Below are 41,873 nucleotides of genomic sequence, written 5' to 3' on the forward strand. Positions count from 1 at the left end.
CTTTCCGATCCGATTTCCTCGGTGCTTTCCAGGTTCCCGCTTCCGCGTTTCCCTTTCCGGCGGTTCCGACTCTATCAGATCCTTTCGGGCCTGATTCCCAGTCAGAGTGGGCTGCCTTCCCGGCCGTTGGGCCGTTCCGACGTCTCAAACCTTAGCGGATTCCGCCGGCGATTCCCAATCGCGTGGATCGGAGTCGCCGATTCCCCGACGGCAATTCAATTCGGACACGCGGAGCATGCCGAAAGGAACCCCGAAGGGAAGTGGTGCTGGTGATTTGAGGTGCCGCTGATGCGGCTGAGTTGTTACCCGCAGAACCGTTACGGCTCCGTGGCAACCCGAAGAACTGTACGGGCCGCGGGGTGGACTGTCAAGCCTCCCCAGCGCGATCCGCCGCCAAACGTCGGGCACTTGGGTCCTGACCTGTGGGCCCGTGCCCCGTCCCCCACTACTCCAGGTCGGTGAGCCGGCCGCCCGCGTCCGGCTGGGCGTGCTCCACTCGGCGCAGGAGCCGGGTGAGGACCTCCCCCAGGGCCGTGCGCTCCGCCGGGGCCAGGTCCTGGAGGAGGTCCTCCTCGAAGACCGACGCGAGGCGCATGGCCTCCAGCCACTTCTCGCGGCCCTCGGTGGTCAGCTCGACGATGACGCGGACGCGGTTGGACTCGTCGCGCTCCCGGGTGACCAGTCCCTCCGTGACCATCCGGTCGATGCGGTGGGTCATGGCGGCCGGGGTCAGCCCCAGCCGCTTGGCGAGGTCGCTCGGACCCAGGCGGTAGGGGGCGCCCGAGAGGACGAGGGCCTTGAGGACCTCGAACTCGGCGTTACTGATGCCGAGGTCCGCGGTCTGGCGTCCGTACGCGACGTTCATGCGGCGGTTGAGGCGGGACAGAGCCGAGACGATCTTCTCGACCTGCGGGTCGAGGTCCCGGAACTCGCGCTGGTAGGCGGCGATCTGCTCTTCGAGTGTCGGTTCGCCGGCGTCAGGGGTGTCGGCCATGGCCGCAGTATGGCACGCCCATGCTTGGCATTGAAGTCCTTCGGTGTGTACAGTTTAGCTTCGAACTTTAGGATCGAAGTCTTCAGGGGTAACCCCTACAGACCTAAGGCAGGTGAACGTGACCAGGGCGATGGGCGCGGCGATGCGCCGTATTCACGTGGGCAACGCGCTCAGCGCGTTCGGCCTCGGCTTCACCGTCCCGTACCTGTACGTCTATGTGGCGCAGGTGCGGGATCTCGGTGCCGTGACGGCGGGCCTGGTGCTCGCCGTCTTCGCCGTGGCCGCGCTCGTGGTGCTGCCGTTCGCCGGGCGGGCCATCGTCCGGCGCGGGCCGCTGCCGGTGCTGCTCGCCGCCCTGGTGACCGCCGCGGTCGGCGCGCTGAGCCTCGGGTTCGCGGCCGGTGCGGGGACGGTGCTGGTCTCTGCGGCCGTGCTCGGGGCCGGGCAGGCCGTGATGCAGCCGGCCCTCGCGACGATGATCGTCGACTGTTCGACCGCCGAGACCCGGTCGCGGGCGTTCGCCATGCAGTTCTTCCTGCAGAACCTCGGACTCGGTGTCGGCGGGCTCATCGGGGGACACCTCGTCGACACCACGCGCGCGGGATCCTTCACGCTGCTGTTCTCCATCGAGGCGGCGATGTTCCTGCTGCTGGTGGTCATCATGCTGACCGCTCGGCTGCCGCGGGCACCGAAGGCGGCGGGCGTCCCGGTGGAGTCGGCGAAGGCCTCCTGGAAGCAGCTGCTGGGCAACCGGGCCATGGTGCAGCTGTGCGTGCTCGGGTTCGTGCTGTTCTTCGCCTGCTACGGCCAGTTCGAGTCGGGGCTCAGCGCCTACGGCACGGAGGCCGCCGGGATCTCCACGTCCACGCTCGGTACGGCGCTCGCCGCGAACACGGCGATGATCGTGGTCGCGCAGTTCGCCGTGCTGCGGTTCGTCGAGCGGCGGAAGCGGTCGCGGGTGATCGCCTCCGTGGGGCTGATCTGGGCCGTCGCCTGGGCCATCGCCGGGTACGCGGGGCTCGGGCACGGCAGCCAGGCCATGGCGACGGCCGCCTTCGTGTCGACGTACGCGCTGTTCGGACTCGGCGAGGCCCTGCTGTCGCCGACCCTGGCGCCCCTGGTGGCCGATCTGGCGCCGGAGGGCATGGCCGGCCAGTACAACTCCGCCTTCGCCCTGGTGAAGCAGTTGGCACTGGCCGTGGGTCCTGCGGTGGGCGGTCCGATGGGGGCCTCGCTGCACGCGCCGTACATCGTGACGTTCCTGCTGTTCTCGCTGGCGGTCACCGTGCTGGCCGTACGGCTGGGGCGGCAGCTCACACCCCTCCAGAACCAGCCGTCGGCGGCGCAGAGCCGGGTGGTGGCGCAGGGGGGTGCCCCGGCGGAGCCGGCGCCCTCGCACGCCTGAGAGGCGGGACGGCACCCGTCCCTCCCAGCCGCCGGCCGGTCAGCGGGTCGCCGTCGCCAGGAGCGTGGTGAACGGGAGGGTCGCCGTACCGTCCGGAGCCCGGTGGCCGGCCAGGAGCTCGCACAGCGCCCCCGAGGCACGGGCCATGGCCCCCGGACCCGCCTCCATCAGCGACCGCGTCCAGGGAATCGCGGACATCTGCCCCGGCACCCAGTCGTCCAGGGGCGGTGTGACGACGTTGCGGTGGACCAGGTGGACGGTGCCGTCGTGCAGGCCGGCCGCGGTGAAGGCGGCGGCCAGCCGGTCCGCGGTGCACGAGAAGGCCTGCCTGTAGGCGTCGGTCTCCTCGGCGGTGCCGTACTCCTCGATCACCCGGGACTGGGCGTCGAAGTACGGGCTGCGCTCCTTCGGCGCCCAGGTGGTCAGGGCGACCCGCCCGCCGGGACGCAGGACGCGGGCCACCTCCTTGAGGGCCGCGTCCAGGTCGGGGAAGAACTGCGCGCCCTGCTGGCAGACGACCACGTCGAAGGTGGCCTCCTCGAACGGGAGGGAGTCGGCGGGCGCCTGGGCGAACTCGATGTCGGGGTACATGCGGGGTGCCCGGGCGGCGGCCATGCGCAGCATGCCCTCGTTGATGTCTACGGCGACGACATGGCCCGTCGGTCCGACCCGGGCGGCCGCGGCACGGGCCACGAAGCCGGTGCCGCAGGCGAGGTCGAGCACCTGGGCACCGGGGAACAGGTCGACGGTGTCCAGCACGGCCTCGATGAACGGCGCCATGATCGGTGCGGCGAACTGCTCGTAGCGCTCGGGAGCGCTTCCCTGGAGCTGGAAACCCGTTTCGTCTGTCATGGATCAGCTACTAGCACCGCACGGCCGGGTCGAACAGGTACCGCGCGGAAATCCGGGCCGGTCCCCGAGCCGTGTCCGAGCCGTCCCCGCACGCTCCGGCACCTCCGCGGGGACGCGCTACGTGGTGCGTGGCAGCGCGAACTCGCACCACACCGCCTTGCCGCCGCCCGGTGCGCGGCGGCTGCCCCAGCTGGAGGCGATGGTCGCGACGATGGCGATGCCCCGTCCCGACTCGTCGGCCGGTTCGGCGTGGCGGCGCCGCGGGAGGTGGTCGTCGCCGTCCGTGACCTCGACGATCAGCCGGCGGTCGGTGCGGCGCAGGCGCAGCCGCATCGGCGGGGTGCCGTGCTGGAGCGAGTTGGCGACCAGTTCGCTGGCGGCCAGGACGCCGAGGTCGTGCAGGTCCGGCGGGAAGCGCCAGCTGGTCAGGACACCGGAGGCGAAGGCACGCGCGCGGGGGGCCGCCTCGACCCCGCCGAGCAGTTCCAGGGCGGCGTTGCGGAAGAGCTCGCTGTCGGAGCCGGTGCGGGCCGGGTGCTGGAGGACGAGGACGGCGACGTCGTCGTCGTGGTCGGCCGTGACGCCCGCCGAGCGCACCAGCCGGTCGCAGACCACCGCGGGCGTGCCCGTGGCACCCGCGAGCGCCTCCTGCACGGAGGCGATGCCCTCGTCCAGGTCGGCGTCCCGGCGCTCGACCAGCCCGTCGGTGTAGAGGACGGCCGTGGAGCCCGGCCCGAGGGGTACCGAGCCCGAGGAGTGCATCCAGCCGCCGGTGCCGAGCGGCGGTCCGGTGGGCTCGTCGGTGCGCAGGACGGTGCCGTTCTCGTCGCGTACGAGGATCGGGAGGTGGCCGGCGGAGGCGTACATCAGCCGGCCCTCGTTGGGATCGTGCACGGCGTACACGCAGGTGGCGATCTGGTTGGGGTCGATCTCCGTGGCGAGCCCGTCAAGGAGCTGCAGCACCTCGTGCGGCGGCAGGTCGAGGCGGGCGTAGGCGCGTACCGCGGTGCGCAGCTGGCCCATGACGGCGGCCGCCCGCACCCCGCGGCCCATGACGTCGCCGATGACGAGTGCGGTGCGTCCGCCGCCGAGGGTGATGACGTCGTACCAGTCGCCGCCGACCGCGGCCTCCGTGCCGCCCGGGTGGTAGACGGCGGCGATGCGCAGGTCGTCGGGTTGTTCCAGCTCCTGGGGCAGCAGGGAGCGCTGGAGGGTCACCGCGGTCTCGCGCTGGCGGCGTTCGCTGGCGCGCAGCCGCTCGGCGGCCTCGGCGTGGTCGGTGACGTCGGCGGCGAAGACGAGCACCCCGCCGCCGGCCCCCTCCGCGGTCGTGGCCGAGATGTCCACGGGGGTGCAGGTGAAGGTGTACGAACGGCCGCCCGCCGTCCTGCGGGACTTGACGGTCCGCGGTTTGGCGCTGCGCAGTACCTGGTCCAGCAGCGGCAGCAGACCGAGCTCCTCCAACTCGGGCAGCGCCTCGCGCGCGGGCTCACCGATCCGCCGGGCGCCGAAGGCCGCCACATAGGCGTCGTTGACGTAGGCGATGCGGTGCTCGGGGCCCTGCACGAGGGCGACGAGGGCCGGGATGCGGTCGAGGACGTCGCGGGTGGGCAGTTCGTCGACGGCGGGGGCGCACCGGACCTCGTCGGCCGGCCGCTCGGCGCGGGCCGCGGGCACGGAGCCCTCCCCCCGCCGGTCCGGGGCGACCGCCAGTTCGGTCCGCGCTGCGGCGCGGCGCTGCGTTCCGGGGAGCCGGGCGCTCCAGCGCGTGAAGTTCACTTGGGGGATGCCTCGTGGGATTCGTAGGGGGAACCGTCGGCCCGCCCGAAGTCGTGGACCGGTCCTGCGGTCCGGCCGACCGGGCCGACATCCGTCAGACGCCGGCCCGGTCGCCGGAGTTCCTGGAAACGGTCAGGACGACCCCTTCGGGTCCTGAGGAAACTTTCCACCGGCAGCGAGTTCGAACTCCGCACGGGGATGTTCGAGTGAACCCAGGGAGACGATCTCCCGTTTGAAGAGCCCCGCCAGGGTCCATTCGGCGAGCACGCGGGCCTTGCGGTTGAAGGTGGGAACCCGGCTCAGGTGGTAGAGGCGGTGCATGAACCACGCAGGGTAGCCCTTCAGCTTGCGCCCGTAGACGTGTGCGACGCCCTTGTGCAGTCCCAGGGAGGCGACCGAGCCGACGTACTTGTGCCGGTACGTGTCCAGCGGCTCGCCGCGCAGGGCGTGGACGATGTTGTCGCCCAGGACCCTGGCCTGGCGCACGGCGTGCTGGGCGTTGGGCGCGCACTCCCGGCCGGGCTCCTCCGCGGTGACGTCCGGGACGGCGGCCGCGTCGCCCGCGCCCCACGCGTGCTCGGCGCCGTCCACGGTCAGTTCCGCGGTGCACTTCAGACGTCCGCGCTCGGTGAGCGGCAGGCCGGCCGCGGCGAGGACCGGGTGCGGCTTCACGCCGGCCGTCCAGACCACCGTACGGGTGCGGAAGCGGGCGCCGTCGCTGAGGACGGCGACCCGGTCGGCGCACGATTCCAGCCGGGTGTCGAGGCGTACGTCGATGTTGCGGCGGCGCAGTTCGGTGACCGCGTAGCGGCCCATCTCCTCGCCGACCTCGGGCAGGATGCGGCCGGTGGCCTCGACGAGGATCCACTTCATGTCCGCGGGCTCGAGGTTGTGGTAGTACCGCGCGGCGTAGCGGGCCATGTCCTCCAGCTCCGCGAGCGCCTCCACGCCGGCGTAGCCGCCGCCCACGAAGACGAAGGTCAGGGCCGCGTCGCGGATACCGGGGTCACGGGTGGAGGAGGCGATGTCCATCTGTTCGATGACGTGGTTGCGCAGCCCGATGGCCTCCTCGACCGTCTTGAAGCCGATGCCGTGGTCGGCGAGGCCGGGGATCGGCAGGGTGCGCGAGACCGAACCGGGGGCGAGGACGAGTTCGTCGTACGGGAGCTCCTCCGCGCCGGCGCCCTCGTCCTCGGTGGCGAGGGTGGTGAGCGTGGCGGTGCGGGCGGCGTGGTCGATGGACGTGACCTCGCCGACGACGATCCTGCACCGGTCCAGGACCCGGCGCAGCGGTACGACGACGTGCCGGGGCGAGAGGGAGCCCGCGGCGGCCTCGGGAAGGAAGGGCTGGTACGTCATGTACGGATCGGGCGAGACGACCACGATCTCGGCCGTGCCGCTCCCGAGTTCCCGTCTCAGACTCCGCTGGAGGCGCAGGGCGGTGTACAGCCCGACGTAGCCGCCGCCGACGATGAGGATGCGCACGCGTTCCTTCACCATCCCATGACGCACCCGACGCTGGCGTTTGTCCACAGGCCCGACAATTTGTATGACCGGGCGCGGCGTCCGCACAGGGTTGGCCGAATCACCGGAGTGCGAGGAGAACACGCAGGTCAGAGTGCGTGGGTGCAAGGGCTCATGGGGGCGCAATACAGGCGTTTCCGGCCCGTACTCCAATCAGGGGGCGCTCTGTGCGGAACCTGCCCCTTCTGAATTGACTCTCCCTCAACTATGTTCGTGTCGACGGGGTGGTGGGGGACGCGCTCCACGGGTCGCGAACGGCGGACCCGCTCAGGGACACTGCTCGTTCCCGACGCTCCGGCTTCCAATGGCGGGGAGAGTCTCCGGGGGGAGACGTCATTACCGGGGGAACACGTATGCACATACAGGACTCTCATTGGTCCTCCGCGTCGGCCGTCGCCTCCGGCGGGGTCGGCACGGCGGGGAACAACGCGCGCGGGGACGGGGCACGGACGACCCCGCTGCGCGTGGACGCACAGCGCAACCTGGAGCACGTACTGCGCGCTGCCCGCGAGGTCTTCGGTGAGCTGGGGTACGGCGCTCCCATGGAGGACGTGGCGCGACGCGCGCGCGTGGGCGTCGGCACGGTGTACCGGCGCTTCCCGAGCAAGGACGTCCTGGTCCGGCGGATAGCGGAGGAGGAGACCTCCCGGCTGACCGACCAGGCGCGGACCGCGCTCGGACACGAGGACGAGCCGTGGTCGGCGCTCTCGCGCTTCCTGCGGACGTCGGTGGCCTCGGGCGCCGGGCGGCTGCTGCCGCCGCAGGTGCTGCGCGTCAGGGTCGCCGGGGAGGAGTCCGAGGCGGTCGTCGCCACGGACGAGGCACGCGTGCCGCAGCAGCGGTCGGGCCCGGCGGCGGAGATGCGGCTGGTGCAGGGGGACGAGTCCCCGGACGACGACGCCGGCGCGACGGCCCTGCTGGAGGTCGTGGGCCAGCTCGTGGAGCGGGCGCGGGCCGCGGGTGAACTGCGGACGGACGTCACCGTGGCGGACGTGCTGCTGGTGATCGCCACGGCGGCGCCCTCGCTGCCGGACGCCGCCCAGCAGGCGGCGGCCTCCGCGCGGTTGCTGGACATCCTGCTGGAGGGCCTGCGGTCGCGGCCGGCGTGATGGTTCGAGGAACCCCGGCCCGCCGCGGTGGGCCGGGGACCTCCGCTCGGGGGCGGGTGCCGGTGCCGGCATCCGCCCCCGAGCCGTGAAGGGGCCGGGGTTGAGAAGCCCGCCCACTTTTCCCCGTACGGGGGACGGTCAACCATCAAGATCGTGAGAACCACTCGGACGAGTGGTACCCCGTCCTACCAGGGGCTGAAGAAAGGCCCATATGACACTCTGACCCGGTGTCAGGGACTGAGTGCGCAGGTGGCGGAGGTTGTCCGCGATGAGCACGGACCGGCGGGAACCGCCGTCCGACGCCGGACTGATCGGCCGGATGCGCGCGGGCGACGACACGGCGTACGAGGAGCTGTACCGGCGCCACGCGGAGGCCGTACGCCGGTACGCGCTCACCTGCTGCCGGGACACGCACACCGCGGACGACCTCACGGCCGAGGTCTTCGCCCGCATGCTCCAGGCGGTACGCCGCGGCAGCGGCCCCGAGCACGCCGTACGCGCCTATCTGCTCACCACGGTCCGGCGGGTCGCCGCGGCCTGGTCGGCGTCCGCCCGGCGGGAGCACCTGGTCGACGACTTCGCGGAGTTCGCCGCGCAGGCCGCGCGGAGCACCGAGGTGTGCGGCGACGGCACCCTCGGTCTCGGCGCGGACGTCCGGGCGATGCGGAAGGCCGAGCGGTCGATGGCCATGCAGGCGTTCCGGTCGCTGCCGGAGCGCTGGCAGGCCGTGCTCTGGCACACCGAGGTCGAGGACGAACCGCCGAGCCAGGTGGCCGCCCTGTTCGGGCTCGACGCCAACGGCACGCGGGTGCTCGCCAGCCGTGCGCGCGAGGGGCTCAGACGGGCGTACCTCCAGGCACACGTGAGTGCCGCGCTCGCGGCCAACTCCGCCGAGTGCGCGCGCCATGCCGACCGGCTCGGCGCGTACGCCCGCGGCGCACTGCGCACCCGGGCCGAGCGCGGCCTGCGCGCGCACCTGGCGGAGTGCGCCGAGTGCCGGCTGGCCGCCGCCCAGATCAAGGAGGCAGCGAGCGGTGTCCCCGCCGTCGTACCGGTCGCGGTCATCGGCTGGTTCGGGGCGGCGGGCTACGCCAAGGCGGCCGGTCTCGTCCCCGGCGGTGCGGGCGCGACCGGGGCCGCGGGCGCGGGTGCCGCGGGAACCGCCGCGGCCGTCGGCGGTTCGGCAGCGGGCGGGGTGGGCGCGGGCGGCGGGGCGGCGGCGCCCGAGGCGCTCGGCGCGCCGGTGAAGGCCGGTGTCGTGGTGGGCGCCGCCGTGCTGGCGGCGGCGGCCGTGGCGCTCGTACTGACCGGCGACGACGGTGCCGGGGACCGGGCGGCCGAGCCCCATCCCCCGCGGACCGTCGAACCCCCCTCGGAGCCCCGGCCGTGGGTCTCGCCGCGCGAGGGGAGCCCCGCACCCGACGCCCCGGTGGCCGGACCGCCCACTGCCCCGCCGGATCCGGCCGGTACGGTCACCGCCGTACCGGCTGCCGTACCGTCACCGATACCGGCGCCCGCTCCCTCGACGGCGTTCCCGCGCGCCGTCCCGCCCCCCTCACCGGTCAGCACGGGCGCCCCGGCCCCCGCGCCCGCACCGGCTCCGTCCCGGCCCCGGACTTCGCCCCGGGCGCACGCGCACACTTCCGCACCCGCGGCCGCCCTCCCGGCACTCGCACGGGTGCGCCTCACCGTGAGCGGTTGGGTGCGGTCGTCCGTCCGCTGACGACCGGGCCGTCCTACCTCCTGCCCGCTCCCAGCGCCTTGCCCTGCGGCATGACGCCCGCCGGCACCGCCCGCTGCCGTGCCGGTGTGCCCGTCCAGCAGGTGCCGCGACGGGCCAGGAGGCGGCCGAGCCAGAGTTCCAGGGAGACCAGGTCCGCGAAGCCGTCCAGGGGCAGGGGCTCGCCCTGGACCGCCCCGCGGAGGGCCTTGCGGACCACCCGGGCCTCCACCAGGCCCGCCTCCGCGAGCAGCGGCGAGTCGAAGAGCCCCATCAGGTCGTCCACCGCCACCCGCAGCCCGGTGCGGACGGCGGCGGCCGAGGAGGCGTGGGAGGGGGCGCCCCAGCCGGGCGGCAGTTCCCCGACCCCGGCGCCCTCCAGGACCGTACGGAGGACGGCGGCGCGGGCGCCGGGTTTGACGCGGAGGGCCTCCGGCAGGGTGCGGCAGGCCCGTACGACCTGGTTGTCGAGGAACGGGGCGTGCAGACGCTGGAAACGGACCTCCGCGGCCTGCTCCAGGACGCGGAGGTCGGCCGCGTGCCGGGCGAGCGCCGCACGCGCGCGGAAGTCACCCGGGCGCTGGCCGGGGCCCACCCCGGGGCGCGCGGACGCCGCGTTCAGACGAACCGATACTTCAGCGAGCGCCTCGCCGGTCAGCCAGCGGGCCGCGGGGCCGGGTCTGGCCCAGGCCAGCGCGGCCAGGGAGGCACCGACCGCGCCGCCCGGTTCCTCGAAGCGCTTGGCGAGGAGGCGGTCGGCGAGGCTCTCGACCCCGGTCCGGTAGGGGGTGCGCGCCAGCTTCCGGGCCGCCGCGTACACGCGCGCGGGGACCATGACGGAGCCGTCCGCCCTGGCCAGCGCGGCGACGGGACGGACCAGGTGGCGCCGCTTGCGGTCCATCAACAGGTCCGCGAGCCGGGCCGGGTGGGCGTCCAGGACCTGCCGGGCCCCGTACCCCGTGAAGTGGTCCGCGCTGCCGGAGGCGAGCCGCGCGCGGTGCCGGGCCGCCGTCACCAGCGAGGGGCCCGGCTCGTCCGTCAGCGGGCCCTCCAGGTCGGCGTACGGCAGCACCTCCTCGCCTCCCGCGACCACCACGTGGTGCAGGCGGGGGTTGGCCGCGAGGGTGCCCGCCCGCTCCAGTTCGGCCTCGCGGCCCTGGACGGCCAGGTCGTTGAAGGTGACGGCGCGCAGGCGCTCGCCCGCGCCCGTGCCGTGGCCGAGGACGGTGCCGGGGGCGCCCGGCAGGCCCGCCGCGAGCAGCGCCAGCGTGCCCGAGGCCGGACCGCCCGAGAGGTCGGCGCCGATGCCCGGCACCGGCATGCCCCGGGCCGCCCGCCGCTCGGCCGGCCCCATGCCGGGGACCGGTCCGGGGTCGATGTCCGCGCCGGGCACGTGGCGGGGGGCGGACAGCCGGGTGCGTACGGCCTCCACGAGGGCGTCCCGGACCCCGTCCACCGCGCTCGCCGGGTCGGCGGAGGGCGCCGCGACCGCGAGGGACGCGACCGGCTCGTACCCGGCGATCTCCCGCGCCCCGGCCCGCAGGATCAGCGCGTGCCCCGGCGGGATGCGGCGCACCCCCTCGTAGGGGGTCGAGTCGTGCAGGGCGGCCGGGACGTCGGGCGTGGCGAGCAGCGCCGCCAGGTGCCCCCAGTCGAGGTTCGCCTCGATGAGGTCGGCGAGCGGCAGCGCGGCGGTCGCGTAGGCCGTGCCGCCCGCCCAGGGCGTGTAGAAGACGGGGCGGGCGCCCGCGAGATCGCCGCAGACCGTCACCCGGCGCCCGACCTGCACGACGGCCGTGTAGCTGCCGGGCCAGGCGGTGAGGTGGCGAAGTGCCCCTCCGCGGGCGGCGAAGAGGGCCACCCGGAGCTGTTCGTCGCTGGCGCCGCAGGTGCCGAGGACCGCGATCCTGGTCCGTTCGTCGGCCTGGACGACGCGCACCTCGTCGGGGCGCCAGTCGCCGACGGCCCACAGCGGGTCGGGGTCGCCCCAGAGGAGCTGGGAGCCCACGGGGTGCACGGTCCCGCCGTCCGGGCCGGTGGCACCGGCGGAACCGATGACGGGTGCCTCAGCGGCGGTACTGCTCCACCCCACCAACCACCGCATCGCCGCCTCCACGGGCTGTGGACAACCGAGTTGCACCGTATGAACCGGGCACCATGCTGCCACGAAGAAAGCGTGCGGAGGGGCCTGTACGACGGCTTGCACACCTCTGAGTGCGCCCCGCGGCACACCTGCCGCGCGCCCGCGACGCGCTCGGCCGGGGCCGTACGCACCGCTCCGGAGCACCCGCGCGCGAAGGCGATACGCCCATGCGCGCAGAGGCCGTCACGGTGCCGCCGCCGGGAGGCGACCCCACCGCCACGACCTGAATGCGCCCCCGATACGCTCCCCCAGAACGCCGAACGCGCCTCCAAGAGCCGTGGTGAGAGCATTGATCACCGTCATGGGACGCCGTCGATTTTCGGCCAAATCCCGTGCGATCTACGCGGCTTGCACACTCTCCGTACAGGCCCTGCGCACCGTGCGGCCGACGCGCAGCCCGGGAGGCGGACTTCGCCTCCCGGACCGGTCCGCCGCCCGCGGGGATGGAGGCGGCGGTGTCCCCCAGCCCACTGGATCCAGTGCAGCGGGCCGACCCACGCAGGTCCCATCGAAGCGCCACCGCGGTGGCCGGAGAAGGTCGCACGGACGGGCGCACGGCCACACAACGGGAGCACGTCGCAACCGTCCGTACTCGCGTGCGGACCACAATCCCGCCATCCGGAAATACGCCCCTTAACGCTTGGGATGCGGCGAACTACGCTGGGTTTACGAATGCCGCGTGCGTATGCCGCCGCGGCAGCCGTCTGTGTCGAGGGGTGGCGCATGTCCAGGGAGCAACGCGGGCCGAACGAGAAACTCGGCGCCGTTCTCGCCCTCGCGGGAATCAGCAACGCCGGACTCGCGCGGCGCGTCAACGACCTCGGAGCACAGCGCGGCCTGACCCTGCGCTACGACAAGACATCGGTGGCGCGCTGGGTCTCGAAGGGCATGGTCCCCCAGGGTGCCGCGCCGCACCTCATCGCCGCCGCGATCGGCCAGAAGCTCGGCCGCCCGGTGCCGCTCCACGAGATCGGCCTGGCGGACGCGGATCCCGCGCCCGAAGTGGGCCTCGCCTTCCCCAGAGACGTCGGCCAGGCGGTGAAGTCGGCGACGGAGCTCTACCGGCTCGACCTCGCGGGGCGCCGGGCCGGCTCCGGTGGCATCTGGCAGTCATTGGCCGGATCGTTCGCAGTAAGCGCATACGCAACGCCCGCCTCGCGGTGGCTGATAACCCCGGCCGACAGTTCGGTGGCTCGCGACGCCGGTCCCGCCGAGGGCTCCGGCGCACCGCTGAAAGTCGGCCACAGCGATGTGCAGAAGCTCCGCGAGGCCGCGGAGGACGCCCGGCGCTGGGACTCCAAGTACGGCGGGGGCGACTGGCGTTCGTCCATGGTCCCGGAGTGCCTGCGGGTGGAGGCGGCGCCGCTGCTGCTCGGCTCGTACTCCGACGAGGTGGGCCGGGCCCTGTTCGGAGCGTCCGCGGAACTCACCCGCCTCGCAGGCTGGATGGCTTTTGACACGGGTCAGCAGGAGGCCGCCCAGCGCTACTACATCCAGGCCCTGCGCCTCGCGCGCGCGGCCGCCGACGTGCCCCTCGGGGGCTACGTCCTGGCATCGATGTCGCTCCAGGCCACCTACCGCGGCTTCGGCGACGAGGGCGTCGACCTCGCCCAGGCCGCCCTGGAACGCAACAGAGGCCTGGCCACCGCCCGCACCATGAGTTTCTTCCGCCTCGTCGAGGCACGTGCCCACGCGCGCGCGAGCGACGCCCAGGCGGCCGGCGCGGCGCTGAAGGCGGCCGAGGGCTGGCTGGAGCGGGCCCGCGACGGCGACCAGGACCCGTCCTGGCTCGGCTTCTACTCCTACGACCGCTTCGCGGCCGACGCCGCGGAGTGCTACCGCGACCTCAAGGCGCCCCGCCAGGTCCGCCGCTTCACCGAGCAGGCCCTGTCCCGGCCCACGGAGGAGTACGTCCGCTCCCACGGCCTGCGCCTGGTCGTCTCGGCGGTCGCCGAACTGGAGTCGGGCAACCTGGACGCGGCCTGCGAGCAGGGCGTCCGGGCGGTCGAGGTCGCCGGACGCATCTCGTCGGCCCGGACCACCGAGTACGTCAAGGACCTCCTCCACAGGCTGGAGCCGTACGGCGACGAACCGCGCGTGGTGGAGCTGCGGGAGCGCGCACGGCCGCTGCTGGTGGCTCCGGCCTGACACCTTCCCGCTCCGGCCCGGCCCTCCCCACCCGTCGCCCCGCCGCTCCCCTCCCTGACCTCCGCCGGGTTTGAGGGCGTTGTCAGTGGCGCAGTGCACTATCGAAGGCCGGGAGGTGGAGCGAGTGCCGCAGCGGAGTGCGTACTCCGGCGCGTACGACTGCGACGTGCTGGTGATCGGCGGGGGGATCGTCGGCCTGTCGACCGCGTACGCGATCACCCGGGCCGCACCGGGCACGCGCGTGACGGTGCTGGAGAAGGAGCGGGGCCCGGCCCGGCACCAGACGGGGCGGAACAGCGGAGTGATCCACAGCGGGATCTACTACCGTCCGGGCTCCCTCAAGGCACGGTTCGCGGTGCGGGGCGCCACCGAGACGGTCAAGTTCTGCGCGGAGTACGGCATCGCCCACGCCGTCACCGGCAAGCTGATCGTCGCGACCGACCGCTCCGAGCTGCCCCGGCTGCACGCCCTGGTCCAGCGCGGCCGGGAGAACGGCATACCGGTACGGGAACTGGGCGCGTCCCAGATCGCCGCGTACGAGCCGCAGGTGCGGGGCCTCGCCGCGATCCACGTCGGCACCACGGGCGTCTGCGACTTCGCGGGCGTCGCCCGGCAGCTCGCGGACGCGTCCGGGGCGGAGGTCCGCTTCGGCGCGGAGGCCGTCGCGATCGACCGGCGCCCGGCGCTCGGGGCCGCCGTCCGCACGGGCGACGGCACGGTCCTCCGCGCGCGCGTGCTGGTGAACTGCGCCGGGCTGCACTGCGACGAGGTCGCCCGGCTGGCCGGGGACGAGCCCGGCATGCGGATCGTGCCGTTCCGGGGCGAGTACTACACGCTGCGGCGGCCGGAGCTGGTGCGCGGGCTGGTCTATCCGGTGCCCGACCCCGCGTTCCCCTTCCTCGGCGTACACCTGACCCGGGGCGTCGACGGCGACGTCCACCTCGGGCCCAACGCGGTGCCGGCGCTCGCCCGCGAGGGGTACGACCGCGGCGTCGTACGGCCGCGGGAGCTGGGCACCACGCTGGCCTGGCCCGGCTCGTGGCGGATGGCCCGGCGGCACTGGCGGTACGGGGCGGGCGAGCTGCGGCGGTCGGTGTCCAGGGCCGCGTTCACGCGCGCGGTACGGCGCCTGCTGCCCGCGGTGACCGAGGACGACCTCGGGCCCGCGGCGGCCGGGGTACGGGCCCAGGCGGTGCTGCGGGACGGCACCCTGGTGGACGACTTCCTGATCCGGGAGGGCCCGCGGACCGTGCACGTACTGAACGCGCCGTCCCCCGCGGCCACCGCCGCGCTGCCGGTCGGCCGGGAGGTGGGCCGCAGGGCACTGGCCGCGTTGCGCGGAAGCTGAGAGCCCGCGCTCACCGGTCGCCGCCGTGGTGTCCTCGAGCGAGCGGCGGAGCGGCCTCGCCCGCACGCCCGTAAAATCGACCTCATTGTGTCTGACTCCGCCCGCACCCCCGATGTCCCCGACTCCGCGCCCGTCCCGCGGCACCCCCGTGCCAAGGGCGAGCCCCGGTTCCCCGACGGTCCGCAGGCGGATCCGGCCGGGTCCCACTTCGAGCGGCGGATCCGGAGTTTCCAGCCGCGCCGCAGCCGGGTCACGGCGGGCCAGGCGGACGCCCTGCAGCGGTTGTGGCCCCGGTGGGGGCTGGACGTCGACGGCAGCCGGAAGCTCGACCTGGCCGAGCTGTTCGGGAACACACGTCCCGTGGTGCTCGAGATCGGCTTCGGGATGGGTGAGGCGACCGCGCGCATGGGCGCCGCCGACCCGGACACCAACATCCTCGCCGTCGACGTGCACACCCCCGGCCAGGGCAATCTGCTGAACCTCGCCGACCGGGACGGGCTGGCCAACATCCGGGTCGCCAACGGTGACGCGATCATCCTGCTGCGCGAGATGCTCACGCCCGACGCGCTCGACGGGCTCCGCGTGTACTTCCCCGATCCCTGGCCGAAGAAGCGGCACCACAAGCGGCGGCTGATCCAGCCCGAGTTCCTCACACTCGCCGCGACCCGGCTCGGGCCGGGGGCGCTCCTGCACTGCGCGACCGACTGGGAACCGTACGCCGAACAGATGCTCGAGGTCCTCACGGCGCACCCGGACTTCGAGAACACGCAGCCCGGTGGCGGGTACGCGCCACGCCCCGCGTTCCGGCCGCTGACCCGTTTCGAGGGCCAGGGACTGGACAAGGGTCATGTGGTGAACGACCTGCTCTTCCGGCGCGTACAGCACAAGGAGCCCCTCCCTCGTTAGGGTCGATGCCGTGGCCACCTTCCCCCCGTACCCGACGGACGACCCCGGCGGTCCCACCGCCCCCGCAGGGCGCCCGCGCCTCCTGCGGGGCCCCGCGCGCTGGTGGCAGCGCAAGGGAGTGCGGTACGGCGCGCTGATCGCCCTGCTCGCGCTCTCCGGCCTGGTCATCCTCGCCCTGGTCCGCGAGCAGACCGGCACCGAGGGCTTCCTGGTCGGGCTGGCCCTCGCGGTGCTGCCCGTCCCCCTGCTGATCACCGCGTTCCGCTGGCTGGACCGGGTCGCGCCCGGACCCTGGCGGAACCTGCTCTTCGCCTTCGCCTGGGGCGCGTGCGCGGCCGCGCTGATAGCCATCGTCACGAACAGTTTCGCGGTCCACTGGATAGCGACGACCACCGCGGACCCGTCCGGCGCGGACGTCCTCGGCGCCACCGTCATAGCGCCCGTCGTGGAGGAGCTGGCGAAGGCGGCCGCGATACTGCTGGTCTTCCTCTTCCGCCGCCGGAACTTCACCGGGATCGTGGACGGGGCGGTCACGGCCGGGGTCACCGCGACCGGCTTCGCCTTCACCGAGAACATCCTCTACCTCGGCACGGCCTTCGGGACCGACCGGCTCAGCGGCGTGGACGGCATCGCCTCCGTCACGGCCGCGACCTTCTTCGTCCGCGTGATCATGTCGCCCTTCGCGCATCCGCTGTTCACGGTGCTCACGGGCATCGGCTTCGGCATGGCGGCGCTCGCCGCGGACCGGCAGCGCGTCCGCCGCGTCCTCCTCCCGCTCACCGGACTGCTGCTGGCGATGGGCCTGCACGCCCTGTGGAACGGCTCGACGACCTTCGGCCAGTTCGGCTTCATCGCGGTGTACACGGCCTTCATGATGCCCGCGTTCGGACTGCTGACCTGGCTGGTCATCTGGGCGCGGCAGCGGGAGCTGCGGACCGTGCGCGAGGAACTGCCCGCCTACGTGGCCGCCGGCTGGCTCACGCCGGCCGAGCCGTACGCCCTCGGCAGCCTGCGGGCACGGCGGCTGGCCCGCGACCACGCCGGGCACCACGGGGGCCCGGCGGCGGCCCGCGCGGTCACCGAGTACGAGACGTACGCGACCTCGCTCGCCCTCCTGCGGCGCCGTGGGCGCCGGGGCCGGGCGGGCGCCGACTTCGTCGTACGGGAACGGGAACTGCTCTTCGAGCTGTGGCGGCGCCGGGAGATCGCGCGGCCGGCGTTCGGCTACGCGGCGCGGGCCGTGGCACCGGGCCCCGCGGCGGCCTGGCCGGCGTACGCGCACACCCATGGCCACGGGTACGGGTACGGCTACGGCTACGCACCGGTGCACCAGCCCGGCCCGGTCGCGCCCCACTCCGGGCCCGAGCCGTATCCCGCGTACAGCACGCACTCCGCGCACGACCACAACCCCTACCGGTCGTAGACGTCACGCGGACAGCCGCCGCTCGCGGGACACGGCCCCTGCCGCACCGGCGCCGTCAGCGTGCCTCGGACGCCTCCGTGAGCCGGGCGAGCTCCTCGTCGGTGAGCGTCAGATCGCCCACGGCGTTGCCGCCGGCGGCCGTGTAGGCGTCGAGCACGGCGAAGGACCGTGCCTCGTCGGCGGTCCAGCCGAAGACGTTGCCGCCGAGGGCGAGCGGGAACACCTCGAGGTCGGACGAGCCGAGCTTGCGAAGAGAAGTCATGCTTCACTTCAACGTCCGAGCCGGACGTACGCATTGCGTACGTCCGGCCGAAGAATCGTGAACAGTGAGCAGCCCGCAGGAGCTACGCCAGGGGTGACGTCAGGGGTTGAGGCCCTTGCTCTGCAGCCACGCCATCGGGTCGATGCCCGAGCCGCTGCCGCCGGGGTGGACCTCCATGTGCAGGTGGGCGCCGGTGACGTTGCCCGTGGCGCCCACGCGGCCGATGACGTCGCCGGTCGCGACCTTCTGGCCGACGCTGACGCTGATCGAGGACTGGTGGGCGTACCAGATCTCGGTGCCGTCGTCGAGGGTGAGCACGGTCTTGTAGCCGTACGAGCCGTCGTAGCCCGCCTGCGTGATCGTGCCGCTGTGGACCGCCTTGAGCAGGGTGCCCGTGGGCGCGGCGAAGTCGATGCCGGTGTGGTAGCCGGAGGACCAGTAGGCGCCGGCCTGACCGAAGGTCGAGGTGATGGTGTACGAGGAGGTCGGGAGCACGAACTGCCGGGCGAGCTTCGCGAGGCGCTCGGCCTCGGCCTTCTTCGCGGCCTCCTCCTCCGCCTTCTTCTTCTCGGCGGCGGCCTTCTCCTCGGCGGCCTTCCGCTCCTCGGCGGCGCGCTCGGCGGCCTCCAGCGCGGCCTTCTCCTCGGCGGCGGCCGCGGCGGCGGCGTCGACCTGGTCCTGCTGCGACTCGGCCTGCTGCATGATGCGGGCGCGCAGCACCTCGCCGGCGTCCGAGGTGCCCTGCTCGCCGTCGGCGACGGTGAGGCCGGCGGTGCTGAGCGCGGTGGCGGAGCCCTGGGGCTCCTCGTCGGTGTCGGCGGCGAACACCGATCCGACGTTCGGCAGGTCGGGCATCGATATGGACACCGGGGGCTTGCCGGTCTGCGCGGTGGCCATGCCGCCCGCGCCGACCGCGGCTATGACGCCGACGCCGAGAACGGTGGAGCTGCGGGCGAGTCCACCGCCGCGCTGCTTGGCCACGCGGTGCCGGCCGCGCACGGGACGGACGGAGTCCGCCGTGGGGTTCCACTCCTGCCAGGGACCCTCGTTCTCACCGTTGTAGGTGCCGTAGCCGAAAGTGTCGCCGTTCTTCTGGCTCGGCATGAAGGGGTCGACCGGAGTTTCGGTCGCAGGCCGGTTGGACGCCACGTAGGCGTACTCCTTTCCTTCCTTCTCGCCTACCGGGTTAGCTGACGGGTTCGGAACAGGAAGGTCTCCTACGCGCGTATACCGGCCGTGTCTCCACGGCGATATCCGCACGATTCACCCCAATTGGTGGTTCCCCGGTTCCCTTGCGGGATTCGGCGCGTGCGCACGGAGCCGTCTCTTGTGACGGCTGGGACTACCGCGCTGCGTTATCGAACGTTAATAGACGCGCAGGCCGTATTCCAAGCAGTTCCATGTGATCGTTGCGACTTTCGCGCCGGACCAAAGGGTCATGGCATGCGGAAATCGGGCGAGTTGCCTCCGGCCGGGAAACATCCAAGTTTCTGATGGTGCGTCAGTTGTTATGCGGCGGGAGTCGCCCGGACACGCTTGGTGACGGCCTCGCGGCCCGGTCAGCCCGCCGTGCGTTCCGTCAGGCCGGTCAGCGCCGGCGACGACGTCGGCATCGCCGGCATCGTCAACTCCGCCAGCGGCAGGGTGTGCTGGGTCTGGAGGACCTTCGCCCGCAGGTACCGGACGTTGTGGTCGGTCGTGAAGACGCCCGTGGCGACGCGGTCACGGACCTCGACCCCCAGGTCGCGCAGCTGCCGCGCCTTGTCGGGGTTGTTGGAGAGCAGGTCGAGCCCGTCGAGGCCGAGCGCCCGCAGCATCTGGGCGGCGGCGGTGTAGTCCCGGCCGTCCTCGGGCAGGCCGAGGGCCGCGTTGGCGGCGTAGGTGTCGAGGCCCTCGTCCTGGAGCGCATACGCGTCGAGCTTGTTGTAGAGACCGATGCCCCGGCCCTCCTGACGGAGGTAGAGGAGCACTCCGCCGCGGTCGGCGATCCGCTCCACCGCCTCCCGCAGCTGCGGGCCGCAGTCGCAGCGCGCCGAGCCGAAGACGTCCCCGGTCAGGCACTCGGAGTGCAGCCGGACCAGCGGCGTCGCGCCGGGCGCGAGCTCGCCGAGGACGACGGCCACGTGCTCCTGGCCGTCGGCCAGTCCGTGGAAGGTGACCAGTTCGGCGTCGACGGAGTAGCCGTCGTGGAAGCGCAGCGGCACCCGGACGCGGGCGCGCGGGGTGGCGACGGGGAGGTCGGTCATGCGGGTCTCCGTTGCAGCGGGTCCTTGCTTCACTTTTGAAGCACGGCGGCGCACAGGACTCTAGCTCTGCTTTAAAGTTCAAGCAACCAGTTCGGGTGACCGACCGGCGACCGTCCGGAGTGAGCCACGGCAGGCGCACCCCGTCACGCGGAAGGGCAGGACCTCCTGCGCCACGGCAGTTCGTCGGGCGGCCGCACGGCCCGCGGTCCGTCGCCCTGGACGGCCTCCGCCACACTCAGGCAGATCCGCTCCAGCTGTTCCACCTGCTCCGCCGTGAGGTGGTCGAAGACCGCCCGGCGCACGGTGTCGACGTGCCCCGGCGCCGCTCGCTCCAGCAGCGCCTGCCCCTCGTCCGTGAGCACCGCGACACTGCCCCGCCGGTCCGAGGGGCACTCCTCGCGCCGTACCGCCCCGTCCCTCTCCAGGCGCGTCACCGCGTACGTGAGCCTGCTGCGCGTGATCTTCAGCGCCTCGGCGAGATCGGTCATCCGCAGCCGCCGCTCCGGTGCCTCGGAGAGGAAGGCCAGGACGGTGTAGTACAGGTGCGGCAGGCCGGCCTCCCGCTGGAGCTGCCGGTCGAGCGCGTCCTCCAGGAGCAGCGAGGCGGCGACGTACGCGCGCCAGGCACGCTGTTCCTCGGCGGTGAGCCAGCGGGTCGTCATGCGGACAGTGTAGTAATTGCTTAAAAGTTGAACCAGCGTTCCGGCAGCGTCGCATCCGCACGAGCGGGATGACCACAGGAGTACGCCCATGCCCCACCCCCACGTCCTGCTGTCCGCGGCCGTCTCCCTCGACGGCTTCCTCGACGACACCGGACCCGAACGGCTGCTGCTCTCGAACGCGGCCGACTTCGACCGGGTCGACGAGGTGCGGGCGGCGAGCGACGCCATCCTCGTCGGCGCGGGCACCCTGCGCGCCGACAACCCCCGCCTCCTGGTCAACTCGCCCGACCGGCGCGCGGCCCGGGTCGCCGCCGGCCTCCCGGAGTACCCGCTGAAGGTCACCGTCACCGCGGCCGGGAACCTCGACCCGGCGGCGCGGTTCTGGCACACCGGCGGCGAGAAGGCGGTCTACACGACCGACCGGGGCGCCGAGCGGCTGCGCGGCCTCGGACTGCCGGCCGACGTGGTCCCCGTCGGCCCCGACCTGGAGTGGCGCGCCGTCCTCGACCACCTCGGCACCGCACGCGGCGTCCGGCGCCTCATGGTGGAGGGCGGCGGGCGCATCCACACCCAGCTGCTCGGGCAGGGCCTCGCCGACGAACTCCAGCTCGTCGTGGCCCCCCTCCTCGTCGGCGAGCCGGACGCCCCCCGGATGTTCGGCACCGGACCGTACCCCGGCGGCCCGCGCAGCCGGCTCCGGTTGCTGGAGACCCGGCCGATCGGTGACGTCGTGCTCCTGCGGTACGCCCCCACGGTGCCCGGCACCGGCACGTCGGCGTCCGCCGCCGACCGGCAGTGGCTGGCGCTCGCGTGCGAACTGGCGGCCGACTGCCCGCCCTCGCGGACCGCGTTCAGCGTGGGCGCGGTGGTCGTCGCCGCCGACGGTACGGAGCTGGCCCGCGGCCACTCCCGGGAGGGCGGCGACCCCGTGGTCCACGCCGAGGAGGCCGCCCTGGCGAAGCTGGACCCCGCCGATCCGCGCCTGGCCGGCGCCACGGTCTACAGCAGCCTGGAGCCCTGCGCCCGCCGGGCCTCCCGCCCGTCGCCCTGCGCCCGGCTGATCCTGGACGCCGGGGTACGCCGGGTGGTCACCGCCTGGCGCGAGCCCGGCACGTTCGTGGTGGACGCCGACGGCAACGGGCTGCTCGCCGCGGCGGGCGCCGACGTGCTCGTCCTCCCGGAGTTCGAGGGCCGGGCGACCGCGCCGAACCGTCACCTGCTCGCCCCCTGAGGACCGATGTGCTCGCCACCCCGTCGATGACGTACACTGGTTTCACCGACGCGGGGTGGAGCAGCTCGGTAGCTCGCTGGGCTCATAACCCAGAGGTCGCAGGTTCAAATCCTGTCCCCGCTACTGAAGGCCAAGGGCCGGAATCCGACAAGGATTCCGGCCCTTGGTGTTGTCCCAGGCGTCTCCCCCGGTTTGTCCCAGGCGTCTCCCCCGGTGGTTCACCTACTCCACCGGGACCGGGGCGCCCCCGTCGCCCGCCCGGCACGCCCTCGCCGCGTCGCGCAGCCACAGGGCGCTCGCCTTCGGCGTGCGCCGTTGCGTGGCGTAGTCCACGTGGACGAGACCGAAGCGCTTGGCATAGCCGTACGCCCACTCGAAGTTGTCCAGCAGCGACCAGCAGAAGTAGCCCCGGACGTCCGCGCCCGCCGCGCGGGCCCTGCCGACGGCCGCGAGGTGGTCGGCGAGGAAGGCGATGCGGTCCGCGTCCTGGATCCGCCCCGACGCGTCCACGGGGGAGGCCGTGTCGTCGAAGGCGGCGCCGTTCTCCGTGATGTACAGCGGCAGGTCGCCGTACTCCCGGGTGAGGCGGGTGAGCAGGCTGGTCATGCCCTCCGGGTAGATCTCCCACGGCATCGCGGTCGAGGGGCGGTCCGTCTGCTGCACCGACCGGTAGCCGTGCGGCTCGTCCGAGGGCTTCACGACGTTGCGGAAGTAGTAGTTCACGCCGAGGAAGTCCAGCGGCTGCGCGATGGTCTCCAGGTCACCGTCCTCGACCGGCGGCAGGGCGTCGTACGGCGCGAGGTCGGCGAGCAGGTCCTCCGGGTAGCGGCCGTGCACCACCGGGTCGAGGTAGATGCGCGTGCCCACCGCGTCGGCCCGGCGGGCGGCCTCGACGTCCTCGGGCGCGTCCGAGGCGGGCTGTGCGACCACGGGGTTGAAGGTGATGCCGACCCGGGGCGGCCGTGCCGCCCGCTCCCGCACCTGCCGGGCGGCCAGCCCGTGGCCGAGCAGCAGGTGGTGCGCCGCCTTCGTGAAGTCGGGGAAGCTCGTGCGGCCCGGGGCGTGGACCCCCTGGTAGTAGCCGAGCATCGCCGAGCAGTACGGCTCGTTGAGCGTGATCCAGTCGGTCACCCGGTCGCCCAGGGCGTCGGCCACGATCCCGGCGTACTCCGCGAAGCGGTACGCGGTGTCCCGGACCGGCCAGCCGCCCGCGTCCTCCAGCTCCTGGGGCAGGTCCCAGTGGTAGAGGGTGGCCCAGGGGGTGATGCCCTTGTCCAGCAGCTCGTCGACCAGCCGGTCGTAGAAGGCGAGGCCGCGCGCGTTGACCGGCCCCTTGCCGCCCGGCTGGACGCGCGGCCAGGAGACGGAGAAGCGGTAGGCGTCCAGGCCGAGACCCGCGAGCAGCCCGACGTCCTCGGGCATCCGGTGGTAGTGGTCGCAGGCCACGTCGCCGTGGTCGCCGCCGGCCACCGCGCCCGGCGTATGGCTGAAGGTGTCCCATACGGACGGGGCGCGGCCGTCCTCCGCGGCGGCCCCCTCGATCTGGTAGGCGGACGTGGCCGCGCCCCAGACGAAGTCGGCGGGCAGCCCGTTCACGGCCTCGCCGAGCAGGGACTCACCGGTCATGGGTTCGCCGGCCACCGGCTCGCCTGCCACGGGTTCGGTGCTCGCAGCGGTCATCCGCTCCACCCTCCTGGGGACGTGAGTGACGTAGAACGCCCCCGCCCGCCACTGCACCTGCGGGTGGGAGCGCTCCCAAAGGCTTGCCCCTCCCCTCCACCGTGTCAAGTAGTGCGAATTTCAGCCAACAGGCCGACGGCCGAGGCGAGTTCCCGATGGCCGGTTGACACACCTTCACCATTCGGTCACCTTCTTGGGAGCGCTCCCATTCACCACTCGACGCTCCTCCCCTCTCTTCTCCTCTCCTTCCTTCTTCGCGCTCCTCCGCTCCGGCCCGGCGCCCGCGCGCCCGCCTCCGCGGACTCCTTCCTCGCTCCTGCGCTGCGCGGCCGCCCTCGCGGTCCCGCGCTTCCGTCGCGCTGCCACGGCTGTTCCTGCGCCGTCCGTCCGACCCTCGTTCGTCGAACCGGAAAGTGACCGCACGTATGCCTGACCGCACCTCCGCACAGCCTGACGCCCAACCCGTCGCCCAGCTCGTCGCAGAGCCCGTGGCCCAGCCCTCCGCCCAGCCGCTCGCGCAGCCCGGGACCACCCTCGGCACCCCGTTCGTCGAGCGCAACCTCGACCTGGTCGGCAAGCTCTACCAGCGCTCCGTGTACCCCTCCGCCCTGGACGTCGCCGGCGGCAAGCGGCTGTCCTCGCCGCTCGTCGTCGACCTCGACCCGACGACCGTGTGCGACCTCGCCTGCCCGGAGTGCATCAGCTCCCAGGTGCTGCACCACGGCCAGATAGACAAGGACCGCATCGTCCGGCTCGCCCACGAGCTGGCCGGTTCGGAGGTCCGCGCGGTGATCCTCATCGGCGGCGGGGAACCGTTGCTCCACCGCGCCATCGGCCGGATCATCGAGGTGCTCCACGGGGCGGGCATCCAGCTCGGCCTGGTCACCAACGGCACCCAGATCCACCGCCACATCGACCAGCTCGCCGCGATGCTGTCCTGGGTACGGGTCTCGGTGGACGCCGGGAGCGCGGACACCTTCCAGGCCTTCCGCCCCAGCCGGGGCAAGCGCAGCGCCTTCCCCCAGGTCATCGAGAACATGCGGCTGCTCGCCTCCCGCAAGCAGGGCCGGCTCGGCTACTCGTTCCTGCTCATGCAGCGCTTCGACGACGACGGCGGGGTCACCGACTCCAACTACGACGAGGTGTACCGGGCCGGCCTGCTCGCCCGGGAGATCGGCTGTGACTACTTCGAGGTCAAGGCGATGCTGGACGAGGACCACTACACGGTCAACCAGCGGGCCGAGGACATCGAGGCGGTGGAGGAGCAGATCGCCCGGCTGCGGGAGCTGGAGGACGACTCCTTCCACGTACTGCACTCCTCCAACTGGCAGGCGGTGCGCCGTGGTTCCGACCCCGTGCAGCCCAAGGAGTACCGTTCCTGCGCGGTCACCGAACTGCGCACCACCGTCACGCCCACCGGCGTCTTCGTCTGCCCCTACCACCGGGGCAACCCCAAGGGGCGGATCGGCGACATCGCGGACATGAGCTTCGCCGACATGTGGGCGGCGGCCGACACCACGGTGATCGACCCCCGCGAGGACTGCCGCTTCGTGTGCGCCCGGCACGCCACCAACCAGGAGATCGCGCTGCTCCCGGGGCGTCCCGTACCGGTCGAGCTGCTCGAGGACTTCGACCCCTTCATCTGACCGACGGCACGCGCCCGGAGCCCGCGCCCGGCGCTCCGGTGCGCCCGCGCCACCGCGCGCCTCTTCGCCGCGTCGCCCGGCACCGGCCCGGTCCCCGCCCGGTGTCCGACCCCCGCGCGCGTCACCCACTCACGCCACTCTCACCACACACACCCCCGAACCCCCGAACCCCCGAACCCAAGCAACAGTGCCAGGAGCCCACATGCGCTTAGCCGTGATCGGAGCCGGTCCCGCGGGCCTCACCTGCGTCAAGCAGGCCCTCGCCGACGGCCATGACGTCGTCTGCTTCGAGAAGCACGAGGACATCGGCGGCATCTGGAACCCCGCGTCCGGCGGCGCCTACGCGGGCGTCCGGATGCAGAGCTCGCGCATGAGCATGCCGTTCTCGGACCACCCGCCCGCCTTCACCGCCGACTTCCCCACGCAGGACGAGGTACAGGCGTACCTGCGCTCGTACGCCGCGGAGCCCGGCCTGCTCGACGCGGTGCGTTTCGGCCACGAGGTCGTCCGGGTCGCGAAGGACGGCGAGGGCTGGTCGGTGACCGCCCGGCGGCAGGGGGGCGCGGAGGCGACCGAGCGTGTCGACGCCGTCCTGGTCGCCAACGGCGAGCTGTGGCGGTCCCGGCTGCCGGCCGGCGGCCTCCCGGCGCCCGGGACCGGCGTACGGGTGCTCACCGCCCCCGAGTACCGCGGGCCGTCCGGCTTCGCCGGGCAGCGGGTCCTGGTCGTGGGCGGCGGGGTGAGCGGCGCCGACATCGCCGCCGACCTGGCGCCGCACGCCGCCCGGGTGGACTGGTCCGTGCGCCGCAGGCAGCTGTTCCTGCCGCGGGACATCGGCGGCGCCTACAACGACGCCCTGTTCTCGTACGCGGGCCGCGTCGCCGTCGAGGACGTGCCGTACGCCGAGTACCTGGACTGGCTGACCGAGTGGATCCCCGACTACATGCGCGGGTACCGGGCCACCGGACTGCTGCCCGAGGCCGGCTTCCACGGGGCCGTGCACGTCAACGAGAAGATCGTCCCCGCGGTGCACGACGGAGGGGTGCACCCGGTGGCGGCCTTCGACCGGTTCGCCGACGACGGGCAGGTGGTCCTCGCGGACGGGACCACCGGCCGGTACGACACCGTGGTGCTGTGCCTCGGCTACGAGCCACCGGACTACGGCTTCATCGAGCTACCCGGGGAACTGGCGCGCGAGGACCTCTACGAGCACCACTTCTGGCGCCACGACCCGACCCTGGCCGTCGTCAACACCCCGGTGGACACCGAGGCGTTCGGCACCGCCTGCCCGTACTTCGAGGCGATCGCCGGCTGGGTGCTGAGCGTGCTCGGCGGCAAGACGGCGCTGCCCGGACCCGCCGAGCGCGCCGAGTGGTGCGCGCGCCACATGTCCGCGCTGCACGACCGGCGCTACCTCGACTGCTGGCTGGAGACGGTCCGTTACGGGCTGCTCAGCGGCACGCTGCCCGACCCGGCCGTGCACTTCCGGGCCTACTGGACCGTCGTCTCCAGCCAGGTCGACCCCGCCAACCTGCGCCCGGGGCGGGCCCGGCCGGTGCCCGCCGTGCACGACGGGCGGCTGGACCTGGACGGCGTACGGCACCGCGTCCTGGCCGCGCTGCCGGCCGGCACCCGGCAGCGGCTGCTGGCCGCCGGGGAGATCGACGCGTCCGACCTGGCGGCGGCCGAGCGGGTGCCCGCCGGGCGGGAGCTCGCGCCCTGGCTGCCGTACCGGCAGCGCGAGACGTCCGCCACCGGCCCCGCCGGTCATGCCGGTGCCGCCGGTGCCGCGGAGGGGGAGGCCGCGTGAAGGTCCGGACCGGCACCGGGACCGGGGCGGAGGAACGGGCGGCGGGCGGCCGGTGGCGCCTGGTCACCGATCCCGCGGTGCGCAACCTGATCGCCGTCAGCGGGGCGATCGGGGTGGCCGGCGCGTTCGTGGTGCCCACCACCAGCCTCTTCCTCACCCAGGCGGTCGCCGCCACGCCCCTGATGGTCGGCCTGTTCTTCGCCGCCCGGTCGATCGCGGAGATCGGCACCGACGTGGTGGTGGGCGCGGTCTCCGACCGGCTGCGCGACCGCCGTACGATCCTGGTGCTGACCGCGCTGCTGAACGCGTCCGGCGCCCTGTGCTACACGTTCCTGCGCGACTACTACGCGCTGCTCGTGACCGGCATGATCTGCTTCGGTCTCGGCGGCGCCTGCTTCGGCCAGCTGTTCGCCTACACCCGGGACCTGGCGGACGCGCGGGGCGTGGACGCCCCGTTCTTCAACGGCTTCCTGCGCTCGGTCACCTCGGCGGCCTGGGTGGTGGGCCCGCCGCTCGCCTTCTGGATCATCGCCGAGTGGTCGTTCACCGTGCTGTACGCCGTGACGGCCGGCCTCTCCCTGCTCGCGGCGGTGCTGTGCCGGTGGGGGCTGCCACAGCCCGGCGGGCCGGCGGCCAAGGACACGGGGGCGGACCCGTCCGGGACACCGGCGGACGAGGAGCCGCCGCCCGGGCTGCGCGGGATGTTCGCCGGGGTCGGGCTGCACACGATGCTCGTGCTCGGGTCCGTGGTCCTGCTGCTCGGCGCCAACGCGATGTACCAGATCAACCTGCCCCTCCACGTCACCGAGGAGCTGGGCATGAGCGCCCAGTTCGCCGGCCTGCTGCTCGGGGTGAGCGCGGCGGTGGAGATCCCGCTGCTGGTGCTGGCGGGCGTCTGGGCGGACCGCCTCGGCAAGCGGCGGCTGATGATCGCCGCCGCCGTCTGCGCCACCCTGTTCTTCTCCCTCCTGCCGTTCGCGGAGGGCCGCCCGGCGCTGCTCGCCCTCCAGCCCCTCAACGCCGCCTGGGCCGCGGTCGCCCTGAACATCCCCGTCGTGATGCTCCAGGACAGCCTGCCCGGCCGGGCAGGCACCGCGTCGGCCCTGTACTCCAGCGCCTTCAAGGCCGGCATGTTCCTGGGCGGCCTCGTCGTCGGCACGGTCGCCACCTGGACGGGCTACACCCAGGTCTTCTGGGTGTGCGCCGGCCTCACCGCGCTGGCCGGAGTGCTGGTGCTGTGCCTGCGCCCCTCCGCCCCCACCCCCATCGACCACCTCTCCGACCCCGCGGATCCCACCGACTCCGCCGAGCCCCGCGAAGGGAGCGCCGCGTGACCACGCCGCCGCCCGCCTGTACGGTCGTCGTACCCACCTACAACCGCACCGGACTGCTCCGGCACACCCTGGACTCCCTGTGCCGCCAGCAGCTCCCGGACGGCGACCGCTTCGAGGTGGTGGTCTCGGACGACGGCTCCACCGACGACACCGAGAAGCTCGTCACCGGTTACCGTGACCGGCTCGACGTGCGCTTCTTCTTCCAGGAGGACGAGGGCTACCGCGTCGCGCGGGCCCGCAACGTCGGCATCGGGCACGCCCGTGCCGACGTCTGTGTCTTCGTGGACTCCGGCGTGATCCTGCACTCCGGGGCGCTCGCGGCGCACCTGGCGGCGCACCGGGAGACGTCCGCGCCCACGGCGGTCGTCGGTTACGTGCTCTGCTTCAACGAGGGCAACGAGGACGGCCAGGAGATCCTCGACTCCCTCGACCTCGCCGACCCGGACGCCTCCTTCGCCGAGTTCACGGCCGCGGGCCGCTGGCCGGACATCCGCGAGGACTACTACGAGCGCTACGGCGAGGACCTGGACGCGCTGACGGCGCCCTGGCTCATGTGGTGGACCTGCAACGCGTCGGCCTCCACCGCGCTGCTGCGCGGGGCCGGCGGCTTCGACGAGGCGTACCGCTCCTGGGGCGCCGAGGACGTCGACCTCGGCTACCGGCTGCGCACGGCCGGTGCGCGCTTCGTCCTGCGCCGCGACGCGGCCGCGCTGCACGTGCCGCACCCGAAGAGCTACGAGGACAACATGCGTTCGGCCGCCCTCAACTACCGGTACTTCGCGGACAAGTTCGACACCCCGGTCGCCCACCTCGTGCCGGACACCCACTTCCACGAGATCGAGGACGTCCTGCGCTCGCGCGGCCTGGCCGACGGCGAGCCGACCGAGCGGTTCGGCACGGTGGTCCGCCCCATCGACCTGATGGACGCCGAGCGGGCCGCGCCACCCACGGTCGCGAGAGGCGACCGGTGACCCCTCCGCTGCTCGGCACGTGGATCTGGAAGGACCGTGAAGTGCGACGTGACATGCCCCGGGTGCTGGTGTTCTCCCCGCACCCCGACGACGAGGTGATCGCCTGCGGCGGCACCATCGCCCGGCTCGCCGCCGAGGGCGCCCGGGTGGGCGTGGTGTTCGCCACCGACGGCGCGATGTCCCACGCGGCCGTGCTGGACATCCACACCGAGCCCACCCCCGACGAGTTGCGCGTGATCCGCCGCGAGGAGGCCTTCATGGCGGCCAAGGCGATGGGGCTGCGGGAGGAGGCCGTGCGGTTCCTCGACTACCCCGACACCCGGCTCGCGGACCACCTGCCGGAGTTCCGCCGGGACGTGCTGGAGGTCCTGCGCGAGCACCGGGACGTCACCCAGGTGTACGTCCCGCACGAGGTCAGGGAGCTCAACGCCGACCACCGGCTGACCGGCGAGACGGTGGTGACCTGCCTGGCCGAACTGGGGCTCGCCCCGGACGTGTACCGGTACGTGGTGTGGGACGAGCGCACCGAGGAGGAGTTCGGCTTCGTCAACCGCAACCCGGCGGACGGCCCGGGCACGGGCGCCGAGCGGCTCGCGTCCTTCGACATCAGCGCGTACACGCCGCACAAGCACGCCGCGTTCCGCGAGCACCGCACCCAGGTCGAGCTGTACGCCCCGGGGCAGACCCGGCCCGTCGTACCGCTGCCGTTCCAGGAGCGCGTGTACGCGGCGCACACCGAGGAGTTCTGGATCACCGAGCCGGGCGGCGCCCCCGGCGCCCGCACCCGGGAAGGGAAGTGACGACGACCGTGACGACCGTGACAGGAGGCCCCGGGGCGCCCTCGGCAGGCGACACCGCGACACCCTCGGCGGACAGCACCGCGGTGGCACCCACGGCGGACGCCACCGCGGCGCCCGCGACCACCGCCCCGCCCGCCACCGCCCTGCCCGCACTCGAGCCGCTGGCCCGATGGCCGCGCCTGACCTCGGCGATCCCGCCCGATCCGGCGGTGGAGCGCCGCGTGGCCGAGATCCTCGCGCAGCTCACGCTGGAGGAGAAGGTCGGCCAGATGATCCAGCCCGAGCTGGCCGAACTGACGCCCGAGGACGTGCGCGAGTACGGCATCGGCTCCGCCCTCAACGGCGCCGGCATCTGGCCCGGCGGCAGGCGCCACGCCACCGTCCAGGACTGGGTGGACGCCGTCGACGGCTTCTGGGCGGCGGCCGAGGAGCACTGGCGAGGCCGCCCCGTCCGCGTCCCCTTCATGTGGGCCACCGACGCCGTCCACGGGCACAACAACGTGCACGGTGCCACCGTCTTCCCGCACAACATCGGCCTCGGCGCGGCCGGCGACCCGGACCTCGTACGGCGCATCGGCGAGGCCACCGCCCGCGAGGTCGCCGCCACCGGCATGGACTGGATCTTCGCCCCCACGGTCACCACCCCGCGCGACCGCCGCTGGGGCCGCTACTACGAGGGCTACGGCGAGGACCCCGCCCTCGTGCACGCGTACGGCCGGGCCATGGTCGAGGGCCTCCAGGGCGACGTCGCCGCCCTGCGCACCGACGGCAAGGTGCTCGCCACCCTCAAGCACTGGATCGCCGACGGCGGCACCGCGAACGGCGGCGACCGCGGCACCGCCCACTGCTCCGAGGAGGTCCTCCGCGACATCCACGCCCAGGGCTTCCTGGCCGGCATCACGGCCGGCGCGCAGAGCGTGATGGTCTCCTTCAGCAGCTGGTCGAACCCCGCCAACTACGACCACACCCCCGGCCGCGCCGAGCCCTACAACGACAAGGTCCACGGCAGCAGGTACCTGCTGACCGACGTGCTCAAGGACGCCCTCGGCTTCGACGGCATCGTCATCAGCGACTGGGACGCGCACGCCGAGGTCGCCGGCTGCTCCGCCGGGGACGCCGGGTACGCCATCAACGCCGGACTCGACGTACTGATGGTGGCCGGCCGCGAGGCCTGGCAGAGCGTGCACCGGACGACCGTCCGGTACGTGCGCGACGGGGTGATCCCCCTGGCGCGCGTCGACGACGCCGTCTCCCGCGTGCTGCGCGTGAAGATGCGCGCCGGCCTGTGGGACAAGCCCCGCCCCCGCGACCGTACCCTCACCCGCGCGCAGTCCCCGGTCGTCGGCTGCGCCGAGCACCGGGAGCTGTCCCGGGAGGCCGCCCGCAAGTCCCTGGTCCTGCTGAAGAACACCCCCGGCCTGCTGCCCCTGTCCCGCACCGCGCGCGTGCTGGTCACCGGCAGCGCCGCCGACGACCTGAGCAAGCAGTGCGGCGGCTGGACCCTGACCTGGCAGGGCGACGACGTGGACCGCGCCGACCTGCCGGACGGCAGCACCCTGGCGGACGCGGTCCGCTCGGTCGTCGGCAGCGAACGGTGCACCGTCGACCCGGCGCTGGTGCACGCCGACCCCACCCAGTTCGACGTGGCCGTGGTCGCCCTCGGCGAGGACTCGTACGCCGAGATGCGCGGCACCCTCAAGCCGTGGCGCTCCCTCGCCTACGCCGAGCTGAAGTCGTCCTACGCGCGTGACGTGGAGGTGCTGCGCCGGCTGCGGACCGCCGGCCTGCCCGCCGTCTCCGTCTTCTTCACCGGCAGGCCCCTGTACTGCACGGAGGAGATCAACCTCTCGCACGCCTTCGTCGCCGCCTGGCTGCCCGGCCCGTACGCGTCCGGCGTCACCGACGTCCTCTTCGCCGCCCCGGACGGCGCGCCCACACACGACTTCCAGGGCCGGCTGCCGTCCTCCTGGCCGCGCACCCGGGACTCCGCCGCCGTCAACCGGATCCCGCCCCACCTGCCCGGCTACCGCGTACCCGCCGAGGAGACCGCACCGGAGGACGGGTACACCCCGCTGTTCCCGGTGGGCCACGGGCTCTCCCTGCACGATCCGGCCCCGGCCGCCGGCCCCCTGCCGCCGGACGTCTTCCGGCCGGCCCCGCCGCCGCCCCCGGCCGACGGCCCGCTCCGGGTCCTCGACGCGGCGGGCACCCCGTACCGGCTGCGGGTCGGCGGCCACAACACCTGGTCGCGCGAGGACGTCTCGCTGACCGGGCCGACCCGGTGCCTCATCGTGCACGCCGACCCGGTGCCCGGCCCCGGCGCGGACCAGGGGGAGGGCACCGCGCTGCGGCTGCGCTTCACCGGCTACCCGGCCTTCGTCTACGCCGAGTCGCCCACCGGCACACCGGCCGACCTGCGCGGCCACCTGGAGACCGGGGCCCACGTGCGGTTCCGCGCGCGGGTGCTCGAACGGCCCACGGCCGCCCTGTACCTGGCCTGTCACGACGACTACCCGGCCCAGCCCGGCGTGGACCTGGCTCCGGTGCTGCGCGAGGCACCGGAGGGCGAGTGGACCACGGTCTCCGTGCCGCTCGCGAGCCTGGCCGCGGTCGGCATGGACCTGCGCCACGTGGACGTGCCGTTCATGCTCTACACCGAGGGCACGGCGCTGCTGGAGATCGCCGACGTCGGCTGGCGCGTCCCCTGACGACTCACGCCGGGAACGTCGGAAGCCCCCTGCTCGGACACTGTCCGACCAGGGGGCTTCCGTCTCGCTCCCCGTAGGCCCTGTGGGACTCGAACCCACAACCAATGGATTAAAAGTCCACTGCTCTGCCAATTGAGCTAAGGGCCCTCGTGATGTTGCCTCCCCGAGCATAGCCGGACGATGCCGGGAGTCCGATCGGGTATCGGTGACCCGGCCGAACCGGGCGCCCGCGAAAGGTTCCGTAGCGGAACAGAACGGGAGAAAGCCACACCCCCGGCGATCGGATCGCCGGGGGTGTGCTGGGTCAGGCCGGGTCAGCCGTTGCGCTTCCAGCGGGGCTTGTCGTCGCGGCGGCCGAAGGAGCCGGAGCCCGAGCCGGAGCCCGAGCCGGAGCCACGGTGGTCGTCACGGCGGCCGTACGGACGGTCGTGGCCGCCGGAGCGGAAGCCGCCGCCCGAGGGGCGGTCGCCCTGACGGTCGCGGTTGTACGGGCGGTCGCTGCCCCGGTGGCCACCACGGTCGTCACGGCGGTCGAAGGAACGGCCACCGCGGTCGAAGCCACGGTCGTTGTCCCGGCGGAAGCCACTGCGCTCACCGTCACGGCGTTCGAACGAACGGCCGCCACGGTCGTCACGGCGGTCGTCCCGACGGAAGCCACCGCGGTCCCGGTCACGGTCGCGGTTGAAACCGCCACGGTCACCGCCGCGGTCGTCCCGGCGGTCGAAGGAACGGCCACCGCGGTCGAAGCCACGGTCGCGGTCACGGTCCCGGTTGAAGCCGCCGCGGTCGCCGCGGTCGCCGCGGTCGTTCCGGTCGCCCCGCTCGTCACGACGGAAGCCGCGGTCACGGTCGCGGTCGCGGTTGAAGCCGCCACGGTCACGGTCCCGGTTGAAACCGCCACGGTCACCGCGGTCGTCACGCCGCTCCCGGCGCTCGTACGAGGGCCGCTCGTACGACGAGGAGGACGGCGCCTCCTCCGTGCGCTCGGCGCGCTCCACCAGCTGGGGGGTGGTCTGCTCGGGCAGGGAGACCACGGCGTCCTGCTCGGTGTCGCCGGTGCCCGCAGCGTTGTCGGCGGTCTCGCCGCGCGCCTGCGCCAGTGCCCCGGCCGGGTCCTCGCCCCGCTCCCGGGCGACCCGCGCGACCAGCCGGTCGGCCTCGTCACGCAGCTCGGCCGCACGGCGCGTAGCCCGCTCCAGCTCCTTGCTGAGCTGGGCGACCTCGCGCTCGGCCTGCTGGGCGGCGTTGCCCGCGGACTCGGCCTGGACCTCGGTCATCGACCGGGCACCGGTGATCTCGGCGACCTCGGGGTCGAACGCGGCACCGCCCTGGATGATGTGGCGCGAGGCGTCGACGCCCGCGTCCTCCATCAGCCGGAAGATCTGGCGGCGCTGGTGCGGCAGGGACAGGGACACCACGGAGCCCGTACGGCCCGCGCGAGCCGTACGGCCGGCGCGGTGCAGGTAGTCCTTGTGGTCGCCGGCCGGGTCCACGTTCAGGACGAGGTCGATGCCGTCCACGTGGATGCCGCGCGCCGCGACGTCGGTGGCGACGAGGACGTTGACGTACCCGTCCTTGAAGTCGGCCAGGGTCCGCGTACGGGCCCCCTGCGTCATGCCGCCGTGCAGGGCGTCGGACTTCACCCCGGCGTCCCGCAGTTGCTCGGCGACGCGGTCGGCGCCCAGCTGGGTGCGGACGAAGATGATGGTGCGGCCCTTGCGGGAGGCGATCGCGGCGGTGACCGGCGCCTTGTCCTTGGGCTTCACGATGAGGATGTGGTGCGACATGGTCGTCACCGCGCCCTGGGCGGCGTCGACCTCGTGCGAGACCGGGTCCACCAGGTAGCGCTTGACCAGCGTGGAGATCTCGTTCTCCATGGTCGCGGAGAAGAGCATCCGCTGGCCGCCGGCCGGGACCTGGTCGAGCAGCTCGGTGACCTCGGGCAGGAAGCCCAGGTCGGACATCTGGTCGGCCTCGTCGAGGACGGCGACCTGGACGTTCTCCAGCGAGCAGGCACCGCGGTTGATGATGTCGCGGAGTCGGCCGGGGGTCGCGACCAGGATGTCGACGCCGCGCTCGAGGGCGTAGATCTGGTTGCCCATGGACGTGCCGCCGCAGACGACCTTCATCTTCAGTCCGACGACGTCGCCGTACGGCTGGAGGGCGTCCGCGACCTGCATCGCGAGCTCACGGGTCGGCGTGAGGATGATCGCGCGGGGCTTCTTCTTCTCGGTGTGGCCGCCGGCCAGCGTGGCCAGCGTCGGCAGACCGAAGGAGAGGGTCTTGCCGGAGCCGGTGCGGCCGCGGCCCAGGATGTCCTTGCCCGCCAGCGCGTCCGGGATGGTCGCGGCCTGGATCGGGAACGGGGCGGTCACGCCGTTCTGCGCGAGCTTGCGGACGACGCCCTCGGGCAGGCCCAGGTCGGCGAACGTGACCTCGGGAGCCTCGGCGGCGGTGGTGTCCGTGTCGTCCCCGCTCTCGGGCAGGACGATGTGCTCAGTACTGGTTGTGGACATGCGAAATGCGAACCTTCCGGAGTTCTCGGCACGCGCCCAAACTCCGTGAAGTCACAATCGGCCGCCTCAATGCGGTCCGGCCACGGCAAGGGAGAGTACGCGCCACACGCGGCGCGTCTTAGTGGCGCCGGGCAAATGGGATCAAACGATCTACCACCATACGCACCCACTGCCCAGAAAGGCAAACCACCCTCATCGCCGCTGGTCAGGGCGGCACCGGGGGCTCTCCTCATGGGACACGCGGGAGCACGAGACGGTAGGAGCGAAGGCCCCGTTCACTCGAACGGAGCCCAGGCGCTGACGGCTGGGGCCGGGGACGAACCGGCGGCCTCCTGCCTTCAGGCCGTAACGAGCAAGTCTACGCCCCGAGCGCGGAAAGCGCGGACGATGTCCTGAAACTGTGGCGCGATCGAGCGATCCGTGCACCCCGGGCCTCACGCCCTACCGCCCTACCGCTCTCCCGCCTCACGGCCTCACGGCTGCACCGGCTTCGGCAGAGTGAGAATCTCGGCCCCGTCGTCAGTGATCGCGATCGTGTGCTCGGTGTGGGCCGTACGGCAGCCCGTCGCGCTGCGCAGTGTCCACCCGTCGGCATCGGTGACGAGCTCGGCGGTGTCCTCCATGACCCACGGCTCCAGCGCCAGCAGCAGCCCGGGGCGGAGTTTGTAACCACGGCCGGGCCGCCCGGTGTTCGAGACGTGCGGGTCCTGGTGCATCGTCGATCCGATGCCATGACCTCCGAACTCGGTGTTGATCGGGTATCCGGCCTCACCGAGGACCGTGCCGATCGCATGGGAGATGTCACCGACGCGCGCTCCGGGCCCGGCAGCGGCGATCCCCGCGGCCAGCGCGCGTTCGGTCGCACTGATCAACGCGACGCTCTCCGGGGGCCTCGCCTCGCCCACGAGGAAGCTGATGGCGGCGTCCGCGGCGACCCCGCCCCGGGAGACGGCCAGGTCGAGCGTCAGCAGATCACCGTCGGCGAGCGTGTAGTCGTACGGCCGCCCGTGGAGCACGGCGTCGTTGACGGCCGTGCAGATGTAGTGGCCGAACGGGCCGCGCCCGAAGGACGGCGCGTAGTCGACGTAGCAGGACTGCGCCCCCGCCTCGCCGATCATGGCCTTGGCCCACCGGTCGATGTCCAGGAGGTTCGTCCCGACCTCGCTCCGACCCTTCAGCGTCTGCAGGATGTCGGCGACCAGGGCACCGGTGCCCCTGGCCCGGGTCAGCAGGGTGGGGTTCAGGATCTCGATCATGCGGCGCCTTCCTCATGCGACCGATAACTATACCGGCCAAACTATACCGGTACTAGAATCGGAGGCATGGTCAGGTTGCCGCTCACTCCCGAAGAGGTCGAACGCGGACAGCGTCTCGGTGCCCTCCTTCGTCGCGCCAGGGGAGAGCGCTCGATGCTCGAAACCGCGCTCGACGCACGCGTCTCACCGGAGACCCTCCGGAAGATCGAGTCGGGCCGCGTGGCCACCCCCGCCTTCCCGACCATCGCGGCGATCGCCGACGTCCTCGGCCTCTCCCTCGACGCGGTATGGGCCGAGATCAACCAGCCGGACCCCGGCGTGGTCCCGGCCGGCTCCGGCCACCGCACACGCGAGCAGCTGACCTCGTAGCCCCACGCGGGGGCAACACGAAGACACCCCCTCCGAAGTCCTTCGGAGGGGGTGTCTGCCCTGGCGAGGGCGGTTGTGGCTGGGGCCGGGGTCGAACCGGCGACCTTCCGCTTTTCAGGCCGAACCCAGGGGACCTACCGCATGGTCACGGGGTGTACAAACGATCTCCGTGGACCGTGGTTGTGCGCTGCTGTTGGCGTACGGGTTGGCGTACGCCAACGCGAGCCTTACCGCGCCCCTCCGCCACGCTTTCCGCTCCCGCTGAAACCAACCACAGCCACAGCGCTCCCGGCGCATGCGAGGAGTTCTGCGGCTTGCTGCGACGAGACTCCAACTAGAACCAGGATCACTACGACAAGCCAACGGACGCGGGATTCACTTGACGGCAGAGGTGCGCACTGGGCGACACTCATAACGGCTCTCCGATGAGTCGGGCGTACTGCCCCCGTCCGCCGGCAAGTGAGGCGGGGGCAGACGCTGCGGTCTGGAGCCAACAGAGTGACCCATCAGGCCCGAGCCACGCACCCTTCGATACAGGCACCCAAGAGCCTCGATTCGCTATCGCGAAGCATCTTGCACTACACCCGCATAGGCATTGCAATGCAATGTCAACTGGGTTGACGTAGCTACACGTTGCAACCCGACGTTGCATATTTTCAGAGTTGAAGCGCAGGTCGCGGCTCCGTGTCCCCCGGGGACACGGAACACCCCGTTACAGGACCCGGAACACCGTCGCGAAGCCCCAAGGGGCGACTCTGGCAGCGCCTCCGGACGGCAGGTGTAGTGAGCGATTGCCTTAGCACCAGCACGTCAGGTAACTCGATGTGACTAACGTCTCATAAGCTCACCGCTTCAGGCGGGTGAGCCTAGCTCGTGTGACAAGGAGGTTCACTCCCCGTCATCACCACTGGCAGAAGGCGACAGCCGCGTCATCCCCTGACTTATACCGAGGCCACCGGCGACCGGTGGGGTCTGTGGCCTCAACCTTGCGAACGGCCTCGATGAGCTCACGGGGCCCGCCCTCTCGAAGCGTGGCGAAGACCTCGGGCCAGGTGGCCATCTCGTACTCGGTGACAAGTCTCGATACGCCGTCCGACAACACGGCGGCAGAGTGCACATGTCCGATCGCTGTGGCTCCAGTCAGAGCGTGTTCGGCCGCCTCAGGGCTGGTCGAGGCCACCCAGTACCCATCCGGCGTGTTGCGTACCTGCCGTTGAGCTTGAACAAGTCGTTGCAGAGCTTCCCTGTGCCTCTGGGTGTGCGTCTCGTGACGCTCGACTTCCGCCCGCAGATCCGGCAGGACATCGTCCACACGTAGGTCACTGATCACCGTGTAGCCCTCGGGACCCTCGAAGACAATGGGCGAGTCAGCGATGACCAGGTGGTCTAGGAAGCCGTGTCGGTGTCGCAAGATCGCGACCGTTGCCGACGGTGTCCCTGGATTGCCGAGATCGCACTGAGGGTGCAGCGCGGCCACGCGTTCGAGGGCATCGGCCAAGCCGTCCGTGAGCGGCCGATCCGGGTCCGCCAGGGCGGCCACGATGTGCCCACCAAGGTGGGCGACGTACCACGGGACGCCATGGCGGCACCCCGTGGCCAGTCCGGCGGTACTCAATCCGTCCAGCACCACGGCCAGCGTGGGAGTGCCGGCCACCCAGTCCTCATTCGGGTTGGCTCCCCCGGGCTGTGTGTCAACGCAGACGCGCATGCTCAGCTCTCGTGTCGGTACAGCGGCGTAACCCGGCGGCTCTCCAGCACTTCCAGCGTGTCCGGGTTGTAGCGGCAGGAGATCAGCGTGGAGAACCGCCGAGTGCGGACCTCTCGGTACAGCTCTGCCAAGTTGTGCTCCAAGTAGTGCACCACTCCGTTCGCGCCGATGGCATGGATACCAGCGATGTAGAGGAACGTCCCCCGACCGTCCAGACGCGGGAGGCGCCCCAGGTACCCGTAGTCACCGGCAGAACCATCCTCATCCTGCGGAGACCGGTACTCCGTGCCTGCTTTCTGATCCACCAGGTGCCAAGCACGGTCTTTCTCAAACCGCAGATTGTCGTCTCCCTCCAACACCTGGGCAACGATGGGCGACAGCCGTGGACCGCAGATGACCACGTGATTGTCACGGTTCAGGTTGACGATGCCGGTCGGCGGGATCACCTCGTACTGCGCCTCAAGCTTCATGCCGCCCAGCAGCTTGCGCAGGTGTTCGAAGTTGTCGAGATCCTCCCGGACCACCACCGCGCTCGGGTTCTCATCAGGCCCCTTGCCCGCTTCGTACTTGCCGCCCAGAGAGACGGTCACCAGGTCGGTACCGAAGAACGCTCGCTCTGGGGGCGGTCCGGCGGACGCGAGTTGCCCGACACGTCCCCGGCTCACGCCTAGCTGTTTGGCAATCTCAGCTTGCGTCATGCCGGAAGCCTGCGCCTCTTCGATCGCCTCGCGGCGGATGCGGGAGAGCTCCAGCACTCGCCCTTGATAGGTCGCCATCAGGTCGATAGCCGCTTTGGCTCGTTCGACCGGGACTGCAATCTCTGCGACCCGCTGCATGTCGTCGTGCACGGCTCTCCAATCGTCGCCTAGGGGGGCTAACAAACTGTACCGCGAGAGGGGGTTGCACACACCTCCGAGTCTTGCCTATGGTTCCTAACACGCAAGACGGCAACCCCCCCTAAGCAAGATGAGGAAGGGCGGCCGTAACTGCTTGACCTGCCGGTCTGGGATAGCTGCTCGCCTCTATGTGGGGCAGCCCTTTGCTGGTCGTTCGTTGAGAACTGCATAGGTGGGCCCCGTCTCCCCGAGTCGAAAAGACGGACCGCGCGGCGACCGCCGCGCATCTCGACCTCTCCGCAGCTCGATGCTGCGGCCGGTTGCCTCCGCTGCTCGTCTCGCACGAGCGGCGCCGAGGGGAGCCGGAGAGTTTCCGACTTCAACGGCGCGCGGCTCCCGGGAGGCACCCCGGGAGCCGCTATTCGGGCCGTTCCATCTGTGAGAGGAACACGACCCAATGGAACACATCGTCACTGTTCAGGACGCTGTTACCGCGTTCGCTGACTTCATGGAGCCGACGGCCGCTGAGCTGGACGCGATCGAGCGGGAGATGCCCGTGATCCTCGTGGACGTCGACCTGCTGGACGCGCAGATCGCCACGCTGGACCGCACGCCGACCGAGCTGGACGAGCGGCGCATCCGCCGGGCCCGCCGCCGGGCGCTGGCCGCCCGCGTCGCACTGGTCAACCGCACCACCGCCGCGAGCCTGCCCGGCGGTGCCGCATGAGCACCGTCGACCAGGACAAGAGGCTGACCACCGCGCACGCCGAGGTGAAGGCGGAGATCACGCGGACCGACACCAAGACCGGGCTGTTGCTGGCGTTCGTCGGCGCGGTACTCGCCGGGGCCTGGACGGTCGCCAAGGACACGCCCTTGACGCTGCCCGCTGTGGTGGTGGGCGGTCTCGGCATGGCGCTGCTGGTCGGCGCGGCCGGCACGCTGCTGCGGTCGACGCGGCCGAACCTGCGCGGTCGGCACGGCTTCCCGCTGTGGGCCACCCTCACCGCCGAAGAGATCTGCGACGCGGTGGCCGGGGACCTGGCGGCCGACATCGCGGGTCTGTCCCGGCTCGCGGTGGTCAAGTTCACCTGCCTGCGCCGCGCGGTCGACCTGACCTGCGCCGGGGGCGCGCTGCTCATCCTCGCCGCGCTGATCACGGCGGGGGGTGCGCTGTGACGCTGGACAATCTCGCGGTGCCGCTGCGGGTGCTGCGGCTGCTGGCCGTCGACTTCCCGCACCTGCCCGCCCCCGACGTTGACGTCTCCCCCATCTCCCCGGAGCAGCTGCGGCTGTCCTTCCACGACACGACGTGCGAGAGCCTCGCCGCGTTCGAGCAGTGGCGCACCGCGCTGGGCATCGCGGTGGACGCGGTCGCCTGCCGTTCCCAGAGCGACGGACGCACCCGCGTGCTCGCGGCCGAGGGGCGGTTCGCGGGTGCGGAGATCGTGTTGACCGCCTTCGCCGACCAGCCGGACGCCGACCGTGCCCGGGCCGGACGGACGGGGGGTGCGCTGTGAAGGCGAAGACCGCACTGCCCGCCGTCGCCATGACGGCCGTGTCCATGGTCCTCACCCTGGCCGTGGTCGTCATGTGGCTGGGCACCGTGATGCCGTGGCCGGTCGCCCTGGTCGTCGGACTCGGCATCGACGGCGGATGGCTGGCCACCCTCGCCTACGAACGCCGTCTCGCGGCGCAAGGTGACCACAGTAACGCCGTGACCGCCGTCGGCTGGTCCTTCGGCCTCATCGCGACCGGCGTCCTGGTCGCCCACGCCCTCACCGCCGAGACGTCCGCCGGCGCGTGGCTGGCGGTCGCGTGGCTGCCGCTCGCGGCCAAGGCGCTGTGGCTGGTGCACGGCATGTGGGAGCGCACCGCGCTCACCCCGTCCGCGCTCGATTCCATCCGCGGCATTCAGCAGGAGGCGCGGGACGAGGCGGCCGTGGCCCGCGCCCGGCTCCGGGCCGAAGCCACCACGGAGGAGACTCGGCTGACGGCCGTGACGCAGGCCGGTGCGCGCGTCGCACGCGTCCAAGCGAAGACCGCCGCCACCCTCTCCAGGGCGTGGTCGACGCTGGCGACGGCGCGGGACGGGGAGGACACCGGCAGGGCGCTGACCAGCGTGACGACCCCCGTCACACCCGGCGTCACACCCCGTTGGGAGCTCCCCGTCTGGGGGCCCACCGAGCCGGTGCCCGCGCTGGAGGCGGCGCCGGTGCTGACCGATGCGGAGTTGGACGCGCTGGTCGACCAGATCCGCCACAGCCAGACCCCGGCACTGTCGTATCGGGAGATGGCCGCCCGCTTCCGGGCGTCTGGTTACTCCGCTTCTGAGGTTCGGTTGCGGGCGGCGTGGAAGCGCGTGGCGTGATGGGCGCGCTGCCGCTGTTCCGGTGGCGGCTCGCGCCGGACGGCTACGCCACCCGCCGCCAGCTCCGGGCGCGCGGTCTGCGGCCCGGCGGGCAGGACGTGGCCGCGCAGCTCGAACGG

Annotated in this window: 31 protein-coding genes, 2 tRNA genes, 2 pseudogenes and 1 riboswitch; of the genes and pseudogenes, 20 read left to right on the forward strand and 15 right to left on the reverse strand. The window is 72.6% G+C overall.

The genetic code is table 11. The features are described 5' to 3' along the window. Nucleotides 1–445 precede the first annotated feature (445 nt). Complete coding sequence (locus UW392_RS01975) at nt 446–994, reverse strand: MarR family transcriptional regulator (RefSeq protein ID WP_320773069.1); 549 nt, start codon at nt 992–994, stop codon at nt 446–448. A gap of 130 nt (nt 995–1,124) precedes the next feature. On the opposite strand from UW392_RS01975, the gene UW392_RS01980 reads away from it, so the two are divergent. Continuing rightward, nucleotides 1,125–2,399: an MFS transporter gene (locus tag UW392_RS01980; RefSeq protein ID WP_320773098.1), complete on the forward strand. Its 1,275-nt coding sequence runs from the start codon at nt 1,125–1,127 to the stop codon at nt 2,397–2,399. Nucleotides 2,400–2,438: 39 nt separating this feature from the next. Here UW392_RS01980 and UW392_RS01985 read toward each other — a convergent pair whose 3' ends face one another. From UW392_RS01985 to UW392_RS01995, 3 genes are all read right to left on the reverse strand, one after another. Beyond that, complete coding sequence (locus tag UW392_RS01985) at nt 2,439–3,251, reverse strand: class I SAM-dependent methyltransferase (protein WP_320773070.1); 813 nt, start codon at nt 3,249–3,251, stop codon at nt 2,439–2,441. A gap of 117 nt (nt 3,252–3,368) precedes the next feature. Continuing rightward, nucleotides 3,369–5,030, reverse strand: a complete 1,662-nt coding sequence (locus UW392_RS01990; RefSeq protein ID WP_320773071.1) for a SpoIIE family protein phosphatase — start codon at nt 5,028–5,030, stop codon at nt 3,369–3,371. A gap of 132 nt (nt 5,031–5,162) precedes the next feature. Beyond that, nucleotides 5,163–6,530, reverse strand: a complete 1,368-nt coding sequence (locus tag UW392_RS01995) for an NAD(P)/FAD-dependent oxidoreductase (RefSeq protein WP_320773072.1) — start codon at nt 6,528–6,530, stop codon at nt 5,163–5,165. Nucleotides 6,531–6,907: 377 nt separating this feature from the next. Between UW392_RS01995 and UW392_RS02000 the strand changes: the two genes are divergently transcribed. Both UW392_RS02000 and UW392_RS02005 read left to right on the forward strand, forming a co-directional pair. Next, a complete protein-coding gene (locus UW392_RS02000) occupies nt 6,908–7,663 on the forward strand; it encodes a helix-turn-helix domain-containing protein (RefSeq protein WP_320773073.1) in 756 nt (251 codons plus the stop codon). Between the two features lie 268 nt (nt 7,664–7,931). Beyond that, nucleotides 7,932–9,368: pseudogene (locus tag UW392_RS02005) on the forward strand (sigma-70 family RNA polymerase sigma factor); the annotation flags it as partial. A gap of 31 nt (nt 9,369–9,399) precedes the next feature. On the opposite strand, the gene UW392_RS02010 reads toward UW392_RS02005, so the two are convergent. Beyond that, on the reverse strand, nt 9,400–11,487 hold the full coding sequence (locus UW392_RS02010) for an asparagine synthase-related protein (protein ID WP_320773074.1): 2,088 nt from the start codon (nt 11,485–11,487) through the stop codon (nt 9,400–9,402). A gap of 762 nt (nt 11,488–12,249) precedes the next feature. On the opposite strand from UW392_RS02010, the gene UW392_RS02015 reads away from it, so the two are divergent. The 4 genes from UW392_RS02015 (at nt 12,250) to UW392_RS02030 (ending at nt 17,351) form a co-directional block, all read left to right on the forward strand. After that, a complete protein-coding gene (locus tag UW392_RS02015; protein ID WP_320773075.1) occupies nt 12,250–13,674 on the forward strand; it encodes an MFS transporter in 1,425 nt (474 codons plus the stop codon). 124 nt (nt 13,675–13,798) lie between these two features. Further along, nucleotides 13,799–15,022: an L-2-hydroxyglutarate oxidase gene (gene lhgO / locus UW392_RS02020; protein ID WP_320773076.1), complete on the forward strand. Its 1,224-nt coding sequence runs from the start codon at nt 13,799–13,801 to the stop codon at nt 15,020–15,022. Nucleotides 15,023–15,109: 87 nt separating this feature from the next. After that, nucleotides 15,110–15,928: a tRNA (guanosine(46)-N7)-methyltransferase TrmB gene (gene trmB / locus UW392_RS02025; RefSeq protein ID WP_320773077.1), complete on the forward strand. Its 819-nt coding sequence runs from the start codon at nt 15,110–15,112 to the stop codon at nt 15,926–15,928. Nucleotides 15,929–15,938: 10 nt separating this feature from the next. After that, entirely contained in the window at nt 15,939–17,351 is a 1,413-nt protein-coding gene (locus UW392_RS02030) for a PrsW family intramembrane metalloprotease (protein ID WP_320773078.1), read from the forward strand. A gap of 118 nt (nt 17,352–17,469) precedes the next feature. On the opposite strand, the pseudogene UW392_RS02035 reads toward UW392_RS02030, so the two are convergent. The 4 genes and pseudogenes from UW392_RS02035 to UW392_RS02050 form a co-directional block, all read right to left on the reverse strand. Continuing rightward, nucleotides 17,470–17,613: pseudogene (locus UW392_RS02035) on the reverse strand (aldo/keto reductase); the annotation flags it as partial. A 99-nt stretch (nt 17,614–17,712) separates the two neighbouring features. Continuing rightward, a complete protein-coding gene (locus UW392_RS02040; RefSeq protein WP_320773079.1) occupies nt 17,713–18,762 on the reverse strand; it encodes a M23 family metallopeptidase in 1,050 nt (349 codons plus the stop codon). Between the two features lie 11 nt (nt 18,763–18,773). Beyond that, nucleotides 18,774–18,930: riboswitch (cyclic di-AMP (ydaO/yuaA leader) on the reverse strand. A gap of 242 nt (nt 18,931–19,172) precedes the next feature. Beyond that, a complete protein-coding gene (locus tag UW392_RS02045; protein WP_320773080.1) occupies nt 19,173–19,859 on the reverse strand; it encodes a GTP cyclohydrolase II in 687 nt (228 codons plus the stop codon). Nucleotides 19,860–20,002: 143 nt separating this feature from the next. Further along, nucleotides 20,003–20,521: a MarR family winged helix-turn-helix transcriptional regulator gene (locus tag UW392_RS02050; RefSeq protein WP_320773081.1), complete on the reverse strand. Its 519-nt coding sequence runs from the start codon at nt 20,519–20,521 to the stop codon at nt 20,003–20,005. A gap of 88 nt (nt 20,522–20,609) precedes the next feature. Here UW392_RS02050 and UW392_RS02055 point away from each other — a divergent pair, with 88 nt between their 5' ends. Next, the gene (locus UW392_RS02055; protein ID WP_320773082.1) at nt 20,610–21,752 is read left to right on the forward strand and encodes a dihydrofolate reductase family protein; all 1,143 of its coding nucleotides are present in this window, start codon (nt 20,610–20,612) and stop codon (nt 21,750–21,752) included. 49 nt (nt 21,753–21,801) lie between these two features. Continuing rightward, a tRNA-Met gene (locus tag UW392_RS02060) sits at nt 21,802–21,875 on the forward strand. 99 nt (nt 21,876–21,974) lie between these two features. Here UW392_RS02060 and UW392_RS02065 read toward each other — a convergent pair. Then, a complete protein-coding gene (locus UW392_RS02065) occupies nt 21,975–23,432 on the reverse strand; it encodes a GH1 family beta-glucosidase (protein ID WP_414495428.1) in 1,458 nt (485 codons plus the stop codon). 425 nt (nt 23,433–23,857) lie between these two features. Here UW392_RS02065 and UW392_RS02070 point away from each other — a divergent pair, with 425 nt between their 5' ends. The 6 genes from UW392_RS02070 to UW392_RS02095 all read left to right on the forward strand — a co-directional run bounded on the left by UW392_RS02070 (nt 23,858) and on the right by UW392_RS02095 (nt 32,701). Beyond that, a complete protein-coding gene (locus UW392_RS02070) occupies nt 23,858–25,078 on the forward strand; it encodes a radical SAM protein (protein ID WP_320773083.1) in 1,221 nt (406 codons plus the stop codon). A gap of 202 nt (nt 25,079–25,280) precedes the next feature. After that, entirely contained in the window at nt 25,281–26,888 is a 1,608-nt protein-coding gene (locus UW392_RS02075; protein WP_320773084.1) for an FAD-dependent oxidoreductase, read from the forward strand. Beyond that, nucleotides 26,885–28,222, forward strand: coding sequence for a sugar efflux transporter (locus tag UW392_RS02080; protein ID WP_320773085.1), 1,338 nt, complete (start codon nt 26,885–26,887; stop codon nt 28,220–28,222). Before UW392_RS02075 ends, UW392_RS02080 begins: the two co-directional genes overlap by 4 nt. Further along, nucleotides 28,219–29,193, forward strand: coding sequence for a glycosyltransferase (locus UW392_RS02085; RefSeq protein WP_320773086.1), 975 nt, complete (start codon nt 28,219–28,221; stop codon nt 29,191–29,193). Before UW392_RS02080 ends, UW392_RS02085 begins: the two co-directional genes overlap by 4 nt. A 41-nt stretch (nt 29,194–29,234) precedes the next feature. Continuing rightward, a complete protein-coding gene (locus UW392_RS02090) occupies nt 29,235–29,993 on the forward strand; it encodes a PIG-L family deacetylase (protein ID WP_320773087.1) in 759 nt (252 codons plus the stop codon). A gap of 17 nt (nt 29,994–30,010) precedes the next feature. Next, nucleotides 30,011–32,701 (forward strand): glycoside hydrolase family 3 protein, encoded by a 2,691-nt coding sequence (locus UW392_RS02095; RefSeq protein WP_320773088.1) that lies wholly within the window; start codon nt 30,011–30,013, stop codon nt 32,699–32,701. 74 nt (nt 32,702–32,775) lie between these two features. On the opposite strand, the gene UW392_RS02100 is transcribed toward UW392_RS02095, so the two are convergent. The 3 genes from UW392_RS02100 to map all read right to left on the reverse strand — a co-directional run bounded on the left by UW392_RS02100 (nt 32,776) and on the right by map (nt 36,473). After that, nucleotides 32,776–32,848 (reverse strand) — tRNA-Lys (locus UW392_RS02100). A gap of 167 nt (nt 32,849–33,015) precedes the next feature. Next, nucleotides 33,016–35,217, reverse strand: coding sequence for a DEAD/DEAH box helicase (locus UW392_RS02105; RefSeq protein ID WP_320773089.1), 2,202 nt, complete (start codon nt 35,215–35,217; stop codon nt 33,016–33,018). A 473-nt stretch (nt 35,218–35,690) separates the two neighbouring features. Beyond that, nucleotides 35,691–36,473, reverse strand: coding sequence for a type I methionyl aminopeptidase (gene map / locus UW392_RS02110; RefSeq protein WP_320773090.1), 783 nt, complete (start codon nt 36,471–36,473; stop codon nt 35,691–35,693). Between the two features lie 66 nt (nt 36,474–36,539). Here map and UW392_RS02115 point away from each other — a divergent pair, with 66 nt between their 5' ends. After that, nucleotides 36,540–36,842, forward strand: coding sequence for a helix-turn-helix transcriptional regulator (locus tag UW392_RS02115; RefSeq protein ID WP_320773091.1), 303 nt, complete (start codon nt 36,540–36,542; stop codon nt 36,840–36,842). A gap of 901 nt (nt 36,843–37,743) precedes the next feature. Here the strand turns inward: UW392_RS02115 and UW392_RS02120 are convergent. Together UW392_RS02120 and UW392_RS02125 are read right to left on the reverse strand one after the other, a co-directional pair. After that, nucleotides 37,744–38,496: a hypothetical protein gene (locus UW392_RS02120; protein WP_320773092.1), complete on the reverse strand. Its 753-nt coding sequence runs from the start codon at nt 38,494–38,496 to the stop codon at nt 37,744–37,746. Nucleotides 38,497–38,552: 56 nt separating this feature from the next. Beyond that, nucleotides 38,553–39,398 (reverse strand): sigma-70 region 4 domain-containing protein, encoded by an 846-nt coding sequence (locus UW392_RS02125; protein ID WP_320773093.1) that lies wholly within the window; start codon nt 39,396–39,398, stop codon nt 38,553–38,555. 445 nt (nt 39,399–39,843) lie between these two features. Between UW392_RS02125 and UW392_RS02130 the strand changes: the two genes are divergently transcribed. The 4 genes from UW392_RS02130 to UW392_RS02145 are packed head-to-tail and all read left to right on the forward strand — an operon-like array spanning nt 39,844 to nt 41,754. Next, nucleotides 39,844–40,113, forward strand: a complete 270-nt coding sequence (locus UW392_RS02130) for a DUF6284 family protein (RefSeq protein ID WP_320773094.1) — start codon at nt 39,844–39,846, stop codon at nt 40,111–40,113. Beyond that, entirely contained in the window at nt 40,110–40,562 is a 453-nt protein-coding gene (locus UW392_RS02135; protein WP_320773095.1) for a Pycsar system effector family protein, read from the forward strand. The genes UW392_RS02130 and UW392_RS02135 overlap by 4 nt, the downstream gene beginning before the upstream one ends. Next, nucleotides 40,559–40,903 carry a hypothetical protein gene (locus UW392_RS02140; protein ID WP_320773096.1) on the forward strand — a complete coding sequence of 115 codons (345 nt, stop codon included), beginning with the start codon at nt 40,559–40,561 and terminating at the stop codon, nt 40,901–40,903. The genes UW392_RS02135 and UW392_RS02140 overlap by 4 nt, the downstream gene beginning before the upstream one ends. Then, nucleotides 40,900–41,754: a protein spdB gene (locus UW392_RS02145; protein WP_320773097.1), complete on the forward strand. Its 855-nt coding sequence runs from the start codon at nt 40,900–40,902 to the stop codon at nt 41,752–41,754. Before UW392_RS02140 ends, UW392_RS02145 begins: the two co-directional genes overlap by 4 nt. Nucleotides 41,755–41,873 lie beyond the last annotated feature (119 nt).

Source organism: Streptomyces sp. CRN 30 (genome assembly GCF_034105845.1).

Excerpts from the sequence above, each read along its gene's own strand:
- UW392_RS02075 (WP_320773084.1), top strand. The coding sequence starts at position 25,281 with ATGCGCTTAGCCGTGATCGGAGCCGGTCCCGCGGGCCTCACCTGCGTC.
- UW392_RS02010 (WP_320773074.1), bottom strand. The coding sequence starts at position 11,487 with ATGCGGTGGTTGGTGGGGTGGAGCAGTACCGCCGCTGAGGCACCCGTC.
- UW392_RS02065 (WP_414495428.1), bottom strand. The coding sequence starts at position 23,432 with ATGACCGCTGCGAGCACCGAACCCGTGGCAGGCGAGCCGGTGGCCGGC.
- UW392_RS01980 (WP_320773098.1), top strand. The coding sequence starts at position 1,125 with ATGGGCGCGGCGATGCGCCGTATTCACGTGGGCAACGCGCTCAGCGCG.
- UW392_RS02135 (WP_320773095.1), top strand. The coding sequence starts at position 40,110 with ATGAGCACCGTCGACCAGGACAAGAGGCTGACCACCGCGCACGCCGAG.
- UW392_RS01995 (WP_320773072.1), bottom strand. The coding sequence starts at position 6,530 with ATGGTGAAGGAACGCGTGCGCATCCTCATCGTCGGCGGCGGCTACGTC.
- UW392_RS02070 (WP_320773083.1), top strand. The coding sequence starts at position 23,858 with ATGCCTGACCGCACCTCCGCACAGCCTGACGCCCAACCCGTCGCCCAG.
- UW392_RS01985 (WP_320773070.1), bottom strand. The coding sequence starts at position 3,251 with ATGACAGACGAAACGGGTTTCCAGCTCCAGGGAAGCGCTCCCGAGCGC.
- UW392_RS02130 (WP_320773094.1), top strand. The coding sequence starts at position 39,844 with ATGGAACACATCGTCACTGTTCAGGACGCTGTTACCGCGTTCGCTGAC.
- map (WP_320773090.1), bottom strand. The coding sequence starts at position 36,473 with ATGATCGAGATCCTGAACCCCACCCTGCTGACCCGGGCCAGGGGCACC.
- UW392_RS02115 (WP_320773091.1), top strand. The coding sequence starts at position 36,540 with ATGGTCAGGTTGCCGCTCACTCCCGAAGAGGTCGAACGCGGACAGCGT.
- UW392_RS02000 (WP_320773073.1), top strand. The coding sequence starts at position 6,908 with ATGCACATACAGGACTCTCATTGGTCCTCCGCGTCGGCCGTCGCCTCC.
- UW392_RS02105 (WP_320773089.1), bottom strand. The coding sequence starts at position 35,217 with ATGTCCACAACCAGTACTGAGCACATCGTCCTGCCCGAGAGCGGGGAC.
- UW392_RS02055 (WP_320773082.1), top strand. The coding sequence starts at position 20,610 with ATGCCCCACCCCCACGTCCTGCTGTCCGCGGCCGTCTCCCTCGACGGC.
- UW392_RS02045 (WP_320773080.1), bottom strand. The coding sequence starts at position 19,859 with ATGACCGACCTCCCCGTCGCCACCCCGCGCGCCCGCGTCCGGGTGCCG.
- UW392_RS01975 (WP_320773069.1), bottom strand. The coding sequence starts at position 994 with ATGGCCGACACCCCTGACGCCGGCGAACCGACACTCGAAGAGCAGATC.
- UW392_RS02015 (WP_320773075.1), top strand. The coding sequence starts at position 12,250 with ATGTCCAGGGAGCAACGCGGGCCGAACGAGAAACTCGGCGCCGTTCTC.
- UW392_RS02050 (WP_320773081.1), bottom strand. The coding sequence starts at position 20,521 with ATGACGACCCGCTGGCTCACCGCCGAGGAACAGCGTGCCTGGCGCGCG.